A 56,877-nucleotide genomic window follows, 5' to 3' on the forward strand; every position below is an offset into this window, starting at 1 on the left:
ATCGTCCTTGCGGATGGATGCGTTTTCAAAGTCGCCCGGATCTTCCTCGCCGACGCCGCTTTCGCTTGGGATCGCGGGTGTCACCGGCCGGACGCCCGATCCGCCGGGCGGTGCCTTCGCATGGTCGCCGGACGCATGGCCGGGTTGATCACGTGCAGGCGCGTTCATGGCTGCTTGCGGCTGTTCTGGTGCTGCCCCAGGCGCTGCTGATTCTGCGGCATCTGGCCCTCCTGGGCGGTGCCCCGGCTGTCCTCGGCAGGCACGCGCATCGGACGCTTGGCCGACTGGCCGGTACCGTGCTGCATCGAAATGCGCTCCGCGCGGTCAGCTTCCGCGCGCTTGCCTGCGGCGCCCCGCGTCTGCTGCTCGTCGGTCTTCCGTTCGGCCCGCTGCGCAGCGGGCTTTTGCTGCGAATGTTGCTTCATCGTCAGACTCCTCGTCGGTTACGGACGACATGCCCGTCCCCACGGCGACGCAATGAACGTGCCGCCCCGCGCCCCACCGCAACGGATGGGGTGGCCATCTCCTTCACGGGTATCCGGCTTGCTGCGCTGGCAGTGTCGCGCCTTCGCGCACAAGCACGCATGGAGAATCCACATGGCAACCAGCAACCTGTATCGCACGGGAGAATCGCCGGCCCAGACCGGCAAGGGACACGGCACCGATGCACTCGGCCCCTCCGACAGTTCCGACTCGGGCAGCGACGTGATGGGCAGCCCGGGCCTGGGCAGCGACGTCGAAGACCGCTTTGACGAGGACCCCGTTGTCCATCCGCGTGGCAAGGCGGCCGACCGCACGGCCGGAGCGGACCTTGGCGACGCCAACCTCGACAGCGACACCGATTCCACCGGCACCGGGGAGCGTCGCGCCGCCGGCCATGAGCCCGTCATCCGGGAGGGCGGCGACATCATGCCCGACGCCATCCACGACCTGAACGACCCGCAGGTCGACCTCCCCATCGACGACGAAAGCTTCGAGCACGCGACCGGCCTCGCTGGCGAAAACGATGACGCCGATGCGCCCGACGCGGTCGATCTGGACGAAGCCCCGATCGACCCGCAGCCGGGCGCCCGCGATGTCCCGGTGCAATCGCCCGCGGGCAGCGGAACGGACTGGTCGGACACCATGCGGCGCAGCCGGCCCACCTACAAGGGCAGGCGCGTGCCGGGCCAGCATCGGGGCTAGCAGCCCCGCCGGATGCACGCCAAGCAAGCTGCGCCATCCGCGCCTAGACTGGCGACGGACCGGCGCCTCGCACGAGAGGACACGGCCCGCCGCGCCCACGTCTGGGCGCTTACCCCGCTCCCTCCCATGACCCGTCACCACCGTTCCATACGTGCCGCCGCGCTGACGCTTGCCGCCGCGGCCTTCCCGCTGATCGTGTCCGCACAAGGCACGCAGCCGCCCGCGCGCGTGCGCGCCACCATCAACGCCGTGCATGGCAACGCGGTCGACGTGACCGACACCTCGGGCACCAAGGCCACCGTCGCGCTGCCCGCAAACGTGAGCGTGACGCAGGTCGCGCCGATCGAGCCGTCGGCCATCCAGGCTGGAAGCTACATCGGCACGGCTGCCGTCAGGCAGGCGGATGGCACGCTGCGTGCACTGGAAGTCCACGTCTTTCCGGAGGCCATGCGCGGCACCGGAGACGGCCATCGCCCATACGATCTCGGCGCCAACAGCAGCATGACCAACGGCACGGTCGAACAGGCCGGCCCGGTCACTGGCGCCAGGGGGCGCACGCTTTCGGTCAGGTACAAGGATGGGGAACAGCGGATCGTGGTGCCGCCGGAAGTACCGATCGTCACCTTCGCTCCGGGGCGGCGCGACGAACTGAAAGCCGGCGCGCACGTCGTGATGTTCGTGCGCGCCGACGCGCAAGGCGTGCTGACCGCGCAGCGCGTGCTGGTCGGCAAGGACGGCATGGTCCCGCCGATGTAGGGATGGAGACGGGCCAGCCTCGCACGCTGGCCCGCTTGCCTAGAACGGCTTGCTGACCGACAGCAGGAACGTGCGCCGCGGCGCGAACTGCGGCGCCCCCACGCCGATACCCGTGCCGTCGCGCAGCTGATAGCTGCGATCGAACACGTTGAGCACGGTCAGGCGCGTCTTGAACTTGCCCAGCATTGGGAGGTTGAAGTCGCGCCCCGCGCCCAGGTTCATCTGCCAGTAGGCCGGCAGGTGATCCGTATTGGCAAAGCCGTTGCGCAGGCCGGTGCCGAACAGCGCATCGGCCATCCACGTGGTCCCCCAATACTTGTACGAGACGCCGGCCGATGCGGTCAGACGCTGGTCATGGTCGAGGTTGACCCAGTGGTTGTTGATGAAGGCCAGTTCGTCGGCGCCGAAGTTGAACTGGCCCGTTTCGATCCCCTTGCCCTGCGCGCGCGATACCGCCAGGTTCAGGTACGCGCCGAAATTGCCGTTGCGGTAATTGGCGCTGCCTTCCAGGCCATAGATGCGGCCGCGCTCGAAGTTGAAGGCCGAGTACAGCAGCGCATTGCCGAACTGCCCTTCGTCCTGCAGGTGGCGCACGTCGCGGTAGTACGCGTCCAGACCGAGTGTCAGGTGCGGCGAGAGCTGATGCGAGATGCCGAGGTCGAAATAGTTGGAGCGTTCCGACTTGACCGCCGTGTTGGCATCCGAGGGCAGCGCATTCGTCGTGCCGTTGAAGGCCTGCACCGTGGTCGTGTCGAACTTTTCGGTCGGCGGCGGCGTGAAGTAGCGCGCGTAGCCCGCGTGGACGCGCGTGCGACTGCTGATGTCGTATGTCAGACCCAGGCGCGGGCTGAGCTGCTGCTCGCTGACGATGGTGTTGACGTGGTCATAGCGCGCGCCGTAGTTGACGGTGAGACGGTCGGTGGGCTTCCACTCGTCCTGCAGGTACACGCCCATCGTCGTGCCGCTGCCGCTGTGGTTATCGACGATGGTGAACGGCGTGGTGCTTGTCTGCGCACCGGTGGCGTTGGCCGCAAACACGCTGGAGGTGTTGTCGGCAACGTAGCGTTCGCGCTGCACGAACACGCCGGCACGCAGCGTGTGCCGGTCGTTGAGCTTATAGCTGGCGTCGCCCTGCACGCCGTAGGCCTCGTTGCGGCGCGTGATGTCGGCGGCCACGCCGTTGTACACGAGATCGCCCACCGGGTCCGGCATGTAATCGATACGGCTGGCGCGGCGGAACAGCGACACCTGGTAGTCCAGCTTGGGCGACACCTTCTGCTGGTACGTGAGGATCTGGAAGTCGGTCTTCTCTCGCTGGTTGGCGTCGAGCGCCTCCGACGCCGGCGGCACCACACCCGCCAGCGTGAACTTCGGTTCAAGCCCGGGGCGCGTCGGAATCTGGAAGCGGCTGTTGGCCGTGCCGAACATGAAACTCACGCGGCTATCGTTGTCGAGCAGGTACGAGAGCATGCCAAACGACTTGTTCTGCGTGGTGTGGTCATGCGTGGCGTTGCGATTGCCCGTGGGGTTCTCGATCCCAAGGTTGTTTTCGACAAACACGCCCGAGAGGTAATAGCTGAAGCGGTCTTTCGACCCCTGGAGCTGCGCATTCACCTGGTGCGTGGCGTTGCTGCCGAGCACCGTGCCGATCTCGCCACTGACAGCCTTCGGCTCGTCGTCTTCGTCACCCGCCGCGCCCTTGGTCTGGATATCGACGACGCCCGCGGTGCGATAGCCGTACTGCGCCGGCAATGCACCGGTCAGCACGTTGATCTGGTTGGCGAAGCGCGTGTCGAGCATCTGGCCGAAGCCGCTGATCGGCTCGGGAATGATCACGCCATTGATGCGGTACTGCAGGTTGGCGTGGTCGCCACGCACGTGCAGTTGGCCGGACGCGTCCTGCACGACGCCGGGCGCCTGCAGCAGTACCTGGTTCAGCGGCGTGGCATCGCCCTGCGGCAGGCGCGCGATGTCGTCGGTGTCGAACTTGTAGACGGAGCTGCCGGTATCGGGCGACAGCGCATTGCGTGCGGCGTCCAGGCGCTTGGCGGTCACGCGGGTTTCGTTGAGGTCGCGCACGCTGGTGGCGGAGGCGGCGGGCGTCGGCGTGGCGGCTTCCTGCGCGAAGGCGGTCACTGCGGCCACGGAGGGCAGGACGGCGGCAAGCGCCATCACCAGCTTGCGGGGCTGGAACGGAATCATGAAAGACCTTTGAATCGGGCGAATGCGTCAGACAGCGGCGCGCGCATCAACGCGCGAGCCAACGGGCAAGGCACAGATCAAAGGCAGGAAGGAGGATCGCGCGAACACACGGCGACCGGGAAGACCGGTGCCGCTGCATGAAAGCCGATGTGCGGAAAATGCCAGCGCCGCGTATGCGACAGACGCAGCGCCACGACCATCGGCAACGCCGCGGCGAGCGCGGCAAAGGCAGCGCACTGCAGACACGCCGCGTGCTCCTGCACGGGCTGGCTGCGCTCGCTGCCGGCACCGGGTCTGGCAGTGACGGGTTGCCCAACGGATGCCTCTTCGCTCCAATGGGACAGCGTATGCCGCAGCGCGCCCTGCTGACCGAACAGCAGCAGCACGGTCAACAGGCAAGCCAGCCAACGCGGATGCAGGAGGGAGGAGCGGTACGGGCGCACGATCAGAGGGCGGAGCCGGCATGCGCGGCACCACAGAGCCCGCACGCCAATGCAACTAAGTTGCGAATTCTGACATCAGCCACCCGATTCGGCAATCCGTCGGGCGGGTGGCTGATCAACCCGATACCCTACCGCCCGTGTATTACAGGCGCGTGTGTGCAAAGCCGGGCGCAAGGCCAGTCGGCAGGCCCAGGGCGGGCACCGACACGCGCGTCCAGCTGGAGCGCGTCTTGCGGGCCGTCTCTTCGCGTTGGGCGGGCGCGCCCACTTCGGTGGCATCGTGCAGGCTGGCGAGCCAGGCGCCATAGTCGAACCAGCCGTCGCGCACAAGCTGCTCGCCCACGCAATGGGCAAAGCGGTCCGACTTGGGCAGGAAGCAGAGTTCGAAGCCTTCGGTCTCACGCCGGCCATGCATCCAGCGATGCGGCACCTGGTGATGGGCAAGCGCCTCCGACAGACGGGTGCCATAACGCTGCTGGGCCTGCCGGCGTGCGCCGATCACGTAGAAGCCGTCGAGCAGCCGGCGCAGCCCCAAGGCGGAGCGTGCATGGCGAACCTCGGCATCGACCAGCAGCGCTCGGTTCTGCGTACGTGCCTGCAGCGCCAGCGCCGCGAAATGGTGCGCGCCCCACTCATTCATGTAGAACAGCTCGCCGCCGGCAAAATCGTAGGCGCGGAACAGGTTGGGCTGGTCCGCATACCGGAACACGTGGCGCTTGTTGGCCTCGAAATCCGCGTCGGTGCTATGCGGAATGCGGCGGCAATGCTGGTGCGCAAACACCAGCATGCTCGGAAACGAATGCACCGAGCACGGCGATTGCGCCAACCCTGTCACCGCGCGAATGTCGATCTTGCGGTGTTCACGACGCACGCCCACGAGCTGGCTCAGGTGGTGGTGAAGATCATCCACCCAATCGGCGTGGGGCAGGTGTTTGGGAAAGAGCTGGTGCGCCGGCTCGGCCACGCCGGCATCGAACAGGAACGGCACGCTTTTGTGCCAGATATCGAGTTTCCAGTGCGACAACGCATCGCTCTCGGTACGGTGGTGCGCGACCGATTGCGTGACGTTGAAGGCTCGCGACTGGATTAACCAGTGCGAGGCCGCATGCAGCAGATTGGAAACGTTCATGTCACCCCCCGGAAGACTGAATCGTTTGTTTGGCAGGTCGCCGACATCGCTCTGATGGATGGCGAGTGTTCAGCACTGTAAAAACCAACGACTCAACCGTACCCCACTTTAGAGGGGTATGCCATGAAGTTTGTTGAAATCCGTGTTAATAAAAATACACATTGGCCGAGGGGACTTGCCAGGCGCGCGGCATGCTGCTTCACGAAACACGCTCCCAGCCGTGTTCAGAAGGCGAAGACGGCTTGCAATCCGGACCGCACCCGCCGCGCCAGCGGGTCAGACCAGGCACATGTCGGAGACTTCCTCGTCCGACAGGCCCCAGGTGGTCGCGTCTTCCACGGTGATGATCACGTCGTCGGACTTGCTCAGGCTGATGCGTTCCGGACGCACGCGCGTCTTGGTGTTGCCCGAATAGAAGACGACGACGTCAGGCTTGAGCGCCGACGCCTCGTTCTGGTTGACGACCACGCCCAGCCGGTTCGTGCGCAGCTTGACCAGCGTGCCGACCGGGTAAATGCCCACGCTGCGCGTGAAGGCCTGGAACACGGTGCGATCGAACTGGGTGTCGGTGCGCGCCATCATGTATTTGAGCGCCTGCGCCGGCGACCACGCATGGTGGTAGGGGCTGCTCGAGGTAAGCGTGTCGTACACATCGCAGATGGCGCCCATCTTCGCCCACAGGCTGATGCCGTCGGCCTTCAGCGCGTCGGGGTAGCCGCTGCCGTCGATGCGCTCGTGATGGTGCAGGCAGATCTCGCGCGCGATTTCACTGAACTGCCCGGTGCCGATCAGCAGGTGGTGCCCCCCCACGGCGTGGGTCTGCAGCAGCGCCAGCTCGTCCTTGGTGAGCGCCGTGCTCTTGTCGAGCAGCGTGCGAGGCATGGCCGACTTGCCGATATCGTGCACCAGCCCGCCCAGCCCGCATTCACGGATCTCGTCTTCGGGCAGGCCCAGCGTCTTGGCCAGCGCCACCATCAGCGCGCAGACGGCAAACGAATGCAGGTAGGTGTAATCATCCTTGTTCTTCAGACGCGCCAGCGCGATGAGCGCGTAGGAATTGCGCGCCAGCGAGTTGGAGACGTCGTCCACGAGCAGCAGCGCCTTGTCGGTCTGCAGCGCCCGGCCCATGCGCGCTTCGGCAAACATGTGGCCCAGCACGGCCTTGCCGCTCTGCATGAGTTGCTGGGCATGCTTCCACTCTTCCTTGAGCGATGTGGGCGTCAGCGGGGGACGCGCCGCCACGCTTTCGCGGGTCAGCGGCTCGGGTTCCGGCGCAGCCGCCGGCGCCGGAGCGGGCATCAGCGCCTTGGGAAGGACGTCCTCGCCGCGTTCGGGATCGATCCAGATTTCGGCAATGCCGGCCTTCAGGATGTCGTCGATCTGACCCTGGTGCGACAACTGGAACTGCGAACGCCAGAACGGATGCTTCAGCCAGGACCCGCCCAGCTTCGTCACAAACATACCGACACGCAATTGGTTCGCATCGATTCGCTTCATACCTGCCTGCCTCGGCTCGAAAGTCCGGTTTTTTGAATGAAATGGGAGCGGTGCACCAGCCGACACGGGTGCCGTGTTCGCTGCTATGCGTGGGTGCTCTGGCCCACAAGCGAGTCCACCCCGTCGGTTTATCGGCGTCCCCGCATAAAACTTGAGGCAAAAGTGGCCCGAGCGGCGCGCAGGCGGGCAGTTCCGTGCAGGGCACATCACGCGCTACCGCGCTCCGGGCAAACGGCGGCGTGCGTCAAGACCCTCGCGTGTCGGGCTGGCGATTGGATGCAGGCGGCGTACACTACCGTCCAAGGATGCGCATCCGACATGACTCACGATCCCACATCCCACCGCAAGCAGGCCGGCCCCGATGATTTCGCGCTCAACCGCGATGCCATCCGCTGGCTGGCGTCCCTGCCCGATGAGGTCCGTCCCATTGAATTGGGCCGCAAGTTCCCGCGCATCATCAACACCATCGCCGCCAAGTGGGCTGATTTCATCGGCTGCCGGCGCTACCTGAACAGCCTGCAGATGGACGACCGCGGCGGCCGCCAGGGCTTTCCGTTCGAGATCGTCCAGGAAATCTGCGCGCTGCGCGAGCATTTCGATTCGCTGTACCCGCCCGACAAGGACCTCTGGCAAAAGGCCATTGACGCCGACAGGCGCTGACAATTGCAGCGTGCCACCAGCAACGGCCATCGGCCCGGGAGCGGCTTCTGCCCCGGGCCGTTTTTCATGCAGCTTGCGCGGGACCGGCTGCCAGCTTGTTGAGCAGCGCCAGCAGCGTCTGCCGCTCACCGCCGGACAGATGCGCCGTCACCCTGGCATCGTGCGCAGTGACGGCGCGGGTGATCTCTTCGAGCGTGAGGACTCCCTTGGCGGTGAGCACCAGCCGGAAGGCCCGGCGGTCGGTGGGCGACGGCAGCCGCTCCACCATGCCCATCGCTTGCAGCGTATCGACCAGCAGCACCGCGCCCGAGCGCGCCACCCCGAGGATGCTGGCCAGCTCGGTCAGCTTCAGGTTGGGGTTGTGCGCGATCACGGTCATGGCCGAGAAGCGCGGCGGCGTGATGTTCCACGCCTGCAGCGAGCGCACGAAATCCTCGTAGATGTGGAGCTGTGCGCGGCGCACCGCGTAGCCCACCAGGCCATCGAGCGCGCCGTACTCCACGTCCGCCACGTGCGGGTTGAAATGGCCGGATTCGGCCACGGCGGGGTAGAGGTCGTCGGCTTTGGAACGGCGTGGCATGGCGGCAGCGATGATGAAAGACTCCCGGATTATCGTCGGCGATGCGCCCGTCGACCATCCGCGCGAACGCGCCTCAATTGAGCAGCTTCCATTTACCGTGGTCGATGGTCAGCAGCACGCGCCCGCGCGCATCGAAGCCGAAGTGGTCGGTAGCGGTGTAGTTGAGCACGCCATGCGAGACGACGATGTCATGCTCCGATTCCAGCGCGGCCTTGAGTGCGCGGCGGAATTCCGGCGTACCGGGCTTGGCGTGCTTGAGCGCGACCGGCACGATCCGCTGCAGCACCTGCAGGGCATCCCACGTATGGGCGCCAAACTGGGTGCGGGTGTCGGGGCCATTTGCCTTTTCATAGCGCGTCACGTACTCCAGCGCTGTCTTCTTGCTCGGATGGCTGCCAGGCAACTGCTCGGCCACGATGACTGGCCCCGCAGGCAGGATGGCACCGTCGACCGCCTTGCCGCCGATGCGGATGAGGTCCTTGGTGGCCGCGCCATGCGTCTGATAGATCGGTCCTGCGTAACCGCGATCGCGCAACGCCGTGTGCGGCAGCGCCGCCCCTGTGCCGGCACCCGCCACCAGGATCGCGTCGGGCTTCAGGCTGATGAGCTTGGCGACCTGGCCGGTGACGTTGGTGTCGGCGCGTGCGTAGCGCTCCACGTCGATCACCTTCAACCCGCGCGACGTCGCGACGGCCGAAAAGTCCTTGAGCCAGCTCTCGCCGTACGCGTCGGCAAAGCCGATGAAGCCGACCGTCTTGATCCCGCTCGATGCCATGCGCGCGGCAATCGCCTCGGCCATCAGCAAGATGGGCTGCGCCAGGCGGAATGTCCAGTCCCCCCTGCCAGGTTTCAGCTCTACGGGCGCCAGCGCCAACTGCGGCGTCTGCGATTCGGTGGCGACTTCGGCAATCGCTATCGACGGTGCCACGGCCGACGAGCCGACGATCACGTCGACATGGTCCTCCGTGACCAGCTTGCGCGCCATGCGCGTGCCGGTCGCCGGGTCGGAGGCATCGTCTACCACCACCAGGCGCAGCTTTTCGCCGCCGATCGAATCCGGATAGAACGCCAGCGAGTTCTTCTGGGTGATGCCGAGCGACGCCGATGGCCCCGTGGTCGACAGGCTCACGCCGACGACAATCTCGGCATGGGCGGCACTGGCAAGCAGCAGCGCGGCGGCGGCGCAGATGGTGCGGCGGATGGTCATGGTCCCCTCTTCTTTTCTGGTCGATGGTTGGCGGTGGTTCAGGCCGGTGTGCGGGCGCGGCCAGGCATGGGCGGCTGCTCGCGCAGCGATTGCGGATCAAAACCGGCCAGCTTCTTGTAGCGCATGGCAATGGCTTCCAGCTCGGTGCGCGGTATCACGTCCTCGATGCGGGCAAAGCCTTGCGGCGCGCGTTCGTGTGCCAGCTGCATGACCTGCTCCGGACCATTCAGGCGATTGCGCAGCACGATGCCGGCGGTGCGCGGCAGACGGTCGGCTTCATATTCGCGCAGGGCGATGGCGGTGTCGCGCGTGGCGAGCAGGCAATCCACCAGCGCGCGCGCATCGAGAATGGCCTGTGCGCTGCCGTTCGAGCCGATCGGGTACATCGGATGCGCCGCGTCGCCGAGCAGCGTGACGCGGCCGAATGTCCAGCGCGGCAGCGGGTCCTTGTCGACGAGCGGAAACTCGTACACCGCCTGCGCGCCGTCGATCAGCGCGGGAATATCGATCCAGTCCCATTTCCAGTCGGCGAAGGCGCTTCGGAAGATCGCGCGGTCCACCTCGCGGTTCCAGTCGCTGCGTGGGGGCGCCTCGTCGGGCACACGCAGTTCTGCGATCCAGTTGATGCGCGAGCGGCCCTGCTGGCGCAGCGGCTCGGAGATCGGATAGGCGACGAACTTCTGGTCCTGGTGACCCGCCATGAACATCGTGCGGCCATCCAGGTACGGCGCCGCTTCGGTCACGGCGCGCCAGAGCATGCGGCCCGCAAAGCGCGGCGCATCGCCAGTGGGGTAGAACTGCCGCCGCACCGCGGAATGGATGCCGTCCGCACCGACCAGCACATCGGCCGACGATTCGACGATGGTGTCATTGGTGCGATCGCGCAGCGTGAAGCGCACCGGGCCACCCTTTTCTGCGGTCGACTGAATCGCCTCGAAGCTGTGGCCCAGGCGGATGCAATCTGGACCGAGGCGTTCCGCGACGGCGTCGGCCAGTGCCATCTGGAATTCACCGCGGTGGATGGAAAACTGCGGCCAGTCGTATCCCGCCGCCAGCCCGCGCGGCTCATGCCAGATCGGTTGACCAAAGCGGTTGTAGTAAGCCAGCGCGGATGTGCGGATGGCCAGCGCCCCGAGCGTGTCTTCCAGGCCGAGTTCACACAACTGGCGCGCCGCGTGGGGCAGCAGGTTGATGCCCACACCCAGCGGCCGCAACGTCTGCACCGCTTCCCACACCTCGACCTCGAAACCCTGGCGCTGCGCCATCAGAGCGAGCGTGAGGCCGCCGATGCCCGCGCCGATGATGGCGATCTTCATGGCTGTCTCCATAAAATTTGTTGCAGTCTATAACGAATTTCGGCGCAGTCCAGCGCTGATGCGCTCAGGACAATCCCTAGACAGAAGCGATCGCGATGCATGGGCCGCTTGACGCTCCGCGAGATATCACAGCACTATCACGCGACTTTTTTGGAGATCCAACGCGCGCCGGATCCCTCACGTCTTGGCCGGGTGCCATCACGCCCGTCGGGCATGCCCCGGAGAGCGCCAAGCTCACCCGGCCACGTCGGCATCGAGCGCCGCGGCCAGGCGAGCTGCTCGGCAAGGCCAGACTCGGCTGGCTGAAGCGCCCCACCCAACGGAGCCTCACAGATGATGACCCCCCGCCCGAACATGATCCGCTCGCTGGCCGCCGACCTGGCCGCCGGCCGCACCACCAGCGTCGCGCTCACCGAGGCCGCGCTCGAGCATGCAAAGCGCCATCGCGCCGCCGGCGGGTCCGCGTATGTGAGCCTCGATGCGCAGGCGGCGCTCGCCATGGCACGCGCTGCCGATACCGCCCGTGCAGCAGGCAACGTACCGTCGCTGCTGGCCGGGCTGCCGGTCTCCATCAAGGACTTGTTTGACGTGGCCGGCCAGGTCACGTCCGCGGGCTCGCGTGCGCTGGCGCACCAGCCGCCGGCAACGGCGGATGCCGCAGCGGTGGCCCGGCTGCGCGCTGCGGGTGCCGTGCTGCTCGGCCGCACCAACATGAGCGAATTCGCATTCTCCGGCCTCGGGCTGAACCCGCACTACGGCACGCCGCGCACCCCGGTGGACGGCACACGCGTGGCCGGTGGCTCCACCTCGGGCGGCGCGGTGACGGTGGCAGGCGGCATGGCCGTCGCCGCGCTGGGCACCGACACCGGCGGCTCGATCCGCATTCCGTCTGCGTTCTGCGCGCTCACAGGCTTCAAGCCCACCGCGCGCCGCGTGCCGATGACAGGCGGCGTACCGCTGTCCACTTCGCTCGACTCGGCCGGGCCGCTCGCCAATTCGGTGGACTGCTGCGCCATCGTGGATGCCGTCCTGAGCGGCGAAACGCTGGATTCCGAGGCGGTACCGCTGGCAGGCTTGCGCCTTGGCATCACGCAAGACTACGTGGGCGCGGACGTCGACGACACGGTACACACGGCGTTCTGCCGTGCCGTGGAACGACTCGAACGCGCCGGCGCGCGCATCGTGCGCTTTGAGTTCCCCGAACTGCTCCAGTTGCCCGACATCAATGGCGGTGACGGATTGACGGCGGCGCAGGCATGGGCGTGGCACAGGCCACTCCTGGCGCGCGCCGAAGCGCAGTACGACCCGCGCGTCGCCGCGCGCATCCGCCGAGGCGAACAGATGAGCGCCGCCGCATACATCGACGTGATGGAGGCGCGCGCCCGCATGATTGCCATCGCGCGCAAACGGCTCGGCAACCTCGACGCGTGGCTGATGCCGACCGTGGCAATCGTGCCGCCCGAAGTTGCGTCACTGGAAGCCGACGACGCCCAGTTCTTCCGCACCAACGCGCTGGCGCTGCGCAATCCGAGCGTGATCAATTTCCTGGACGGCTGCGCGCTGACCCTGCCCGTCCACGCCGTCGGCGAACTGCCGGTCGGCCTCTCGCTGTGCGGCCTGGCCAATGACGATGCACGCATCCTGCGGGTGGGCCGGGCAGTGGAAGCGGCGTTGCGCTGACCGGCTGACAAGCGCACTCGAAAGCACACGCCGCGACGGTTTGGCCGTCGCCTGCCCATGCGGCGCCCGGCATCGGCGTTACGGGCGACCGATCCGCCGGCAGCCAAGCAAGCCAGGGAGGTGCCGCTGCCGGCGATTGCTACCCCGCCACCTTGTAGCCGATGCGCAACCCCCCCCAGTGCCGGCCCTTCACATAGATGGGCGCGGACACGTCCTTCATCATCGCGAAGGTACCGTTGCCCATGTCGCGACGGTATGTCTGCAGCAGGAAGGCTTCGGTGTTGCGCGCTGCACCCAGTCCGGTGCGGTCGGCAAACACCCGGCGGTTGCGGCTGTTGGCGGCGTTCCATGCCGGATCGTTGCCCTGCGGCTGCGAAAACTGCAGGTTGTGCGTTGGCAGATAACCGTTGGTATCGACCGCCGCGCAAAACACGACGCGCGGGTCGAGCTTGAGCAACGGCTCTTGCACGGCAGGCAGCACGCGATCGGTGAACGGGGTAAAGCGTGCCAGATGCTGCGGCGGGTCGGTATTGGGCATCGGCTGGTATGCGCGGTCAAACAGATCGCCTTCGCTGATGTCGCCGCGCGAGAGCGCCGTCTCGAACAGCGCGCTGATCTTGCGCGCGCCCGCCTGCACGGCGTCGATGAACGGCGTATCGGCGCTCTGCACGCCGGTGGAGGCCGTCAGCCGGATCAGCGTTTCCGAAGACCCGAGCAGACCCGAGAGCTGCTGCTGGGCGCTGTCGATGTTGTGGCTCGATTGCTTCACGCCCTCGGCCATCGCGTCCACTTCATGCGCCAGTGACGCGCATTCGGATTCGATGGCGGCCGTGGATTCTGCAATGCTGGTGGCCTCGGCATCGAAGCGCGCGATGGCCTCGCCCGCCACGCCGATCACGGCGCCAATGGCCTGCGTGCCCACATCCACGCGCTGCGCACGCGCGACGTTGGCACTACTGTCTCCGATCAGTCTTTCGGTCTGGCCGGACAAGTCGGCCAGGGTCGTTTCGATGCGCCGGGTGGCGTCGGCGGTCTGGCCCGCGAGCTGCTTGACGGCGCCCGCAACGACCGCGAAGCTGCGGCCTGATTCGCCGGCACGCGCCGCTTCAATGGCGGCGTTGATGGCCAGCAGGTTGGTCTGCCTGGCAATCTGGGAGATCTGCTCGGCTGCCTGCGCCACCTGCACCAAGGCCTCGCGCAGGTCGGCGATCTGCCGCTCCATGCTCGCCACGCCGACCGCCAGCTCACGGATGTCATGCAGCGATGCGTCGACCGTGGCACGCGAGCCGCTCACCTCCTCGCTGGCGTGTGAAGCCACTTCGCGGGCGTGGGCCGCCGCTACGGCGATGTCGTGGTTGCCGCGCATCGTGATATCGGCGGCATTGCGCAACTGGTCGAACACCTCGGCCTGACGACGCAGGCGCACGGCCACATCCTCCACGTTGCCGGACACTTCGCAGATGCCCATGCCCACACGGCCGGCCTCCTCGGCAATGCGGGCGACGAGTTCAGGAGAAGCATTCGGGCCACGGCCCCAGGCAAATCGCTTCACGTGTGTTGGTCTCCAATGGATCGTGTTGTTCGGCCGGCACCTTGGGCACCCCTTGAGGGTTTATCGGCCCAGGGGGCCAGGCGCTTGAGCGGCGTCGCCTGCCTTTTCTTGGAGCGGCGGCGCGGTGGCGCCCCGGCGCAGACGTGCCTCGTATGCGGCGGCCGTCATGGGCGCGCCAAACAGGAAGCCCTGCAGCTTGTCGCAGCCGGCCGCCTGCAGGAATTCGGCCTGTTCGAGCGTCTCGACACCCTCGGCGGTGACGGTCATGTCGAGCGACGCGGCCATCGCCACCACCGCGCGCGAGATCACGACGGAATCGCGATGGCGCGGGATCCCGGACACAAACGAGCGATCCACCTTCAGGTTGTCGATCGGAAAGCGCTGCAGATAGGACAGCGACGAGTAGCCCGTGCCGAAATCGTCGATCGAAATGCGGACCCCCAACGCGGTCAGCGCGTCGAGCACCGGAATCACGGCGGCGGTGTCGCGCATGAGCAGACCCTCGGTGATTTCCATCTCCAGCGCCTTGGCGGGTAGTCCGGCCTCGGTCAGACAGCGCGTGATGGTCGGCACCAGCGCTTCGCCAAACTGGCGCGGCGACAGGTTCACGGCCACGAAGAAGTCGGGCATGCATGTCGCGCGCCAGTGGGCCGCCTGCCGGCAGGCCTGGGCCAGCACCCATTCGCCGATGTCGCTGATCAGGCCCGCGTCTTCGGCCACGGGAATGAACTCGGCTGGCGACACTTCGCCCAGTTCCGTGCTGTGCCAGCGCAGCAGCACCTCCGCGCCGACGATGTCCATCGACGTGGCATCGACGATGGGCTGAAAGCGCAGCGACATCTCGTCGGCGGCCAGTGCCCGGCGCAGGTGGTATTCGAGCTGGAAGCGCCGCTGCGCGCGTTGCGACAGGCGCGCGGTGTACACGCGGTGCTGGTTGCGCCCGTTGTGCTTGGCGTTGTACATGGCAGCGTCGGCGCAGCGCAGCAGCGTGGCGGCATCGCTGCCGTGCTCCGGATACGCCGCAATCCCGATGGATGCGCCCAGGTAGTACTCGGTGCCGCCCGTCGAGAACGGCTGCGCAATCGCTTCGATGATCCGCGTGGCCAGACGCTCGGCTTCGGCCAGCGAGCGCACGTTGTCGAGCAGCACGACGAATTCGTCACCGCCCAGACGCGCCAGCGTGTCGGTCTGGCGCACGCAGGCCGACAAGCGCTGTGCCACGATCCGCAGCAGATGGTCACCCGCCTCGTGCCCGGCGGTATCGTTGACCTGCTTGAAGCCGTCGAGGTCCAGAAACAGCACCGCCACCTGCTGGCCGTCTTCAGCCGACTGCTCCATGACGGCCTGCATGCGCTGCGAGAAATACGCGCGGTTGTACAACCCGGTCAGCGCATCACGCTGCGCGAGGAAGGTGAGCTGCTGCTGTGCCGCGCGCGCGGGGCCGATGTCGTTGAACGAGATCAGCACCGCGCTTGGCGCATCGTCCCCCGGGCGCACGATCGGCAGCACGTTCTCGTGCACCCAGACCACCTCGCCGTCGACCAGCTCCAGGCCGATGGTCAGCCCCAGCAGGGGCCGGCCGGTGTTCAGCGCCACGTGCGTGGGACGTTCGACGAAGGGAATCTCGCTGCCATCCTCGCGCAACGAGCGGCGCATCAACGTGAGGTGGCTCGAGCCCACCGGCGAGCGGTTGCCCGCACGCAGGATGCGCCGCGCGCTCGGGTTGCACGCGAGGATGGTGCCGTCGGCGGCCTGTACGACGATACCTTCGGTCAGGTTGTCCACGGCGAGCCGGTAACGCTCCTCGCTCTCCTGGAGCTCGCGCGCGATATGGGCCTTCTGGACCGCCACGCCAATGATGTCGGTGATGCCATCAAGCAGACCCATCGCGTCGGCGGTAGGCGCGCGGGGCGCATCGTAATAGATGCCCATGGCGCCGATCATCTGGGCGTTGTCGCCGCGGATGGGGGTCGACCAGCACGCGCGCAGGCCAAGCGGCGCCACGAGGTCGCGGTAGCCATCCCACAGCGTGTCGGCGTCGATGTCTTCCACCACCACGCGCTTGTTGAGGAACATGGCCGTACCGCATGACCCGACCGCGGGCCCGAGCTCGAGGCCGATCAACGCTTGCGACAGCGTAGGGGGCAATGACGGCGCCACCGCCTGCGTAATGTGCCGGCTATCGCTGGAGAGCAGCACCGAACAGACGGCGCCGTCATCCAGCAAAGCCTCGACGAGGCGGCATACCTCGGCCAACAGGTCAGGTAGCCGCACATTGCGCGAGCTCATTTCGAGCACGGTCTTTTCGCAGCGCAGCAGTTCCTTGGCGCGCGCGGTCTCCACGGCAAGCGTCCGGTAATTGGCTTCGGATTCGCGCAGCGCCTGCTCGGCGTGCTTGCGCTGGCTGATATCGCGTGCCACCACCTGGATCGCGGTGCGCCACCCCAGTTGCACGGGCGCGGAGAGCACCTCGACGTCGACGGGCGTGCCGTCGCAGCGCAGCAGGGTCTGCTCGACGGGCGGCAGGCCAGCACTGTGCGTCACCATCCACTCGCGGCGCTGGCGGGCAAGCTGCACGGAGTTGCCATGCACGAACTCGTCCAGCTCCCGGCCGACAATATCGCGCGCACTTTCCGCCCCGAACAGCCGCACGCCCGCCTCGTTGATGAAAACGATGATGTCGTCCGCCACGATGTACAGCGCATCCGGCATCTGCCGGACGAGCGCCTCGTAGCGGTCGTCAGCGAGCGGTAGCGGCCGCGTCTCCATGAGATCCGATTCGGAACGGTCAGGCCGCTTTGCAGAAGTGGCGTCCATATGGGTGCGGGCGGTAGGCCCGCCCTTGGGAACTCCCTCTTTCTTCTGCATATCGACCATCGTGTCAGGAAAGTTAAGGCGTTCGGCTACCCTCCCCCCCTTCAGAGTGGGACAAACGGCCGATGTCGCATCGCCCGGCACACCAGTTGCGGCACAATGCCTGCACAACGTCCGCGCACGAGAACGCGGAAATGCGCGCCCGGGCTCACTCCTATTCGCCACATGCAATCGTTTTCGTCTTGTGTCGGCCACATTGCCGGCCTCATCTCGCGCCGCACCTTGCTGGCCGAAGGGCTCGCAGAGGCCGCCGTGCAATTTCGCGATGGGCACATCGTCGCGTGTGATTCCAGCACCACTCGTGGCATGCTCGACTGCGGAGATCTCCTGGTGCTGCCCGGCATCGTGGACCTGCACGGCGATGCATTCGAGCGCGCCGTCATGCCTCGGCCTGGCGTCGCCTTCCCGTACGAGACTGCGCTGGCCGACGTGGACGGCCAGCTGCTGGCCAGCGGCATCACCACTGAATTCCACGGCGTGACGTATTCGTGGGAGGGCGGCCTGCGCGGTGAGGCCTATGCCCTGCGCATGCTCGACACGCTCGACGCCATGCGCCCCCACCTTGGCGCCGAACATCGGATGCACCTGCGCTACAGGCTGCACCACGCAGACGGCGTGGCCAACGCACTGGCCTGGATGCAGGCGGGCCGGGTACAGTTCCTGTCGTTCAATGACCACCTGCCCATGATGCGTGACAAGCTCGGCGATGCACGCAAGCTCGCGCAATACGCCGACCGCGCCGAATGCGATGTCGATGGCTTCCTTGCCCGGCTGAATGCAGCCGCAGCCCATGCCGGCCAGCTCGACGATGTGACCGCCACGCTCGCGCAGGCGGCCCGCCGATACGGCATCCCCATGGCCTCACATGACGAACCGGATGTGGACACGCGCAACGCATTCCACGCACACGGCTGCACGGTGACGGAATTCCCGCTGACCGATGCGGTAGCCCGCGCAGCGCGGGCGCACGGCGGACATGTCGTCTTTGGCGCCCCCAACGTGGTACGCGGCGGCAGCCATCACGGGGCGCCCGATGCAACCGCCATGGTCGAGGCCGGTTTGGGCACCGTCTTGGCGTCGGATTACTACTACCCCGCCTTGCTGGCCGCCCCGTTCACGCTGGCCGAACGCGGCATCGTGCCGCTGGCGCAGGCATGGGCGCTGGTGGCCGCCAACCCCGCCGAAGCAGCGGGCCTGGCCGACCGCGGCCGGCTCGCCGACGGCCTGCGCGCCGATGCCATCGTGGTGGATGACCGCCGCCCTGGGCTGCCGCGCGTGGTGGCTGCCGTGGTGGGCGGCCGGCTGCGCCACGCAACGGCCCAACTGCCGTTCATCGGCTGACGGCTGACATGAGCGATCTGCAGGCACCGCTGCCAAACGCCTGGCGGTATGCGCTCTACCTGCTGCCGCCGGAGCCGTGGTACGCACTCGGCACGCGCTGGCTCGGCCGCTGTGCGCGGCGCAATGAAGCCATCGCTTCCGAACACCGCCAGCCGCTGGCCCGCGACGCGGGTGTCGATATCGCCACGCTCGACCGCTGGACGGAAGCGCCCCGCCACTACGGCCTCCACGCCACCCTGAAGCCGCCCTTTCGCCTGGCCGGCACGCACACCGTGGATGCGCTGGATGCCGCCCTGCGCCGGTTTGCGGTGCAGCATCGCCCGCTCACGATCGAACCGGTACTGCAAACGCTGCGGGGCTTCCTCGCGTGGCGCCTGCGCCACGGCGATCCGGCCCGCGACGCCCTTCACGCCTTCGCCGATGCCTGCGTGCGGGAGTTCGACACCTTCCGTGCCCCGCCACCGCCCAGCGAACTTGCGCGCCGACGCCATGCAGGCCTGTCGCCCGCACAGGAGCGTCATCTCCAGCACTGGGGATATCCGTACGTGTTCGACACGTTCACCTTCCACATCACGCTCACCGGCAAACTGGCCCACGGCGAGCAGCTCGCCTGCTACCGCGCCCTGGAGGCCGCCAACGCCGCGCTGCCGCCTACCCTGTCGATCGACCACGTCGCACTGTTCACCCAGGCCGCGCCAGACGCTGCCTTCACGGTTGCGCGCGTCTACCGCTTCGACGGCAGGGTCGAGTGATCGTCCTGCCGGAGGCCCGCGCGCTCAGCGCTTCAGATCGACCACGTCGATCACTTCCGTCTGGCCGTGCTGCTCGACCTCCTGGCGCATCACCACGCCAGCTTCGGGGCAGAACCAGTCGGTAATGCGGGCCACGGTCGGGGCAGGCTCGAGCGACTCGTCGCCCAGACGCAACACGCCCAGCGTGGCCGTGCGCGTGTACCGGATCGGCCGACATTGCAGAACCCCCACCGCCGTGTTCATCGGTTGCGGCGGACCCACCTCCCGCTCCGACACTTCCACCTTGGCATGCTCGGCGCGCATGCGGCCCACCGAGATCCCCAGACGTGGGGACACCACGTCGAAGTCGAAGCTGGATTCGTAGGTGTCGCCGGGCAGCGTGTGCGCCTCGGGGGCCAGACCGGCGCCGTAGAGGAACATGCCGGAAATGGCGGTGCTCACGGTGCCAATCAGATCGGCGTGTTCGCTTTGCGCAAACACGCGGCCATTGATGCTGACGATGCGCGTGACCACACCGGCCTCGTCCACCAGCAGTTGATGCTCCTGCACCGTCTCGATCGGTCTGCCGCCGAGCGCGACGAGGCCCGACTTCGCGTCGATACGCAGCCCGATCTCGCAGCCGTCCTGGATGTCCCGATTGACGTCGTGCAGCTTGAACTCGACGATCATCGGCGTCTTGCCGTTGCCGTCCAGCCGCACCTGGCTGCCGTCATGTACCCAAGAGGCCGTGCACAGGCCGGCCGCACGCGCGGGCAAGGCGAGCCCTGCCGCCCCCGCAACGAGCCAGGCAACCAGCGTCCACAAAGAAAAACGCCGATGCATCTGGCGATGCATCAGCGTCTTTACGGTCCTTAACACGGGCTTACTGCTTGTTCTGACCCTTGCTGTTGGCACCCTGGCTGTAGGGATCGAACTTTTCCCCGGCCTTGGCGCCCTGGGTGTACGGGTCGAACTTTTCGCCCGCCTTGGCACCCTGCGTGTATGGATCGTATTTGCCCTGCGTAACGTTGGCCGGCTGGGCGCCCGGGTTGAGCGCGTTGGCCGTGCTGTCGGCACCTTGCGTGTACGGGTCGAACTTCTTGTTCGCGCCTTGCGTGTACGGATCGAACTTCTCGCCGGCCTTGGCGCCTTGGGTGTACGGGTCGAACTTCTCGCCGGCCTTGGCGCCCTGCGTGTAGGGGTCGAACTTCTTGTCGGTCTGTGCGTGGGCCATGCCGCTGACGGCAGCCACGACAGCGACCGCTGCCACGAGATTGAGACGTTTGTACGGCATCTGAAGCTCCTTTCCTATGGATCGTTTGGGCTGATGGTGCAGCCTCATTTTTGAACGTATCCCGATGCAGCCACCGCTCGATGGCCCTGGCCGCAGCGCCGGGAAACCCCTCTCCTGCCCGTAAGCTATGGCATGCGCCGAGGAAAGTCAACGCACAGGAACTGCATATTTTTTAGGCAGATTGAGACAGATCAGTGAAGCTTCCCGGACCCGCTCCTCGGACGGATCGCGCCCGGCCCTGCCACGGCAATCAGTGCCATCGTCAACGCCACGACCGACAGACCCCAGCGCAGGTCGGACCGGTGCGCAATCAGGCCGATGACGACGGGACCGATCAGCAGGCCCACGTAGGCGAAGCGTGCCACCGCCGCAATGCCTTCCGCGGCGGGCACGCCCGGCAGGCGCGAAGCGGTGATGAAAAAGATTGGCACCATGTTCGCCGCGCCCACGCCCATCAGCGCGAAACCCACGAGCGCGGCAGCCGGCGCCGGCCAGAACAGGGCCAGCAGGATGCCGCCCGTGGCCAGCCCACCGCTGGCGCCGAGCACGCGCATGTTGCCCCAGCGCCCGCGCGCGACATCCCCTCCGAAGCGGGCGAGCGCCATGCCGCCCGAGAACGCCGCATAGCCGGCGCTGGCGATGGCTTCTGGCGACTGTGCGATCTCACGCATGTAGACGGTGGTCCAGTCGTACATCGCGCCTTCACCCACCAGGCCGAAGAATGCAAGCAGCCCCAGCACGAACAGCGTGCGCCCCGTGGTGGGGTGCGCGGGTTCGCCTTCTGCGTGTACGTGATCGGGCAGCATGTACGGCCCCGCGCACAACGCCGTGGCCATCGTGACGAGCGCCATGCCGGCGCAATGCATGGCCGGCGGGACGCCCCATTCCAGCAGCACGCCCCCCACCGCAGCGCCCGTCATGCCGCCCAGGCTGAACATGCCGTGCAGTGACGAGATGATCGGCTTGTGGTGGTTGGCCTCTACCGTGGCAGCCTGCGCATTGATGGCCACGTCGAATCCCGCGTTGGAGATCCCGAACAAGAGCAGCACCGCCAGCAGCGCCGGGTAGCTGGGCATCAGCATGATCAGCGCGGTGACGATGCCGAACGCAATGCCGCCCTGCATGCTCGCGCGCCGCGTGCCAACACGGGCGGCCCAGCGGCCCGCAAACTTCATCGCGACAATGGCGCCGGCCGCCACCATGAACATCGCCAGCGACAGCGACGCCTCGGACAACCCGAAGCGCGCCTTCACCGTCGGAATGTGGATACCCCAGGTCGCAAACGTTGCACCATTGACGAAAAAGAGCGCCATCGTGGCCGCGCGGGCCGATAGGGGAAGCCGGCGTCGCTGCAGGGCACCGGCAGGTTGGACGAGATCGGAAGACATGGGGAACTGCTGAGAAAGGCACGCGCGGCGCCATCTGTCGCGCCGCAAAGGCACCATGCTACCGCGCCATGCTGAAGAACGTATGACGCCAGCAGGCGCATCGTGCAGCGCCGCACGCATGGCGGGCGGGTATGCCGCTTGCGTCACCGCCGTGGCATCCACCGCATCTGGGAGTTCCGCCATGCCCCGCGTCATCTGGAAGGGCGCCGTGAGCTTCGGCCTCGTCCATATTCCCGTCGCGCTGTATCCGGCCACCCGCAGCGACGACCTCGACTTCGACTGGCTCGACCGCCGCACCATGGACCGCGTTGGCTACAAGCGCGTCAACAAGGCCACCGGCAAGGAAGTGCCGCGCGAGCAGATCGTCCGCGGGTTCGCCTACGAGAAGGACCGCTACGTCATCCTCACCGACGAGGACATCCGCGCCGCCAATCCGGCGTCCACCCAGACGGTCGATCTGCTCACTTTCGTGGACGCGGCGGAGATCCCGTTTCTCTACCTCGATACGCCGTACTTTCTTGCGCCCGACCGGCGCGGCGAGAAGGTCTATGCGCTGCTGCGCGAGGCGATGGCGCGTTCTCGGAAGATTGGCGTGGCCAACGTGGTGCTGCACACCAAGCAGCATCTGGCCGCGCTGATTCCAATGGGGCCGGTGCTCGTACTGCATACGCTGCGCTGGTCCAGCGAAGTGCGCGACTGGTCGGAACTCGACCTGCCTGCCGAGGGCGCCAAGGCGGCCAAGCTCACGGCCCGGGAAATCGGCATGGCCGAAAAGCTGGTCGACGACATGAGCGGCACATGGAACCCTGCGGCGTATCACGACACGTTTCGCGATGACATCCTCGCGCTCGTCGATCGCAAGGTGCGCGAGGGCCGCACGGAGTCCGTCGAGCCGATGGAGACCGAACACGCCGCCCCGCGCACCGACAACGTGATCGACCTGACCGACCTGCTGCGCCAGAGTCTCGCGCGCCGCGGCAGGGGCAAAGGCGCATCGACCGACGACGCGGCGCAGGAGGACGCGCCCGCTCCGCGCAAGCGTGCGTCACGCAAGACCGCCACCAGCACGGCGCGGAAGACGGCCGCCCGCAGGCGCGCATAACCCGCAGGAGCCGACGCCATGCCCCGCCATCTCGCCGACTATCGCCACAAGCGCGATTTCACCCGGACGCAGGAACCAGCCGGCGCGCGCCGCAGGACGGACGAACGCCGCGCCAACGGCACGCTGCGTTTCGTGATCCAGAAGCACGACGCCACGCGCCTGCACTATGACTTCCGGCTCGAGCTCGACGGCACGCTCAAGAGCTGGGCCGTGCCGAAGGGTCCGAGCCTCGACCCCGCAGACAAGCGGCTGGCCGTACACGTGGAAGACCATCCGCTCGACTACGCCGATTTCGAGGGCCATATCCCCGAGGGCCAGTACGGCGGCGGCGATGTGATCGTGTGGGATCGTGGCACATGGCATCCGCACGGCGACCCGCGCCAGGCATACCGCGAGGGCAAGCTCAAATTCGAGCTCGACGGTGAAAAGCTGCACGGCGCCTGGGCGCTGGTCCGCACGCACTTGCGCAACAGCGGCCGGCAGGCGAAGGAGCAGTGGCTCCTCATCAAGGAACGCGACGACGCGGTCCGCCCATCGAGCGACTACGACGTGACGCAAGCACTGCCTGCCAGCGTCATCAGCGGGGAAAACGTCGGCACGGGCCCACGGGACAAGGGCAGGCGCAACCGCACCGTGAGCGCCCGCCGCGAAACAGAAGCGACGGTCCTCCCGCCGGACGGCGCCACGCCGGCCGCGCTGCCGCGAACCCTCGAGCCGCAGTTGGCCACGCTCGTCGATGCACCGCCCGCGAGCGGCGAGTGGGACTACGAAGTCAAGTTCGACGGCTACCGCATCCTCGCGCGCATTGACGGCGGCACGATCCGCCTCTTCAGCCGCAACGGCCGCGACTGGACCGCCAAGCTGCCGCGCCAGGCGCGCACGCTGCATGCACTCGGCCTGCGGGAAGCCTGGCTGGACGGCGAGGCCGTCGTGATGGGCGAGCGCGGCGTGCCCGACTTCCAGGCGCTCCAGAACGCCTTCGAAACCGCGCATGCCGAACAGATCGCCTACTTCCTGTTCGACATCCCGTTCTGCAACGGCATGGACCTGCGCGGCGTGCCCTTGCGCGAGCGGCGCGCGCTGCTGCAGCGCATTCTCGACGCCGCACCGGGTGATCTGGAGCGCGACGCCGTACTCTTCTCCGGGACGTTCAACGCGGCGCCAGACGACCTGCTCGCCTCGGCGTGCAGCATGGCGCTCGAGGGCGTGATCGGCAAACGGTCCGATGCGCCATATCGGTCGGGCCGCGGCCCCGCGTGGATCAAGCTCAAGTGTGGGCAGCGCCAGGAGTTCGTGATTGGCGGATACAGCGCTCCCAAGGGCAGCCGCAGCGGCTTTGGCGCCCTGTTGCTCGGCGTGTATGACGATGCCGGCGCGCTGCGGTATGCGGGCCGCGTGGGCACCGGCTTCAACGAGACCAGCCTGCGCGCGCTGCACGATGATCTCGGTGGCCTGAGCACGGCTACGCCGCCGTTTGCCAACCCGCCCACCGGCGCCGACGCACGCGACGTGCAATGGGTCCGGCCCGAGCGCGTGGCGGAGATCGCCTTCGCGGAATGGACCCGCGAGGGCATCGTGCGTCAAGCGGTGTTCCGGGGCTTGCGCGACGACAAGCCTGCGCGCAGCATCGTGCGCGAGACTGCCAGGCAGCCCCGCGCCGCCGCCCGCAAGGAGCATCGCACCGTGAACGCGCCCGCCCCCCCAGATCTTGCAACGTCAGCCCGGGCGCAAGGAACGCCCGGGTGCGGAACGCATCGCCGGTGTGGACATCACGCACCCGGACCGCATCATCGAAAAGGCCAGCGGCACCGACAAGGCGGATCTTGCACGCTACTACGCGAGCGTGGCGGAATGGATGCTGCCGCACCTGCGCAATCGCCCCGTCTCCCTCGTGCGCGCCCCTGATGGCATTGATGGCGAGCGCTTCTTCCAGAAGCACTCGGCCGCCCCCAAACTGCAAGGCATCACGCAACTCGATCCGTCGCTGGACCCGGGGCATCCGTCGCTGCTGGCCATCGACTCGCCCGAGGCCCTGGTCGGCGCCGTGCAGATGGGCACAGTGGAATTCCATACATGGAATGCGCTGGCCGACCGCATCGAACAACCCGACCGCATCGTGTTCGATATCGATCCCGACCCGGCGCTGCCGTTTGCCCGCGTGATCGAAGCCACCCAGCTCATGCTCGCGATGCTCGACGAACTGGGTCTGCAAGGGCTCCTCAAAACGAGCGGCGGCCACGGCCTGCACGTCGTCGTGCCGCTTGCGCGCCGCGAATCGGCCGGCTGGGAAGCGCTCAAGACGTTCGCGCAGGCGGTCGTGCAGCACATGGCCAAGACGTTCCCCGACCGCTTCGTCGCCAAGATGGGCCCGCAGAACCGCGTCGGGAAGATCTTCATCGACTACCTGCGCAACAATCGCGGCGCGAGTACGGTGGCCGCCTATTCGGTACGCGCGCGGGTCGGGTTGCCGGTCTCCGTGCCGATCCGCCGGGACGAACTGGCAGGGCTGCAATCGGCGTCTCAATGGACGCTGCGGACGCTGCCGGACCGCCTGGCGACACCCGATGGCGACCCGTGGGCCGATGGCTCCCACACCCGCCAATCCGTCACCGCGGCGATGCGCAAGCGCATCGGCCTCAATACGTAGGCCCGCCGCCACACGGGGCGGGCTACTCAGGGAATTGGGCAGCGAACATCCGGGTGCTTGTCGGCCGGAGGACCCGGCCGCTGCGTTAACATGCCTGCGTCCGCACTCGGCGTACGCGTGTGCGCCCTTCTCTGCTCCTGCCGATGGCCCGAATTCGTCTTACCCGTTTGCTCAACCTGTCGCGCAGCGCCCTTGCCTGCGCGATGCTGCTCACCGTTGGGGTCACCCCCCTGGCCCACGCCAGGAAAGTCAAGGCACATGCTGCCCATGCTGCCCCGCACGCCACGGCGGCGCAGGTCCGTCAGGCGGCGCTCAACCCGGCCGGGTTGCCGGCCAACGTTGCACTGGCGTTTGCACGCGCGCATATCCCGCTCGACGCGGTGAGCGTGTTCGTGGTCCGCACCGGCAGCGCCACGCCCATCCTGGAATGGAATGCGGATGTCGGCATGAACCCCGCATCGACCATGAAGTTGCTGACCACCTTTGCGGGGCTGGATCTCCTCGGGCCGGATTTCCGCTGGAAGACCTCCGCCTACGCCGATAACGAGCCCCTGAACGGCACGCTGAGCGGCAACCTCTACCTGCGCGGCCAGGGCGATCCCAAGCTGGTTCCCGAAGAGCTCATCAAGCTGGTGAACGACGTACGCCGTGCGGGCGTGGACGAACTTGCCGGCAACATCGTCCTGGACCGAACGTACTTCGAGGACGGCCTGTCCGAAGCGCCGCCGCTCGACGGTGACAGCGCGCGCGCCTACAACGTCGCGCCCGATGCGCTGCTGTATTCGTTCAAGACGCTCACGTTCACGCTTGCGCCGGATGCGGGCCACGGTGCGGTCAACATCGACGTGTCGCCGCCGCTGGCGCAATTGCAGATCGACAATCGGCTGCGCGTCACGCACGGCGGCTGTGGCAATTGGAAGACCGCGTCCGACCCCAACATCACGACGCAGACCGACGGCCACGTGCTGGCGAGTTTTGACGGCCGCTATGCCGCCGCATGCGGCGAGCGCGTCTTCAACATCGCGGCGCTCACGCATGCCGACTTCATCTGGGGGGGCTTTCTGGCCCTGTGGCAGCAAGCCGGCGGCACCGTGCGCTTCACCCCCGGCTTGCGCGAGGGCAAGGTGCCAAGGCGCGCCGTGCTGCTGGCCACGCACTACGGCCCGACGCTGGCGGAAGTCGTTCACGACATCGACAAGTATTCGAACAATGTGATGGCGCGCCAGCTATTCCTGACCATCGGCGCGGAGGTCGGCCGCAAGCCCGCGTCGGTGCAGCAGACGACCGATGTCATCAACCGCTGGCTCGCCAAGCAGAATCTGGCGATGCCGGAACTGGTGCTCGAGAACGGCTCGGGCCTGTCGCGCATCGAGCGCATCAGCGCGCGCAACATGGGGCGCCTGCTGCAACAGGCTGATGCCAACCCAAACAGCGGCGTCCTGCGCGATGCCTTGCCCGTGGTGGGTGTGGACGGCACCATGCGCAATCGCCTCACGCGCGCGGGCATTGCCGGCAACGCGGAAATCAAGACCGGCACGCTGAATGACGTACGCGCCATCGCCGGCTACGTCGAAGGCGAAAACGGCGAGCGCTTCGTGGTGGTCAGCATGATCAACCACCCGAACGCGAGCGCCGGCCAGGCCGCGCATGACGCGCTGCTGCAGTGGATCTACCAGGGGGCGCCGCGATGAGCGCGCGCAAAGCACTGCTGGGCATCACCGGAACGTCGGGTAGCGGCAAGACGACACTGACGGAACAGCTCATCGCCCGTTTCGTGCGCGACGGGCGCCGCGTAGCGGCCATCAAGCATACGCACCACGGCTTCGATCTCGATTCGCCCGGCAAGGACTCGTACCGCATGCGCGAGGCGGGCAGCGCCGAGGTCGTACTGGTCGGCGGCGAGCGCCTGGTACTGATGCGCGAATACGCCCACGCTCGCGAGCCAGAACTGGACGATGTGCTGGCACTGCTCTCACCCGAGACCGACCTCGTCATCGTGGAAGGCTACAAGCGCAGCAGCTTTCCGAAGATCGAGGTCTTCCGCCCATCGCTGGGCCGGGCGCCGCTGTGGCCGGAAATCGGTGGCGTGGTGGCCGTAGCGACTGATGCACCCGAAGCCGTGCCGGTGCCTGCGGGCGTCACCGTGCTGGATCTGAACGATGTCGATGCGGTGTACCGGTTTGCCGTGCAGCAACTCGCGAGCGCACTCGCATGACGCGCCTGTCCTCTGTCACGCTCTGCCTGGCTGCCGTGAGGACGGAACTGCCGTAGCGCCGGTCGAGCGCTTCCGCCACAAACGAAAACGCCCGCTTCACGCGGGCGCTTTACCAGGTGCAACGCCGAGAATCAGTGCACCAGATTGTCTGCAAGCAGGCGCTGCAGCACATTGCTTGCAATCAGGCGGTGGCCACCGGTGGTCGGGTGCACGCCGTCGGCAAACAGATAGGACAGGTCCGAGCCCGTGGCCACCAGCGTGTTGGCCGAGCAGAACAGCGAGCTTCCGTTTGCACTCGGCACCAGCGCGTCGATCTTGGTCGCATCGCAAGCCGGCGTGCTCGTGTTCGCGAAGCCGAACGAAGCGCCGTTCTGGATCACCGCCGTCAGTTGCGAATTGAAGTCGATCACGCGTGCGGTCGTACCCGCCAGGCCGTTCTGCAGCGTGGTGTTGAACGTGCCGACCAGCGAATGCAGAAGCGCCTGCCCTGTTGCGCCACCTGCCACGCCCTGGGGCGTCAGGCTGCTATCCGGCAGGTTGAACACGTACAGCTGCGTCGCGTTCTTGCTGATCATGTCCTTCACATAGCCGACCAGATCGGTGGCCGCCTGCTGGACCTGTGCCGTCGCGATCGCCGGCGTCACACCCGAATTGGGCGTCGCCACCGCGGCAGCCCAATAGAAGATGTCGTTGTTGCCGCCGAACACGAACACCAGGTCGTTATTCCCGTTGAAGGTGTTGTTGCTGGCCGCATAGAAATTGGCAAGCTGCTGCTGAACCGGGTAAGTCAGTGCGCCCGCGCCGCCGTTGTGACCGATACCGTTCGGGTCGGTCACGCGGGAGCCGCCTTGCGCGTAGTCGAAGCAGCCGGGTTTCGGGCAGGTCTGTACCTGGTTCGCATAGCCCATCACGGCCGGCGTGAGCGCCACGCCGAGTTGCGATGCCACGGTCTCCGCCCAGATCGGGCCCGGGTTGGTGGTGAACTTGCCGCCACCCACGGCTTGCGCCACCGGCGTGTAGGTGCCGGCGTCGCTCAGGCTATCGCCGAACACCACCATGCGCTGCACCTTCGCAACGCTGGCGTTACCGCTCTGGTCGGATTCGCCGCCGCAAGCGCTGAGGCCCAACACCAGGGCCGCCGATGCGACGCCCATCCATTGACGCAACTTCATAGTCTGTCTCCCGTATGGAATTCTTCTTGATGTGTGGTGTCGCGGTTCGTCAACCCGCCGCGCACGTTTAAAGCACGCCGAACGACACAAGGCCCAAGTGTAGCGATGTTGGCGGGCGCACGGCGGCCGCACGCCCCGGAAGAATTAGAGGCCGGCTTCGAACGCGGCGGCAGCGCGACGCAGGCGGTCGTTGACGGCCGCCCATGCGGGGATATCGGCTAGGGTTTCTACCCAGATGGCGTCGTATCCGCCACGGTCGAGTTCGCGGAGCAACGCATACAGCGCGTTCGCGTATGCGGCGGGCGTGGCTGGGGCCTGGCGCTGGTCGCAGCCGGCGGGCAACGCCACGGGCGTTCCGAGCCACACAATGCGCTTGCCGGCAGGCAGCGCCGCGACGCGCGCGGGCACGTCCGCCGCCGAGAGCAGGTACAGCGGCGTGCGCGGCGCATAGTGCGCCTTCAGCGTACCGGAGGCGCGCGGCGCGGCCGCATCGGGCTGTGCTGGCATTTCGCCCGTCACGCGTTCGATATCTTCGGGCGTGATCGCGCCCGGGCGCAGCAGGACCGGACCCATGCCCTGGTCCAGGCGGGAGAGATCGACGATGGTTGATTCGATACCAACGTCCACGCCGTCGCCTTCGAGCACGAACACGGTATCGCCGAACTCATCGCGGACATGTTGTGCCGTGGTGGGACTGACCTGGCCGAACTTGTTGGCCGACGGCGCGGCGATGCCGCCACGGCCGCGCTTGAAGCGCGAGAGCAATGCCTGCGCCACGGGGTGCGACGGACAGCGCAGCCCGATGCTGTCCTGCCCGCCCGCCACCGCTGCGGGGATATGTGGCGCACGTTTGAGGATCAGCGTCAGGGGCCCGGGCCAGAACGCCTCGATGAGTTGCAGCGCAATGCCGGGCACGTCGTCGGCCCAATAGGAAATGTCGGCCCCGTCGACCACGTGAACGATCACCGGGTGATTGGACGGCCGCCCCTTGGCAGCGTAGATCCGGGCGATCGCCTCCGGGTTCTCGGCGTCGGCGCCGAGGCCGTAGACCGTCTCGGTCGGAAACGCGACCAGTTCACCCGCCTCCAGTCGGCGCGCCGCCTCATCGAGACGTTCGCGCGACGGCATGACGTAGGACGTGGTCGGCTTGTGCATGGCGGGGCTCGCGGTCAATCCGGCTGCAAGCCGAGCACGTGCGCGGCATGGCGGAACGCCTCGTCCACGACCTCGGGCGAGGTGCCGACGCAGTTCACGTGACCCATCTTGCGGCCGGGGCGCGCGTCGGCCTTGCCGTACAGGTGGACCTTGGTACCGCTGTGGCACATGACCTCCTGCCATGCAGGCGTGCGTTCCAGGCCGTATTCGAACCACACGTCGCCGAGCACGTTGAGCATGCGGCCCGGCGAGTGCTGGCGCGTGCTGCCCAGCGGCAGGCGAGCCATGGCGCGCACCTGCTGCTCGAACTGGCTGGTCTCGCACACGTCCATGGTGATGTGGCCGGAATTGTGCGGACGCGGCGCCATTTCGTTGGCAACGAGCGAGCCGTCCTGCAGCACGAAGAATTCAATGCAAAGCACGCCGACGTAGCCCATCTCTTCGGCGACCATCGCCGCGGCGGCGCGGGTGCGCGTGGCAATGTCGTCCGACACGCTGCGCGAGGGCATGATCGTTGAAAACAGGATGCCGTCACGGTGTTCGTTCTCGGCAAGCGGCCAGGTGGCGGTCGTGCCATCGGCGCCGCGCGCGGCCAGCACCGACACCTCGTACGCCAACGGCAGCATCTTCTCCAGCACGCACGGCACGTGCTGCATGGCGCCCCAGGCAGCGCGCAGTTCTTCCACCGTCGAGACACGCGCCTGGCCCTTGCCGTCGTAGCCCATGCGGGCAATCTTCAGGATGCCGGGCAGCAGGTCGGCGGGCAGTTGTTCGATATCGGCTTCGTGCTCGATCACCCAGCTCGGTGCGGGGTGGATGCCGGTGCGTGCGGCACACAGCGCGAAGAATTTCTTCTCGGCGATGCGGTTCTGCGCGATCGATACGCAGTTGGCACGCGGCGCAACGAACGCGCCGAGCTGCTCAAGCTTGTCGAGCGCTTGCGCGGGCACGTTCTCGAACTCGGTAGTGACGGCCGGGCACAGCGCGGCCATCTCGGCCAATGCGGCTTCATCGGTGTAGCCGGCGCAGAGATGGCGCTCGGCGATGGTGCCAGCGGGGCTGTTCGGGTCCGGGTCGAGCACGCAGACCTTGTAACCCATCGCCTGCGCGGCGTGCGTGAACATGCGGCCGAGCTGGCCGCCGCCGAGCATGCCAAGCCAGGCATCGGGCAGGATCGCGTTGGGAACGTTCAGCGCGCGGGATTCCGCGGTGTGGGCTTGCGCCAGGCGCGGGTTCAGGTCGTCGGCCATGAATCGGGTCGTAGGTTACTTAAGCGCCATGCACGGGGAGCGTCATGCCGCGCGCGACTTCGGTCTGCTGGGCGCGGAAGGCTTCGAGCTTGTCGGCAAGGGCCGAGTCGGTGGTGGCGATGGTCGCGATGGCAGCCAGCGCTGCGTTGGCCGCACCGGCCTCGCCAATCGCGAACGTCGACACCGGAATGCCCTTGGGCATCTGCACGATGGAGAGCAGCGAGTCTTCGCCGCGCAGGTACTTGGACGGCACCGGCACGCCGAACACCGGCACGATCGTCTTGGCGGCGATCATGCCCGGCAGATGCGCCGCCCCACCAGCACCGGCGATGATGGCGCGCAAACCCCGACCACGTGCGCCTTCGGCGTAGCGGAACATGTCGTCCGGCATGCGGTGCGCCGAGACGACCTGCGCCTCGAACGGAATGCCGAACTGCGTGAGCATGTCGACGGCGTGGCGCATCACTTCCCAGTCGGAACTGGAGCCCATCACCACGCCAACGAGCGGAGCGGATTGCTGTGCGGTCATCGTCATCGCTCCGGTTTAACGCAGGGATTCGCCGGTCAGGCGGGTCAGCGCCTCGCGGTACTTGTCGGCGGTTTTTTCGATCACGTCGGCGGGCAGTTGCGGTGCCGGCGCAGTCTTCGGCCACGGCTTGCCATCAATGCGCACGGCTTCGAGCCAGTCGCGCACGAACTGCTTGTCGAACGACGGCGGGTTCGTGCCGACCTGGTACGAATCGGCCGGCCAGAAGCGCGACGAGTCTGCGGTGAGCGCCTCGTCCATCAGCGTGAGCGTGCCGTTTTCGTCCAGGCCAAACTCGAACTTGGTGTCGGCAATGATGATGCCGCGCGTGGCGGCAAAGTCGGAGGCTTCCTTGTACAGGCGGATGCTCACGTCGCGGATCTGCGCGGCGAGGTCCGGGCCGATGCGGCGCTCGACTTCATCGAAGGAGATGTTCTCGTCGTGCTCGCCCATCTCCGCCTTGGCGGCGGGGGTGAAGATCGGCTCGGGCAGCTTTTGCGCGTTCTGCAGGCCTGGGGCCAGATGCACGCCGCAGACGGCGCCGGTCGCTTGGTAATCCTTCCAGCCGCTGCCGGCCAGGTAGCCGCGCACCACGGCTTCCACCAGGATCGGCTTCAGGCGCTTGACCACGATCGCGCGGCCGCGCACCTGGTCGACTTCATTCGGGGCCACCACGGTTTCCGGGGCGATGCCCGTCTCGTGCGTCGGCACGATGTGGCGCAGCTTGTTGAACCAGAAGTCCGACATCTGCGCAAGCACACGGCCCTTGTCCGGAATCGGCTGGCCGAGAATCACGTCAAACGCCGAGAGGCGATCGGTGGTGACCATCAGCAGCTTGTCGTCGCCGACAGCGTAGTTCTCGCGCACCTTGCCACGGCCGAGCAACGGCAGGCTGGTGATCGACGATTCGTAAAGGGCGGAGGATGAAGGGGTGGCGGACACGGCGGAACCCGGGAGGAGATAAGAAAACGTGGAAGGCCAGCATTATACGTGGCCCATGGGGTAGCCCATGCAATGCAAAACGGCTGGCGCAGTGCCAGCCGTTTGCTAAATGTGACGCGAAATGCTTATTGCACCACTTGCGCCAGATCGCCGCTTTGGTACTTCTGCGCCATCACCGACAGGCCGATCGGCTTGATCTTGCCGGCCTGGCCTTCGCAGCCGAACTGGATATAACGCGCCTTGCAGATCTGCTTGGCGGCTTCGCGCGCCGGCTTCAGCCATTCGCGGGCGTCGAACTTGTCCGGGTTTTCGGCCAGGAACTTGCGCACCGCGCCGGTCATGGCCAGGCGGATGTCGGTGTCGATGTTGATCTTGCGCACGCCGTACTTGATGGCTTCCTGGATTTCCTCGACGGGCACGCCGTAGGTTTCCTTCATCTTGCCGCCGTACTGGTTGATGATGGCCAGCAGTTCTTGCGGCACGCTCGACGAGCCGTGCATCACCAGGTGGGTGTTCGGGATGCGCGCGTGGATTTCCTTCACGCGGCTGATGGCGAGGATGTCGCCGGTGGGCTTGCGCGTGAACTTGTAGGCGCCGTGGCTGGTGCCGATGGCGATCGCCAGCGCGTCCAGTTGGGTCGCCTTGACGAACTGGGCAGCCTCTTCCGGATCGGTCAGCAGGGACGAGTGGTCGAGCTTGCCTTCCGCGCCGTGGCCATCTTCCTCACCGGCCATTCCGGTCTCCAGCGAGCCCAGGCAGCCGAGTTCGCCTTCCACGGTCACACCAACCTTGTGGGCCATCTCGACCACGCGGCGGGTGACGTCGACGTTGTAGTCGAAATCGGCCGGGGTCTTGCCGTCTTCGCGCAGCGAGCCATCCATCATGACCGAGCCGAAGCCCAGGTCGATGGCGCCCTGGCAGATGGCCGGGCTTTGGCCGTGATCCTGGTGCATGACCAGCGGGATCTCCGGATAAGCCTCGACAGCGGCCTGGATCAGGTGCTTGATGAACGATTCGCCGGCGTACTTGCGGGCGCCTGCGCTGGCCTGCAGGATGACCGGTGCGCCGGCTTCCTTGGCAGCTTCCATCACAGCCTGGACTTGCTCCAGGTTGTTCACGTTGAATGCCGGCAGGCCGTAGCCGTTTTCAGCGGCGTGGTCCAGCAGTTGGCGCATCGAGACGAGTGGCATGGTTTTCTCCTATGGATCGATCTGTATTCGGTCTCTGGAACGCGTCCGGTCGATCTAAACGACGTAGCAAACGGCGTTCCGTCGTGGGCGTCAGTGCATGCCGACGCGAACAATCTTGAGCGTGTTGGTGCCGCCGGCCTGGCCCATCGGCTCGCCGACGGTCAGGACGATGAAGTCGCCGCGCTGCACGACACCGCGCGCGACCAGCAGTTCTTCGGCCTGATGCAGCGCTTCGTCGCGGTCGGCGCTGTTGGCCAGCGGCAGCGATTGCACGTTGCGGTACAGGGCCATCTTGCGCTGCGAGGCCACGTTAGGCGTCATCGCATAAATGGGAATGTTGATGCCGTGTCGGCTCATCCAGAGCGCCGTGGCGCCGGAATCGGTCAGCGCGGCAATCGCCTTGACCTGCAGGTGGTGCGCCGTGAACAGCGCCCCCATGGCGATCGACTGGTCGATGCGGCTGAAGGTCTGGTCGAGGAAGTCGGCGTCCAGATGCACGGATTGCGACTTCTCGGCTTCCACGCAAATGGCAGCCATGGCCTCGATGGTCTCGACCGGGTAGCGGCCAGCAGCGGTTTCCGCGGACAACATCACCGCATCGGTGCCATCCAGCACGGCGTTGGCGACGTCCGACACCTCGGCGCGCGTCGGCACCGGGTTGACGATCATCGATTCCATCATCTGTGTGGCGGTGATGGCCAGCTTGTTGTTTTCGCGGGCCAGCTTGATCATGCGCTTCTGCAGCGCCGGCACGGCCGCGTTGCCGACTTCCACCGCCAGGTCGCCACGCGCGACCATGATCCCGTCGGAGGCCGCCAGAATTTCTTCGAGCACGCCCGGGCGGATGGCCTCGGCGCGCTCGATCTTGGCGATCATGCGGGTCTTGTGGTTGTGCGGCGCACCGGCCACCGCGGCCAGCTGGCGCGCCATTTCCATGTCGGTGGCGTTCTTGGGGAAGCTGACCGCGACATAATCGGCGCCCAGCGCCATCGCGGTCTTGATGTCGTCCATGTCCTTGGCGGTCAGCGCCGGCGCCGACAGCCCGCCGCCCTGGCGGTTGATGCCCTTGTTGTTGGACAATTCGCCGCCGATCTTGACGATGGTTTCAATCTCTTCGCCCACCACGCGCTCGACCTGCAGGACGATCAGGCCGTCATTGAGCAGCAGCAGATCGCCGGGGCCGACGTCGCGGGGCAGCTCCTTGTAGTCGAGCCCGGCGCGCTCCTGGTTGCCCAGTTCGCAACGCGCGTCCAGCGTGAAGCGCTCTCCCGGATTCAGCGTGATCTTGCCGTTCTCGAACTTGCCGACGCGGATCTTCGGCCCCTGCAGGTCGGCCATGATGGCGACCTCACGGCCCACCGAACGGGCCACCTCGCGCACGAGCTGCGCGCGGTCGATATGGTCCTGCGCGGTGCCGTGCGAAAAGTTCAGCCGGACCACGTCCACCCCGCCCGCGATCATGCGAGTCAGGACTTCCTGCGTGCTGGACGCGGGGCCGAGCGTGGCGACGATCTTGGTGGCGCGGGTCATGGGCAGCGGGGTCTCGTTGTCGTGGTGGGGATATTCGCGTCGCTGCGCTCAGGCCGGGACGGCCTGGCTCTGCGCGCGTTGCGCCAGGATTTCCACGGCCGGCAGGGTCTTGCCCTCCAGGAATTCGAGGAACGCGCCGCCGCCGGTGGAGATGTAGCCCACCTTGTCGGCGATGTTGTACTTGGCGATGGCCGCCAGCGTGTCGCCGCCACCCGCGATCGAGAAGCCCGACGACGCGGCGATCGCCTCGGCGAGCACCTTGGTGCCGTTGCCGAACTGATCGAACTCGAACACGCCAACCGGACCGTTCCAGACGATGGTACCGGCCGATTTCAGCTGTTCGGCCAGCTGGGCGGCCGTCTTCGGTCCAATGTCGAGGATCATGTCGTCATCGGCCACGTCTTTCACGTCCTTCACCGTGGCGGCCGCCGTGGCGCTGAATTCCTTGGCGCACACCACGTCGACGGGAATGGGGACCGACGCACCGCGTGCCGCCATCAGGTCGATGATCGCCTTGGCATCTCCCGCCAGATCCGGCTCGGCCAGCGACTTGCCGATCTTCAGGCCGGCAGCCAGCATGAACGTGTTGGCGATGCCGCCGCCGACAATCAAGTTGTCCACCTTGTCAGCCAGGGACTTCAGGATGGTCAGTTTGGTCGACACCTTCGAGCCCGCCACGATGGCGACCAGCGGCCGCTTGGGCGCACCCAGCGCCTTGCCCAGCGCGTCCAGCTCGGCACCCAGGAGGGGGCCGGCGCAGGCGATCGGTGCGAACTTGGCGATGCCGTGCGTGGTGGCTTCGGCGCGGTGGGCAGTACCAAATGCATCGTTGACGTAGATGTCGCACAGCTTGGCCATCTTCTGGGCCAGTTCGTCGCTGTTCTTCTTTTCGCCCTTGTTGACGCGGCAGTTTTCCAGCAGCACGACCTGGCCGGGCGCCACGTCCACGCCGTCGACCCAGTTCTGCACGAGCTTCACGTCACGCGCCAGCAGTTCGGACAGGCGCTTGGCAACCGGCGCCAGCGAATCTTCGGGCTTGAATTCGCCCTCGGTCGGGCGGCCCAGGTGCGACGTGACCATCACGGCGGCGCCAGCGTCGAGCGCGGCCTGGATGGCCGGCACCGAGGCGCGGATGCGGGTGTCTTCGGTGATGTTGCCGGCATCATCTTGGGGCACATTGAGATCAGCGCGGATAAAGACGCGCTTGCCGGCAAGCTTGCCTTCGGAAATGAGATCGGTCAGACGCAGGACGTGAGGCATGGCAGCTACGGTGGAATCGCGGAAAGGCACGATTTTACCCGATGCGACCGGGCAAAACGCGCGTTTCTCGGCCGAGTCCCGCAGGCTCAGCCGACTTGCCGAGGCCGATCGGCGGGGCGCTACGCCGCCAGCGGCGTACGGCGGCGCAGCCGCATCCAGCCCTCCGCCGAATACACCGCAAGTCCTACCCAGATCAGCACATAGCCCGCCACTTTCGGACCGGCGAACGGCTCGTTGTAGAGCCACACCCCCAGCAACAATTGCAGCGTCGGGCTGACGTACTGCAGCAACCCCAGCAACGACAGGGGGATCCGCCGGGCCCCAGCGCCAAACAGCAGCAACGGCAGCGCCGTCAGCGGCCCGGCCAGCGCCAGCAGCCACTGCGCGCCAGCCGAGGCGGCCAGGAAAGCGCTCTGGTGCTGCGAAGCCAGCCATCCCAGGTAACCCAGCGCCAAGGGAAACAGCAGCAGCGTCTCGAGCGTCAACCCCTCGAGCGCGCCCAGCGGCGAGGTCTTGCGCAGCAAACCATAGAAGCCAAATGAAAACGCCAGCGCCAGCGCAATCCACGGCAGCGTGCCGGCCTGCCACGTCAGCCACGCGACGCCCGCCCCTGCCAGCACCACCGACACCCACTGAACGGGCCGCAGCCGCTCGCCCAGCACCAGCGCGGCCAGCATCACGACGACCAGCGGATTGATGAAATAACCGAGGCTCGCATCGAGCACGTGATCGTGGTTGACCGCCCAGATATAGGTGAGCCAGTTGGCGGCGAGCAAAGCCGTGCTGGCCGCGTAGCGTCCCACCACGCGCGGTTGCGTGCGCAATGCCCACAACCAAGCCCAGTGCCGCTTGGCGAGCAAAATCACCGCCATCACCGCCAACGACCAGACCACTCTATGCGAGAGGATCTCCATCGGCGACACAGCCTTGAGCAGCTTGAAGTACAGCGGAAACAGGCCCCATATCGTGTAGGCCAGAAAGGCGAAGATTGCGCCGTTGCGGTTGGAAGCCGGCATGCTCATCCCCAGAGACGCAGCACGGTAAACACCCCCATGCCGACAAAGACCATGCCCAGCATGCGCCGCGTCGCCACATAGAACACGGTGGCAGCGATGCCGGCCATCAGGCGCGGATTGGTCCACGACGCCTCAAAGTGCCCCTGGTTCCAGAGCAGATCGGGCAGGACGATGGCGATGAGCGCGGCGGCCGGCGCAAACCGCAGGGCGTGCTGCAGGCGCATGGGCAGCGTCACCCGATCACCCACCATCAGGAACAGCGAGCGCGTGACGATGGTGACCCCCGTCATGCCCGCGATGACGATCCAGATGTCCAGCGCGCTCATGCGTCCTCCTCGCCGGTGGCGACCCGTGCGCCGCGCCGGCGCTGCCATTGCAGGCGGGCGGCAGCTTCGTCAGCGGCCAGGCCGGCGGCCATCGCACCCGTCACGGCAATCACCAGGCTCAATCGATACGGCAATTTGAAGGCGACCAGCGCCAGCACGGCGGCCACGGCGACCGCCATGAGCGTGGCACGGCCCCGGATGGTCGACACCATGACGGGAATCAGCGCCAGCGTGCCGGCCAGTGCCAGGCCCCAGGCGTCTGGGAACAGGCTCGCCGCGACGATGCCCAGGATGGACGACACCTGCCAAACGACAAAATTCAGCAGGACCATGCCCCAGTAGTAGCCTTCCTTGCCCGCCTCCGGTGCGGATGCGGGGTAGCGCTGGGTGAACAGCACGAACGGCAGATCGCCATTGAACGAGCCCAGCACCACCCGCCGCAGGAACGGCAGATCGCCGAAATGCTGCATCAGCCCCGCGCTGAAGATGATGAAGCGGACGTTGACGATGAATGCGGTCAGCAGCACCGTCCAGATCGGCAGGCCGGCCGCGAGCAGCGGCAGCACGGCCAGTTGCGAGGACCCCGCGTAGACGAACACCGACATCCCGATCGCCTGGGGGAGAGTCAGGACCGATTTGCTCATCGCCACCCCCGTCACCATGCCCCATGCGAAAACGGGCATGGTCGAGGGCGCATAGGCGCGCAGTCCGGCCATGAAACCGGCGCGCTCGGCGGGGTCGAGCGCCTGCCAGCGACGTTGTAACGCGGCGCGCCAGCGGGCTAGCGCCATGGCGCACTCGCAGGCGGCGGATTCATCTCTTTGTGGTCAACCGGGCGAGAATTGGCGGAAGCGCGCAAACGTTGGGGTGTCGGGGGCGACATGGGTGGCTCGCAGGAAACGCACGATTATACTTTTGGTGTTAAGTGCCTGCTTAACGACGAGCGGAGAAAGCGCCGTCGACGTTCGAGAAACAACACTCCACGGGCCGTGATGCATGACCGCCGCCGCGCACTGCAACAATCGGCGTTGGCGCGCCCGCGCCCACCGCTTACAATTCCGCCTTTGTTGGCATTTGAGCCTGCGGCCACATGGCCACCTGAGACATGACGGTCCTGACCGCACCATGTCGGCATCTCTTACCTCACCATGACCACGCACACCGCACCCACGATCGAAATCGGCGCAGACGATCTGCCGCTGCACTGCCCGACCGCCAAGACGCCAACCTGGAACTACCACCCGCGCGTGTTCCTGGACATCGCAGACACCGGTGAAGTCAAGTGTCCATACTGCGGCACGGTCTACAAGCTGGCCCCTGGCGTCGAACTGAAGGGCCACCATTGAGCCCGATTTTCGCGCAGCACACAGGTCGTAGCGCACCGGCGGCGAGTCGATGATGCGCAAGATCCTTGTCGTCGCCCCCAACTGGATCGGGGATGCGCTGATGGCGCAGCCGCTGTTTGCGCAGATCAAGGCGCGCCACCCGCGCGCGCAGATCCATGCCATCGCGCCCAAATGGGTAGCGCCGGTGCTGGCGCGCATGCCGGAAATCGCCCGTGTCCTGCCGACCGACCTGGCCCACGGCAAGCTGCAGCTTGGCAGCCGGACCCTGTTCGCGCAGCAGCTCAAGGGCGAAACCTTCGACGCGGCCTACGTGCTGCCGAATTCGTTCAAGAGCGCGCTGATCCCGTGGCTGGCCGGCATTCCGTTGCGTATCGGTTACAAGGGCGAATCCCGCCTGGGCGTACTGAATGTGCGCTACCCGAATCCGCCCAAGAACGAGCGCCCGCCGATGGTCCAGCACTACGCGGCGCTGGCGTTCAAGCCTGGCGCCAGGCTGCCCGACAGCCTGCCCGATCCGAAGCTGGAGGTCGACGTGCAGCGTGTTGCAGCCACGTCGGCAAAGTTTGGCATCCCGGGCAATGCGAGACTGGTCGCCTTCTGCCCCGGCGCGGAATACGGCCCGGCCAAGCGCTGGCCCGCCGAACACTTCGCCGAGCTGGCGCAGATGCTGCGCCGGTCCTTTCCATACGCGCAGATCATCACGCTCGGCTCGGGAAAGGACCGCGAGATGGCCGACGCCATCGTCGAACGCGCGCCGTTCGTGCGCAACCTGTGCGGCGAGACCTCGCTCGATGAAGCCATCGAACTGCTCGCGCGCTCGGAAGCCGCCATCTGCAACGACTCGGGCCTCATGCACGTGACGGCCGCGCTGGGACGCCCGCAGGTGGCCGTATTCGGCTCCAGCGACCCCCGCCACACGCCGCCCCTGTCGCCCGCTGCGAGTATCATGTGGCTCCATCTGGAATGCAGTCCGTGCTTTGCGCGCGAATGCCCGCTTGGCCACCTGCGCTGCCTGCGCGACATCGGTCCCGAGATGGTCTTTCACGAACTGCGCCGCCTGCTGCAGCCGCTGTAACTCGCCCTCCTCCTCATCACCGCCATGCCACGATTTGCCCGCCTGTTCGAAGCCGCCGAGGACATCCTCGAAGCCTATCGCGATGCGCTCAAGCGCCGCGATGCCGATGGCGCGCTCAAGCTGTGGCTGGACGAGGATTCCGTGAGCTTCATCCTGCCCGACGGCCAGCGCCTGCATGGCCACGAGCAACTGCGCGGCTGCCTGGATGCGCTGGTCGAGAAGAACCCGGTGTGGATCGAATGCCTTTCGCAGCAGGTGCATTCGTCGTTGGGCGTATCGATCTTCGAGGCCACCGAGGCGCTGCGCTTTTCTGCCACGGCAACCGAGGCCGACCTGTACGTCCACACGACGTACGTGCTGATGCAGAACCACGAAGGCTGGCGCATCGCGCACGTACACTCGAGCCAGGCCGCCGAGGAACGCGTGGCGGCTTCGATTTCCACCGTCACGCATTCGCTTCACTGAGCCTGCCGCGCCGGGGGCAGCCGTATCCGCTTGATGATGCATCCGCTTCGCCGCGCCACCTCTGCTGACCTGAGCCTCGGCGCCCTGCTGGCGGGGCCGTTCGAGCCTCATGCGTTCCGTTCGCCATGGTGGCTCATTGGCGGCAACGCGCAGACGATCGTGCCGGCGCGCCTGTGGCGCTTTCCGCGCATCGCCTATCGGCGCGAGCGCTGGGACACACCCGACCACGATTTCATCGACCTCGACTGGACGACGCACGACGCTGATGCGCACGCGCCGCTCGTCGTCATGTTCCACGGCCTCGAGGGCGATTCGCGCAGTCACTATGCAAGGCTGTTGATGGACGCGCTGCGTGCGCGCCGCTGGCCCGGGGTGGTGCCGCACTTCCGCGGATGTTCGGGCGAGATGAACCACGCGCCGCGCATGTACCACTGCGGCGATGGCGCAGAAGTCGGATGGATACTCGAACGCCTTTATCACAAGTACTGCGCACCGCAAGGTCGCCAGCTGCTGGCCGTCGGCATCTCGCTGGGCGGCAACGCGTTGCTGCGCTACCTGGGTGAGCACGGCACCGACGCACGCTATCTGTGTGCCGCGGCGACGGTCTCTGCACCGCTGGATATGCGCGCGGGCGGGGCCGCGCTGTCCCGCGGCTTCAACTTGGTGTACACGCGCATGTTCCTGCGCACGCTCAAGATGAAGGCCTGCGCCAAGCTCGATCAGCACCCAGGTCTCTATGACCGCGCCGCCATGCTCGCCACGCGCACCCTGGGCGAATTCGACAATCTCGTCACCGCGCCGCTGCATGGCTATCGCGATGTGCTCGACTATTGGACACGCGCCTCATCCAAGCCGATCCTGCGCGACGTACGTGTGCCCGCCCTGGTGCTGAACGCGCGCAATGATCCATTCCTGCCGGGGCAGTACCTGCCCAGCCCTGCCGACGTGTCGCCGGACATCGTGCTCGACCAACCGCTGCACGGTGGCCATGTCGGCTTTCTGCTGCGTCACGATGCGGGCCTGCGCCACCTCGCTGGCCGCGTCGACTGGATGCCTGCGCGCGTCCTGCGTTTCTTCGATGACGTGCTGGGCCGCGGGCAGCAAGCCGCGCAGCCAGCGCCGCCGGTCACTGCCACGGGAGGCGAGCGTGGATGACATCGTCCGCCAGGCCATGATGAAGTGGCCGGACGTACCCAATTGCTTCGGTTGGCTGGCCCTGGATCGACGCGGGCAATGGCGCCTGCGCACCGAATTCGCGCAGGCACACAAACTGCCTGGCGACCCGATTCGCCATGCGCCGCTGATCGATTTCATCGTGCGCAACTATGGGCGGGACGATGCCGGCCGATGGTTCTTTCAGAACGGGCCGCAGCGCGTATTCGTGGAGCTTGAATACACCCCCTGGATCATCCGACTGGTCCCTGACGGCGCATCGCAAACCTTCAGGACCACGACAGGCGCGGCGTTCGCGCCTGCCGGCTGCTTCGCCGATGAGCGCGGCAATGTGCTGCTCTCCGGCCGCGTGGCCGGCGCGGATGCCGAAGACACCATCGCACTGCTGCACGATCACGACCTTGAGCCGTTTTCAGCGCTGGCGCAGTGGCACGGCGAGGCATGTGGCGCCGCACTCGGTACGCTGACCATCGCCGGCCGCTCGTTCGAGATCGAACCCATCCAGAGCACAGAGGTGGCACGGCGCTATGGGTTCGTACCGCACCCAGCCGGATAGCGGTCGCGCTATTTCGGCAGCGCCTTGTCCTCGGCCTTCTCTTCCTTGTACTGCCGCTCCATCTGATGCAGGCGCGCGTCCACCTCGGACAGCGTGTAGAAATCCGCATCCCCCGCGTCGCGCGCGAGTTTGAGCTGCTCCACCGCCGAACCCCAAGCGCCATCGCGGGCGTACTTCTCGGCCAGCGCGCGGTGCTGCTCGACGCGTTTGCCCTGATCGGCATAGGCACGGGCGAGCAAATCCCACCAGATCGACTGCGCGGTCTCTTCGCGGGTCTTGTCTTTCAGATAAGGGATCGCATCGTTCACGCGGCCCGCAGCAAGCAGCGTCTGTGCGTAGGTGATACCGGCCGCGCGCGAGAGCGGATACGCAGCCAGTGCGGCGCGCGCTTGCACCAGCGCCTCCGCCGTACGGTTCCGTGCCTGCGCGAGTTCGACAGCGGTGACGTCCAGGTCGACGCTGCCCGAAGTGATACCGGGGATGTTGCCGTACAGCCGGCGCGCCTCGAGCAACGCCTGCTCGGCCTCGTCCAGCCGCCCTGCCCGCTGATTCGCGACGGCGATGCCGTACCACAGGGCGGCCCGCGTCTCGACAGGCGCATCCGGCGCCGACGCCAGTTGCGAACGCATCGCGTTGCGCACGTCGATATACGCGCTGGTCGACGTCTCCTGCAGCACCCGTGCACGGGCTTTTGCAAAGCCAAACTCGGGACGGCGGGGCTGGCGCGGGTGCGGCAAGCCTCGTGCGCGGTCCTCCATGTCGGCAATCCGCTCGCCGGTGAGCGGGTGGGTGCGCGCGTAGCCGGGAATAACGCCCGTGTCGGCGATGTTGGTCACACGCTGCAGGCGCCGGAAGAAATTCGGCATGCCGTCCGGGTTGTACCCCGCGCCCGTGAGTAACGTAAAGCCGACGCGATCGGCCTCGCGTTCAGCGCTGCGCGAGAAGGCGAGCTGGTTTGACACCGCCGCCGCCTGCCCGCCCATGGCCAGCGCCTGTGCAGCGTCGCCGCTCTTGGTGGCGGCCAGCCCGGCGAGGAGGATCGACGCCAGCGCAATCCACATCGACTCGCCCGATTTGTCGATACCGCGCGCGATATGCCGCTGCAGCACGTGGCCGATTTCGTGCCCGAGCACCGAAGCCAGCTCCGATTCGCTTTCCGTGGCCACCAGCGTGCCCGTGTTCACGCCGATGTAGCCGCCCGGCAGCGCGAACGCGTTGATGCCCGGATCGCGCACCGCAAACAACTCGAAGCTCGACGCCGACGTGCTGCCCGCCACATGCTGCCGCCGCGCGGCCTCGATGAGCTTGTAGCCGATGCCATTCAGGTAATCGGTGAGCAACGGGTCGGGCACATAGTCCGGATCGCGACGGATCTGGCGCATCACCCGGTCGCCCAGACGGCGCTCCATCTCGGGCGACAGCGCTGCCGTGGAAGGGTCCCCCATGTCGGGCAACTCGTACGTCGGCGCGTCGATGACCGCCGGATCCTTCTGCAGATAAGGCGATTGACGACCGATCTGGACGCTGCGGTTCAGGTTGCTCTGCACCTGATCGGCTGCGGCAGCAGAGCCCAGGCCCAGGTTGATTGCCGGAGCAGACGCCGGGGCAGGCATCTGCGCAAGCGCGGGCAGCGGCACCGGCGCGAGCCAGCCCGACAACAACACGGCGGCCGTCAGCTTACGAACCCGCGGCCGAAAGAAGGAATGCGTCATACGGAAAGCGCAGTGTGCAGGATCAGCCCGGCTCGGTCACTCGACGCCGGCTGCTTGCTATCATAAAACGCTTCGTATCCCCCACCGCAATCACGGTGTCAACCATGTCGCAACTCACCCATTTCGATTCCGCCGGACAAGCCCATATGGTTGACGTCGGCGAGAAAGCCGTCACGCATCGCGTGGCGGTCGCCACCGGCACGATCCGCATGCTGCCCGAGACGTTCGCACTGGTGCGCGACGGCACCGCCAAGAAAGGCGATGTGCTGGGCATCGCCCGCATCGCTGCAATCCAGGGGGCCAAGCGAACATCGGATCTGATTCCGCTGTGCCATCCGCTGGCGTTGACCAAGGTGGGGGTCGAGTTTGATCTGGATGATGCCCAACACAGCGTCCGTTGTACGGTTCGTGCGGAGACGCGCGGGCAGACCGGGGTCGAAATGGAAGCGCTGACCGCCGTACAGGTCGGGCTGCTGACGATCTACGACATGTGCAAGGCCGTGGATCGGGGAATGGTGATTGGGGATGTGCGGTTGATGGAGAAGCGGGGGGGGAAGTCGGGGGAGTGGGTGGGGGAGCAGGTGTCTGCCCGAAAACAGAGAGTATCTTAACGACTCCCTTTGTTACGCACCAAACTCAGCGGGAGTGTCAGGACTTCCGCATTCAAGGCGTCGTTGAGATTAGCACGAACGGTCGAATGAATCGATCCGCGTAGAGGATAGCGAATTAGTTCGCTGCCTGCTTTGAGTCACGGGTAGCGCAATCCCAACCTGCTGTGATGTTGCGCAGCGTCAGCCAGATGAGCTTCGGCGCTGCATCATTGCGCAGGATTGGCCTCAGGGGTGCTGCACGACGGCACTCGCCGCATGCTGGGCCTGTGGATCGAAAACACCGAAGGCGCCAAGTTCTGGATGAAGGTGTTCAACGATCTCAAGACGCGCGGGGTGGGCGACATCCTGATCGCCGTGACTGACTTCCTCAATTGCATGCCCGAAGCGCTGGCAGCCGTGCCCGCTCGAACAGGGTTTTCTTGAGGGCGAGCGTCGCGGCATTGCTGGCTTCGGCTTACATCGGGCCGCTGCCGAACTGTTCAAGCAGTTCGGCGCGGATTTCCAACAAATCGGCCGGCTTGGCTTTCGGTTTACGAGGCATAACGTCTCCTTGCGAGCATCTTATGCCTTGAACACGAAATTACTGACAGGCCTGACTCAGCGGCACTCTGCCGGGGCATACTTTGCCGCCAACGTAGGAGCACTTGCTGATTTCACATCTCCCGGAAACACCTTATTTGCTGCACCGCAGACCCATTGGATCGGACCTGCCTGCGCGTTTGCAGTTGTGAGGTTTATGGCAGTATCCCCGTCGCCGGTGTACGGCACCAAGACCAGTCGATTACTTCCTGCAGGTGCGATCTTGCCTTGAAATTCGATGGCAATGGTTCCCGTGGTTTTGTCAATGCTTATACCGCTAACATTTTCCGTACGAACCGCACTTGCAGCCCCCAGCGACAAGTCTAATTTCCCAGCAACGGCATTCTCAGCAACCAATACCTTACTCTCTGAGGCAAGCGCTAGTCCTTCGGTAACGCGCGAGCGCGTGAGATAGTCCTGGTACGCCGGTAAAGCGATTGCCGCCAGAATACCGACAATAGCGACAACAATCATGAGCTCGATCAATGTGAAACCAGCTTCAATTCGATGGTTTCTCTGGCACTTTAAGTTCATTACACCTCCTTTGTTGGTCCTCTGAAATCCAAATGCTCGTTTTCACTCAGCAGCGGATGACACAAGATTAAAGGAGTAAGCACCACCGTGATTGAAGCACAACAACTTTTGTTCTTTTAGTAAGAATTGGATTACCGAATAGCAAGACACCTCTTGGCGTCCGGCTTCTATTGTGATGACACCGAAGGCTGTTCCCTCAGCGGCACCTCGACCAGCAAGTGTTCAGCTCTCAGGCGCGCGCAAAAGGCCTTCAGCACCTCTTTCCTTTGGGCACAGGCTTGCGAAATCAGTGTGGACTGCTCGGCATAGGTATTTCCTTCCCAATAGTTATTCGACATGCGGCGCAGCTGCCGGACAGCTTCGTCGGTCTTACCCAGGTAGGCAAGCGCGAGAGCATAACGCTGGACCGTAGCAGAACCTGGATAAAACTGTGCCGCCTGAAGTTCGAGCTTGACCAGTGTCGGAGCAACTTCCGGAATGACAAACCAGTGAATCGCCATCGCGAGGTTCTCGTATGGCAGCAAGAGGGTCCATCCATGCGTACGGTAACGGGCTAACTCCTTCTGCAATCCGTCCGGGCCGTAATGCAAACGCTCTACGGCCTTGTAGTCCCCCCAAAGGTGCGCCATGAGCGCCGCTCCGACCATGGTAACAATCGCGGTCGATGCCCATGTCATACCGGCAGATGGTACACGCAGCGTCCGGTCATCCACATAACCCAACGCGAATGCGCAGGGCAGTAGGAAGAACATGTAGTGCAGCGGGTACTCAAGCATGGAATGTGCGCCCATCACCATCAGGATGGCAAGCAAGAACATCAGTCCAGGCGTCATGCGACGCTTTCTAAGACTCCAGATAAAACCCAGAACAGGCAGCGCCACGGCCAGCAAGCCAAACACACCCACCTTAGCCAACAGGTCCAGCACGATGTTATGCGCATTGAAAGACACTTCGACACGACCGAGCACGTCCGTCTGGACAAACTGGTTCCAGGCATAGTCCCCCCAACCGCCGCCAAGCCACGGATGGGCCAAGAATATATGCCAAGCGTGGTTCCAGAGCAGCCGCCGCAGCCCTGCCCCCTCCTGCATGCGATCACCCAGAGAGCCCGGCAGATCCAGATGCCAAAGCAAATTGGCATGAGCGACAAGCCAGTCGAAAACTTCATATACCGCGGCCAGCAGCACAACCGGCGCACACACGAGCATCCATCGACGCAGGCCGCGCTGATCCTCCGTCCACGCAAACCCCGCCAGAGCGCCAACGATGACGATGTACAGCCACGAGATGCGAGAGAAGGTCAGTACCATGCCCAGCAGCAATACCATCGCTACCGGGATCAGTGGAATCCAGGCACGTTGACGCTTGGATGCGAAGAAAGCGCAGGCGGCCAGTCCGAATGCAAGGTAGGACGCAAGGTGGTTGGGCTGGTTCATATTGCCCCACATGCGCCTGCCTGCTCCCGTCGGCAGCATCGAAAAGAGCGTGACAGGCAGATCAGCCACGCGGAACAACTGCACCAACTCGATGGCTACATTAACCAAGCCGCCCAGAATCAAGCCGAATGCAAAAGCCTCCAATGTGCCCGGCAAATCGCGGCAGCGGACACCAAGCCCGCAAGCGCAAGCGGCCGCAAGCAAGAATACCGTCGCCGCAAGCGACAAGAACGGATTCAGAGGCGACGCAAGCTGGAGTTGCACAAACAGGACGCCGATCAAGGCAAGCGGCGCCAATGCAATTCTCGGTAACCCCGTATCGTGGCGCCATGTCAGTGTAAGCACGACGATGGCCAGGACAGCCCAGCAGACACCCGCGGCAAATTCGGAATAGAACGTGGGCAGCGGAAATGTATGCAAAGCCACCAGATAGGGCAGCACTGCACATGCGACAAGAGCAGGCCAGAGCAGCAAGGGCGGTAAAAGCGAGAAGTGGAGTCGATTCATGCGCGAGGTTGTAGAACAACGTTCAGGAGGGCAAAAGAACAAACACGGGGTAAGGGTGCCGAGTTTAGCCCAGCGAGCCAGCGGCATTTGCAGTGCATTAGTCTCGCATCAGAGCGTCGAACTACGACGAACAAAAAAAGGGCGCTCGCGGGCGCCCTTTCATTTCAGACCCAAGAGATTAGCTGCTCATTGCATATCTTGGGAAAGAAGAGTGCTCAGTGCTGACAGTTTGCTGGCAGATAGGCGTACATAGTAGTGACGCCAGCAGCGGATGCAGAGTTCGCCGCGGTGGCCGTACCACAAACCCACGAGACCGTACCATCGGGATTGCCCGTGCCGAACAAGCCCAGAAAACTGCCGTCGATCGCGGCCGCTCCTGTGCTGCCCAGCGTCAGAACTACGCTGACATTAGAGCCGCTGCTCTGTTGCGTATAGGTCATTGCCGTCACGTAATGAGCATTCGAACCCAAAGGCGGAATTGGCGAGTTGGCGGTCGCTGGGAAAAGACCGTTCGTCGCATAGGCTTCGGCCAGCGCAGCACGTGCAGCATCCAGATCCGTCGTCGCTTCCGTCAGCTTCGACTTGATCATGTAGTTGTTGTAAGCCGGCAGCGCAATGGCAGCCAGAATACCCACGATCGCCACCACGATCATCAGTTCGATCAGCGTGAAACCCTTCTGGACACGCTTGTTGAGTCGCATCGACTTCATGTAATCCCCCGGATTGTTTGGTTAAAGATGATGCGGGGGAACTAGAGCATGGACCGTGCCACCCGAAAAGATGGCCTTGTCGGCGAAAAACTGACGCGATACGCAGGAGGCGGGCACCGCGAGTTGACAGTTTTTGACACGAATTGACGAAGTTCGTCAATTTAGAGCAGTATAGAGCACTTCTTGCAGGTGCGTCCGGATGGTCATGCGTGGTGAGGCGCCCGCCTGCTGATCCAGCGCCCGAACGCAATCACGAGCAACGCACCGCCGCACCCCGCCGCCAACTCCGCATGCGGCACCGCCTGGTCAAACCACGCGGCGTCCACCGGATCGGTCACGAGCATATTCCCCGCCAGATAGCCAAGCAGCGCCGCCCCCAGCGTCACGATGATGGGGAAGCGTGCCATGATTCCCACGAGCAGCGTGCTGCCAAAGATGATGAGCGGCACCGACAGCCCGAGCCCGAGCACCAGCAACAGGAAGGTCGTGCCCGGCGGCCCCTTCTCCGCCGCGGCCGCGACGGCGACGACGTTATCAAGCGACATCACGAGGTCTGCGATGAGGATGGTCTGGATGGCAGGCCATAGGCCGTCGCGCTGGTGGCGGTCTGTCGCCTTGTCTTCGGCCTCGGTCAGCAGCTTGACCCCGATGTAGATCAACAGCAGCGCGCCAACCGTCTTCAGGTAAGGCAGCGCCAGCAGCTTGACAGCCAATACGGTCAGCACAATGCGCAGCGCGATGGCGGCAGCGCTTCCCCAGAAAATCGCGCGTCTCTGCTGCGGCGTAGGCAAATTGCGCGCGGCCAGCGCGATGACGACCGCGTTGTCACCGGAGAGCACAACGTTGGTCAGGATGATGGAGCCGAGGGCAAACCAGAATGCGCTGGACGTAAGCGCCATGAACGTTCCGAAGTTGGTCTTGTCGTGGGAGCAACGGACTGCTGTTTTGCAGATATCGATCCCGTGCCTGCGGCACATGCCGGATTGCCCACATTGTGTCGCACAAACAAAAACGGGAGGCCAGGCCTCCCGTTCTCGCATAACCTCAAACCTTGCCGATTACAGCATCGCCTTGAGCAGACGTGCCATTTCCGACGGGTTCTTGGTGGTCTTGATGCCGCAGGCTTCCATGATGTCGAGCTTGGCTTGCGCGGTGTCGGCACCGCCCGAGATCAGCGCGCCGGCGTGGCCCATGCGCTTGCCCGGAGGCGCGGTCACGCCAGCGATGAAGCCAACCACCGGCTTCTTCATGTTGTCCTTGATCCAGTAAGCCGCATTGGCTTCGTCCGGACCGCCGATCTCACCGATCATGACCACGGCGTCCGTTTCCGGATCGTCGTTGAACATCTTCATCACGTCGATGTGCTTCAGACCGTTGATCGGGTCGCCGCCGATACCGACTGCCGACGATTGGCCCAGGCCCAGCGCGGTCAGCTGACCCACGGCTTCGTACGTCAGCGTGCCAGAGCGCGACACCACGCCGATGCGGCCCTTGCGGTGGATGTGGCCCGGCATGATGCCGATCTTGATTTCGTCCGGTGTGATCAGGCCCGGGCAGTTCGGGCCCAGCAGCAGCGTCTTGCTACCGGCCTTACGCATCTTGTCCTTGACCATCATCATGTCGCGCACGGGGATGCCTTCGGTGATGCAAACCACCAGGTCAAGTTCGGCTTCGACAGCTTCCCAGATGGCGTCAGCGGCGCCTGCGGGCGGCACGTAGATCACCGACACGGTCGCGCCGGTCTGGGCCTTGGCGTCCTTGACGGTTGCGTAGATGGGAATGCCTTCGAAGTCTTCGCCGGCCTTCTTCGGGTTCACGCCTGCGACGAAGCAGTTCTTGCCGTTGGCGTAATCGCGACAGCCGCGGGTGTGGAACTGGCCGGTCTTGCCGGTAATCCCCTGGGTGATGACCTTGGTATCTTTGTTGATCAGAATCGACATGCTGTAATCCTTTTATGCAGCGAGCCTCGCCGACGTACTCAGCAGCGGGCGCAACTCGCGTTCGCGTATGGTTGGGTCAGCGGGCGGCTTACTTGCCGGCGGCTGCGGCCACGACCTTCTCGGCGGCCTCTGCCATCGTGTCTGCGGCAATGATGGGCAGACCCGAGTCAGCCAGCATCTTCTTGCCGAGGTCTTCGTTGGTGCCCTTCATGCGCACGACCAGCGGCACCGACAGCGACACAGCCTTCGCCGCCGCGATCACGCCTTCGGCGATCACGTCGCAACGCATGATGCCGCCGAAGATGTTGACCAGGATGGCCTTCACGTCCGGGTTCTTCAGCATCAGCTTGAAGGCTTCGGTCACCTTCTCAGTGGTGGCACCGCCGCCCACATCGAGGAAGTTGGCCGGCTCGCCGCCGAACAGCTTGATGGTGTCCATCGTGGCCATGGCCAGGCCGGCGCCGTTCACCAGGCAACCGATGTTGCCGTCGAGCGAGATGTAAGCCAGGTCGAACTTCGAGGCTTCGATTTCGGCCGGGTCTTCTTCATCCAGATCGCGGTAGGCAACGATTTCCGGGTGACGGAACAGCGCGTTCGAATCGAAGTTGAACTTGGCGTCCAGCGCGATGACCTTGCCGTCGCCGGTCAGGATCAGCGGGTTGATTTCAGCTTGCGAAGCGTCGGTTTCCCAGAATGCCTTGTACAGGCCCTGCAGGGCTTGGCGGGCTTGCGGCACGCTCGCGTCGGGCACGCCGATCTTGCGGGCGATGTCGTCAGCCTGGGCGTCTTGCAGGCCGGCTTGCGGATCGATCAGCAGCGTGTGGATTTTTTCCGGGTGCGATTCTGCGACTTCTTCGATGTCCATGCCGCCTTCGCTCGAGGCCATCAGCGCGACCTGCTGCGACACACGGTCCACCACCAGCGACACGTACAGTTCCTTCTTGATGTCCGCGCCTTCTTCGATCAGCAGACGCTTGACCAGCTTGCCTTCCGGACCGGTCTGGTGCGTCACCAGCGTCATGCCCAGGATGCTGCTGGCGTATTCCTTGACCTGCTCCATGCTCTTGGCCACCTTCACGCCGCCGCCCTTGCCACGGCCGCCCGCATGAATCTGTGCCTTCACGACCCACACCGGGCCGCCCAGGGTTTCTGCGGCCTTGATAGCCTCGTCGACCGAGAAGGCCGGAATGCCGCGCGGAACCGGCACATTGTATTTGCGCAGGATTTCCTTGCCTTGGTACTCATGGATATTCATGCGTGTTTCCTTTGCTAGGCAGAGTGAGTGTGATGAATGTTGAAAACGCGAGCGGCGCGGATTCGTCAGGACGACGGCCCGGGCGACGGCTCGGTGACTGGCGGTAGGATCTTGGCTGGCGGCTTGGCTTGCGATTCAGGTTGCGGCTGATAGGCAAACCAGCGCGGGTAATGCTTACGGACCACTTCGCCCTCGAAATGCAGGGCGTGACAGCCGTGGAGTTGATAAGGCGGCGTTTCGCCAGGCTCGACCGGTCGCACATCGTTCGAGTTGTCGCGCACCGGGAAGACGTCGCCCGCGAAAGCTTGGATGGCCGCGGTGGGCAGCACGCCGCATAACTCCGTCAGGTGCGTACACCCCGCCACGCCGCCGAGTCTCTCACGGGATGCCTTGCGGAACCCTTTCATGAGATTCAAACCGATGAGCTTGCGGTAGGCCGGCCCGATGGTGTCGCAATGTGTGGGATAAGGCACCCAATCAGAGCACGCCTCAGCTTCCACGATGTTCATGCGGGTATCGATGGTCACGCGCAGCCACAGGTCGTGCAGAGGTTCGCCCTGTGGACGAACGCCCCCGCTGGCAAGCGGGATATCGCGTGGCTTGGTGTCCGTCAGGCGCGCTTCGATGTCCCACAGGCCGTCTTCCCGCAAATAGGCCTCCACCGTGATGGCACGGCGGTGGCGCATGACGCGCGGGACGGGCGTGGACAAAGGCATGGACCAGACAGACCGATAGGACCGATGGAGGCAGGCGCACACGGATCTCGTGCATCACCTACGGGACGCGCGCAGCGGCGCATGAGCCGCTAAACACGAACGCAATCGTCTTGCCACCGAAGTAGAAGACGGCATCAAAGTCGTGGATTTTAACACGTCGTCGCAACCGAACCGGGTCGCATGCTGCATTGCGGTGACAGAGTGGTCGCAACAAGCGCCATCGATACAACCGAAAAGACCGAGACCCAAGCCGATTGTCATCGGCAATTGTTGCGAGATCGCCGATATTCAGCTGGATTCGTCACCGCCATCCAGCAATTCTTCCGAGCCGGCGATGATGCGAGACACCACAGAACGAGAGAAGCCACGCGCCATCATGAAGCGAACCTGCTTTGCTCGTTCGGCCAAATCGGCAGGTGGGCAGCCGAAGCGTTTTTCCCACAACGCCTTTGCCCGCGCGGCTTCGGTGTCTTGCAGTTGCGCCTTGACCTCGTCGAGTGTCTCAGCGCCGAGTTGGTGGGATTTCAACTCCTGCATCAGACGGGCGGTGCCGTAGCGGCCCGCGCGACGGTGCACCACACTTTCGGCAAAGCGAGCGTTCGAAAGCCAGTTTTCGTGCTCCAGCCAGTCCAGGAGCGCATCCAACGCCTCAGCGGACTCGGCATGCGGAGCCAGCTTGCGGCGAAGCTCCGTCCGGCTGTGCTCGCGCTGCGAGAGATACCCCAGCGCACGCGCCTTCAGCGATAACGGTTGACGCGGCAATGGCATTGATTCAGCACCAAAAGAAAAAACGCCCGCCGTTGGGGAACGGCAGGCGTATTCAATCTCGATAGAGCCGCCGATCTGCGCCGACGGCCGGCCCAATTACTCGCCTTCGACTTCTTCGGCCACCGCTACGGCGCTCATCGGCGTCACGCCCAGCGCCTCGCGGACCTTGTTCTCGATCTCGCGAGCCAGGTCGGGGTTCTCACGCAAGTACTCGCGGCAGTTGTCGCGCCCCTGGCCGATGCGCTCGCCGCCGTAGCTGTACCAGGCACCGGACTTCTCGACGACCTTGGCTTCCACACCCAGGTCGATGATTTCCCCCTCGCGGGACACACCCTGGCCGTACAGAATGTCGAAAATGGCTTCCCGGAACGGCGGCGCCACCTTGTTCTTGACGACTTTGACCTTGGTTTCGTTACCAACCACGTCGTCGCCCTTCTTGATCGAGCCGATACGACGGATGTCCAGGCGCACCGACGCGTAGAACTTGAGCGCGTTGCCGCCGGTGGTGGTTTCCGGCGAGCCGAACATCACGCCGATCTTCATGCGGATCTGGTTGATGAAGATGACCATGCAATTGGTCTTCTTGATGGTGCCGGTCAGCTTGCGCAGCGCCTGGCTCATCAGACGGGCCTGCAGGCCAGGCAACGCGTCGCCCATTTCGCCTTCAATTTCAGCTTTCGGCACCAGCGCGGCCACCGAGTCGATGACGATCAGGTCGACCGAGCCCGAGCGCACCAGCGCATCGGCGATTTCCAGGGCCTGTTCACCCGTGTCCGGCTGAGAGATGAGCAGGTCCGGCACGCTCACGCCAATCTTGTCGGCATACGTGACGTCTAGGGCATGTTCGGCGTCGATGAAGGCGCACGTGCCGCCCAGCTTCTGCATCTCGGCAACCACTTGCAGTGTCAGCGTGGTCTTGCCTGACGATTCCGGGCCGTAGATTTCAATCACCCGCCCGCGCGGGAGGCCACCGACGCCCAGTGCCACATCGAGCCCCAGCGAACCCGTCGACACGACCTGGACCGGCTCCACCTCGGCGTCGCCCATCTTCATGATCGAGCCCTTGCCGAACTGCTTTTCGATCTGCGCGAGCGCGGCAGCCAGCGCTTTCTGCTTTTCCGCGCTCATCGTGGCTGCCTTCTTGCCGTCTTCCATGGTCGTCCTTCGTGCAAATTGGTGTATAAACTGGCCGCAAGGGCTTGCGATTCCAGCGGTTGTCTGCAACAACGGGCCGCACATCCCAGCCCAGTTTCATCACTTTAGCGCCGCCAAGACTACAGCACGGCGAATTCGAGACACTGTATAAAAAACCAGTGGTTTTGACAAGTCTCCCGGATTTCGTGTCGCGCAAAAACCATGTAGCGGCGGAATGGGCGAAACAGAAACCTCGCCCCAGCATCGCGGGGAGACACGCATGCGCATTCTGATTGCCGAAGACGACGCCACCTTGGCCGACGGGCTGACCCGTTCGCTGCGCCAGGCGGGCTACGCCGTCGACCGTGCCGCCGATGGCGCGGCCGCCGACGCTGCGCTGTCCGCCCAGACAGCGCAAACCTATGACTTGCTGATCCTCGATGTGGGCCTGCCGCGCATGTCGGGGCTGGAGGTGCTCAAGCGCCTGCGCTCGCGCGGGGCGATGCTGCCGGTGCTGATCCTGACCGCCGCAGACAGTGTGGAAGAGCGCGTCAAGGGCTTGGACCTGGGCGCCGACGATTACATGGCCAAACCCTTCGCCCTGTCGGAGCTGGAGGCGCGCGTGCGCGCACTCGTGCGGCGCGGCGCGGGCGGCGGCGCGACGCTGGTCCGGCATGGTCCGCTGGCGTTCGACCAGGTGGGGCGCATCGCCTATATCCATGACCAGGTGGTCGAGCTCTCCGCTCGCGAAATCGGCCTGCTGGAGATTCTGCTCGCGCGCGTGGGCCGGCTGGTGTCGAAGGAACAGCTGGTCGACCACTTATGCGGCTGGGGCGAGGAAGTGAGCAACAACGCCATCGAGGTCTATATCCATCGGCTTCGCAAGAAGATCGAGGTGGATGGCATCCGCATTGCCACCGTCCGCGGGCTCGGCTATTGCCTGGAACGCGCTGCCACCACGGCCCCGGCTGCCGCCCATGGTTGATCGGCTGGCTTGGCCCTGGCGCCGCCCCCGGGCACCGCGACCGGAACGTCCCGGCACCGCGCCCACGGCTGACGACCGCGACCTCGCTGACACCCTTCCCCACTTGGAAGACGACGCCTCGCGGCCCGTCGCGCGCTCGCTCTTCGGCGAGATTCTCGACTGGATGCTGGCGCCCCTGCTGCTGCTCTGGCCGATGAGCATTGCTGTGACCTACCTGGTGGCCAAGTCGATTGCAAACGCGCCTTACGACCGCGCGCTGGAATCGAGTGCCATCGTGCTCAGTCAGCAATTGCGCGAAGTGAACGGTCGCGTGACGCTGCAATTGCCGATCTCGGCGCGCGAGATCCTGCGCGCGGACGAAACCGACAACATCTATTACCAGGTGCTCGGCACCAATGGCGAGTTCGTCTCGGGTGACCGCGACCTACCCTTGCCTCCCGAGGAAGATGCGGGTGCCGGCGGATTGGTTCAGCTGCGCGACGAACGTATCCATGGCGCGGACATCCGCGTTGCCTACACGTACGTGCAGCAGCCCGGCGCCGCCGGCAAACCCGCGCTGGTGCAGGTGGCCGAGACGCTCGACAAGCGTGCGCAACTGGCCAATGAAATCATCAAGGGCGTGATCCTGCCGCAGTTCGTGATCCTGCCGCTGGCGGTGATCCTGGTGTGGTTCGGGCTCACGCGGGGTCTGGCGCCGCTCAATGCCATCCAGGAGCGCATCCGAGCGCGCAACCCGGGAGACACCAGCCCCATCGACGAAGGCGCCGCGCCGCAGGAGCTGACCCCGCTGGTGGCGTCGTTCAATGATCTGCTCGGGCGGCTGGAGCAATCGGTGCACACGCAAAAGCGTTTCATTGCCGACGCCGCGCACCAGATGAAGACGCCGCTGGCAGGTCTGCGCATGCAGGCCGAGCTCGCCCAGCGCGAGCAATCGCCTGACGAATTGCGCCGCACGCTCGCACATATCGCCGACAGTTCGGATCGCACCGCGCACCTGGTCAAGCAACTGCTCTCGCTTGCGCGCATGGAGAACATGGGCGCGACCGACGGCATGGTGCCGCTGGACATCTGTGCGCTATCACGCGAGGTGGTGGCCGACTGGCTCTCGAAGGCATGGGCCAAACACATCGATCTCGGTTTCGAGGAGCCCGGCGCTCCGGTCAGGATCTCCGGCAATGCGACGATGCTCGCCGAGATGCTCAACAACCT

At 65.5% G+C, this 56,877-nt stretch carries 51 protein-coding genes and 2 pseudogenes (1 of these 53 cut by a window edge); 19 read left to right on the forward strand and 34 right to left on the reverse strand.

Annotated elements, in window-relative coordinates; translation table 11 throughout:
- Nucleotides 1–164: 164 nt before the first annotated feature.
- Nucleotides 165–425: a hypothetical protein gene (locus R2N03_RS15380; protein WP_316658512.1), complete on the reverse strand. Its 261-nt coding sequence runs from the start codon at nt 423–425 to the stop codon at nt 165–167.
- Nucleotides 426–597: 172 nt separating this feature from the next.
- Here R2N03_RS15380 and R2N03_RS15385 point away from each other — a divergent pair, with 172 nt between their 5' ends.
- A complete protein-coding gene (locus R2N03_RS15385; RefSeq protein ID WP_316658514.1) occupies nt 598–1,185 on the forward strand; it encodes a hypothetical protein in 588 nt (195 codons plus the stop codon).
- A 126-nt stretch (nt 1,186–1,311) separates the two neighbouring features.
- Nucleotides 1,312–1,941: a hypothetical protein gene (locus R2N03_RS15390; RefSeq protein ID WP_316658515.1), complete on the forward strand. Its 630-nt coding sequence runs from the start codon at nt 1,312–1,314 to the stop codon at nt 1,939–1,941.
- A 39-nt stretch (nt 1,942–1,980) separates the two neighbouring features.
- On the opposite strand, the gene R2N03_RS15395 is transcribed toward R2N03_RS15390, so the two are convergent.
- From R2N03_RS15395 to R2N03_RS15410, 4 genes are all read right to left on the reverse strand, one after another.
- A complete protein-coding gene (locus tag R2N03_RS15395; RefSeq protein WP_316658516.1) occupies nt 1,981–4,143 on the reverse strand; it encodes a TonB-dependent receptor in 2,163 nt (720 codons plus the stop codon).
- A gap of 77 nt (nt 4,144–4,220) precedes the next feature.
- Entirely contained in the window at nt 4,221–4,586 is a 366-nt protein-coding gene (locus R2N03_RS15400) for a hypothetical protein (protein WP_316658518.1), read from the reverse strand.
- Nucleotides 4,587–4,728: 142 nt separating this feature from the next.
- Nucleotides 4,729–5,715 (reverse strand): DUF6685 family protein, encoded by a 987-nt coding sequence (locus R2N03_RS15405; RefSeq protein ID WP_316658520.1) that lies wholly within the window; start codon nt 5,713–5,715, stop codon nt 4,729–4,731.
- A gap of 276 nt (nt 5,716–5,991) precedes the next feature.
- Complete coding sequence (locus tag R2N03_RS15410; protein WP_316658523.1) at nt 5,992–7,212, reverse strand: cyclic di-GMP phosphodiesterase; 1,221 nt, start codon at nt 7,210–7,212, stop codon at nt 5,992–5,994.
- Nucleotides 7,213–7,530: 318 nt separating this feature from the next.
- Between R2N03_RS15410 and R2N03_RS15415 the strand changes: the two genes are divergently transcribed.
- Nucleotides 7,531–7,872, forward strand: coding sequence for a hypothetical protein (locus tag R2N03_RS15415; RefSeq protein WP_316658525.1), 342 nt, complete (start codon nt 7,531–7,533; stop codon nt 7,870–7,872).
- A gap of 64 nt (nt 7,873–7,936) precedes the next feature.
- Here the strand turns inward: R2N03_RS15415 and R2N03_RS15420 are convergent, their stop codons facing one another.
- From R2N03_RS15420 to R2N03_RS15430, 3 genes are all read right to left on the reverse strand, one after another.
- Entirely contained in the window at nt 7,937–8,452 is a 516-nt protein-coding gene (locus R2N03_RS15420; RefSeq protein ID WP_316658526.1) for a MarR family winged helix-turn-helix transcriptional regulator, read from the reverse strand.
- Nucleotides 8,453–8,525: 73 nt separating this feature from the next.
- Nucleotides 8,526–9,659: an ABC transporter substrate-binding protein gene (locus R2N03_RS15425; RefSeq protein ID WP_316658527.1), complete on the reverse strand. Its 1,134-nt coding sequence runs from the start codon at nt 9,657–9,659 to the stop codon at nt 8,526–8,528.
- Nucleotides 9,660–9,697: 38 nt separating this feature from the next.
- Nucleotides 9,698–10,975, reverse strand: a complete 1,278-nt coding sequence (locus R2N03_RS15430; RefSeq protein WP_316658528.1) for a flavin-dependent oxidoreductase — start codon at nt 10,973–10,975, stop codon at nt 9,698–9,700.
- Between the two features lie 333 nt (nt 10,976–11,308).
- On the opposite strand from R2N03_RS15430, the gene R2N03_RS15435 reads away from it, so the two are divergent.
- Nucleotides 11,309–12,655 carry an amidase gene (locus R2N03_RS15435; protein ID WP_316658529.1) on the forward strand — a complete coding sequence of 449 codons (1,347 nt, stop codon included), beginning with the start codon at nt 11,309–11,311 and terminating at the stop codon, nt 12,653–12,655.
- Between the two features lie 139 nt (nt 12,656–12,794).
- On the opposite strand, the gene R2N03_RS15440 is transcribed toward R2N03_RS15435, so the two are convergent.
- The gene (locus R2N03_RS15440; RefSeq protein WP_316658530.1) at nt 12,795–14,207 is read right to left on the reverse strand and encodes a methyl-accepting chemotaxis protein; all 1,413 of its coding nucleotides are present in this window, start codon (nt 14,205–14,207) and stop codon (nt 12,795–12,797) included.
- Nucleotides 14,208–14,267: 60 nt separating this feature from the next.
- Nucleotides 14,268–17,024, reverse strand: coding sequence for a sensor domain-containing protein (locus R2N03_RS15445; protein WP_316658611.1), 2,757 nt, complete (start codon nt 17,022–17,024; stop codon nt 14,268–14,270).
- Nucleotides 17,025–17,246: 222 nt separating this feature from the next.
- Here R2N03_RS15445 and R2N03_RS15450 point away from each other — a divergent pair, with 222 nt between their 5' ends.
- Both R2N03_RS15450 and R2N03_RS15455 read left to right on the forward strand, forming a co-directional pair.
- Nucleotides 17,247–18,422: an alpha-D-ribose 1-methylphosphonate 5-triphosphate diphosphatase gene (locus R2N03_RS15450; RefSeq protein ID WP_316658531.1), complete on the forward strand. Its 1,176-nt coding sequence runs from the start codon at nt 17,247–17,249 to the stop codon at nt 18,420–18,422.
- A gap of 8 nt (nt 18,423–18,430) precedes the next feature.
- The gene (locus R2N03_RS15455) at nt 18,431–19,174 is read left to right on the forward strand and encodes a DUF1045 domain-containing protein (RefSeq protein WP_316658532.1); all 744 of its coding nucleotides are present in this window, start codon (nt 18,431–18,433) and stop codon (nt 19,172–19,174) included.
- Nucleotides 19,175–19,198: 24 nt separating this feature from the next.
- Here the strand turns inward: R2N03_RS15455 and R2N03_RS15460 are convergent, their stop codons facing one another.
- The 3 genes from R2N03_RS15460 to R2N03_RS15470 all read right to left on the reverse strand — a co-directional run bounded on the left by R2N03_RS15460 (nt 19,199) and on the right by R2N03_RS15470 (nt 21,835).
- Nucleotides 19,199–19,996, reverse strand: a complete 798-nt coding sequence (locus tag R2N03_RS15460; protein WP_428984418.1) for a hypothetical protein — start codon at nt 19,994–19,996, stop codon at nt 19,199–19,201.
- Nucleotides 19,997–20,036: 40 nt separating this feature from the next.
- The gene (locus R2N03_RS15465; RefSeq protein ID WP_316658533.1) at nt 20,037–20,447 is read right to left on the reverse strand and encodes a hypothetical protein; all 411 of its coding nucleotides are present in this window, start codon (nt 20,445–20,447) and stop codon (nt 20,037–20,039) included.
- 191 nt (nt 20,448–20,638) lie between these two features.
- The gene (locus R2N03_RS15470) at nt 20,639–21,835 is read right to left on the reverse strand and encodes an MFS transporter (protein WP_316658534.1); all 1,197 of its coding nucleotides are present in this window, start codon (nt 21,833–21,835) and stop codon (nt 20,639–20,641) included.
- A 181-nt stretch (nt 21,836–22,016) separates the two neighbouring features.
- Between R2N03_RS15470 and ku the strand changes: the two genes are divergently transcribed.
- The 4 genes and pseudogenes from ku (at nt 22,017) to mobB (ending at nt 27,799) form a co-directional block, all read left to right on the forward strand.
- A complete protein-coding gene (ku, locus tag R2N03_RS15475) occupies nt 22,017–22,937 on the forward strand; it encodes a non-homologous end joining protein Ku (RefSeq protein ID WP_316658535.1) in 921 nt (306 codons plus the stop codon).
- A gap of 18 nt (nt 22,938–22,955) precedes the next feature.
- Nucleotides 22,956–25,584, forward strand: a pseudogene (gene ligD / locus R2N03_RS15480) (DNA ligase D).
- A gap of 143 nt (nt 25,585–25,727) precedes the next feature.
- Nucleotides 25,728–27,275: a D-alanyl-D-alanine carboxypeptidase/D-alanyl-D-alanine endopeptidase gene (gene dacB / locus R2N03_RS15490; RefSeq protein ID WP_316658538.1), complete on the forward strand. Its 1,548-nt coding sequence runs from the start codon at nt 25,728–25,730 to the stop codon at nt 27,273–27,275.
- Nucleotides 27,272–27,799, forward strand: a complete 528-nt coding sequence (gene mobB / locus R2N03_RS15495; protein WP_316658540.1) for a molybdopterin-guanine dinucleotide biosynthesis protein B — start codon at nt 27,272–27,274, stop codon at nt 27,797–27,799. The genes dacB and mobB overlap by 4 nt, the downstream gene beginning before the upstream one ends.
- A 131-nt stretch (nt 27,800–27,930) precedes the next feature.
- Here mobB and R2N03_RS15500 read toward each other — a convergent pair whose 3' ends face one another.
- From R2N03_RS15500 to R2N03_RS15550, 11 genes are all read right to left on the reverse strand, one after another.
- Nucleotides 27,931–28,971 carry an SGNH/GDSL hydrolase family protein gene (locus tag R2N03_RS15500; RefSeq protein ID WP_316658541.1) on the reverse strand — a complete coding sequence of 347 codons (1,041 nt, stop codon included), beginning with the start codon at nt 28,969–28,971 and terminating at the stop codon, nt 27,931–27,933.
- A gap of 144 nt (nt 28,972–29,115) precedes the next feature.
- Nucleotides 29,116–30,126, reverse strand: coding sequence for an L-threonylcarbamoyladenylate synthase (locus tag R2N03_RS15505; RefSeq protein WP_316658543.1), 1,011 nt, complete (start codon nt 30,124–30,126; stop codon nt 29,116–29,118).
- 14 nt (nt 30,127–30,140) lie between these two features.
- On the reverse strand, nt 30,141–31,376 hold the full coding sequence (locus tag R2N03_RS15510; protein WP_316658544.1) for a 5-(carboxyamino)imidazole ribonucleotide synthase: 1,236 nt from the start codon (nt 31,374–31,376) through the stop codon (nt 30,141–30,143).
- Between the two features lie 19 nt (nt 31,377–31,395).
- Nucleotides 31,396–31,905: a 5-(carboxyamino)imidazole ribonucleotide mutase gene (gene purE, locus R2N03_RS15515; RefSeq protein WP_232042064.1), complete on the reverse strand. Its 510-nt coding sequence runs from the start codon at nt 31,903–31,905 to the stop codon at nt 31,396–31,398.
- 15 nt (nt 31,906–31,920) lie between these two features.
- Complete coding sequence (locus tag R2N03_RS15520; protein ID WP_232042063.1) at nt 31,921–32,844, reverse strand: phosphoribosylaminoimidazolesuccinocarboxamide synthase; 924 nt, start codon at nt 32,842–32,844, stop codon at nt 31,921–31,923.
- 125 nt (nt 32,845–32,969) lie between these two features.
- Entirely contained in the window at nt 32,970–34,034 is a 1,065-nt protein-coding gene (fba, locus tag R2N03_RS15525) for a class II fructose-bisphosphate aldolase (protein WP_004636117.1), read from the reverse strand.
- 90 nt (nt 34,035–34,124) lie between these two features.
- Nucleotides 34,125–35,564, reverse strand: a complete 1,440-nt coding sequence (gene pyk, locus R2N03_RS15530) for a pyruvate kinase (RefSeq protein ID WP_316658546.1) — start codon at nt 35,562–35,564, stop codon at nt 34,125–34,127.
- Between the two features lie 48 nt (nt 35,565–35,612).
- Nucleotides 35,613–36,824: a phosphoglycerate kinase gene (locus R2N03_RS15535; protein ID WP_316658548.1), complete on the reverse strand. Its 1,212-nt coding sequence runs from the start codon at nt 36,822–36,824 to the stop codon at nt 35,613–35,615.
- 119 nt (nt 36,825–36,943) lie between these two features.
- Nucleotides 36,944–37,840 (reverse strand): EamA family transporter RarD, encoded by an 897-nt coding sequence (gene rarD / locus R2N03_RS15540; protein WP_316658550.1) that lies wholly within the window; start codon nt 37,838–37,840, stop codon nt 36,944–36,946.
- 2 nt (nt 37,841–37,842) lie between these two features.
- On the reverse strand, nt 37,843–38,166 hold the full coding sequence (locus R2N03_RS15545) for an AzlD domain-containing protein (protein ID WP_316658551.1): 324 nt from the start codon (nt 38,164–38,166) through the stop codon (nt 37,843–37,845).
- Nucleotides 38,163–38,957 (reverse strand): AzlC family ABC transporter permease, encoded by a 795-nt coding sequence (locus tag R2N03_RS15550; protein ID WP_316658552.1) that lies wholly within the window; start codon nt 38,955–38,957, stop codon nt 38,163–38,165. Before R2N03_RS15550 ends, R2N03_RS15545 begins: the two co-directional genes overlap by 4 nt.
- A gap of 357 nt (nt 38,958–39,314) precedes the next feature.
- Here R2N03_RS15550 and R2N03_RS15555 point away from each other — a divergent pair, with 357 nt between their 5' ends.
- The 5 genes from R2N03_RS15555 to R2N03_RS15575 are packed head-to-tail and all read left to right on the forward strand — an operon-like array spanning nt 39,315 to nt 42,781.
- Nucleotides 39,315–39,512, forward strand: coding sequence for a zinc-finger domain-containing protein (locus tag R2N03_RS15555; RefSeq protein WP_316658553.1), 198 nt, complete (start codon nt 39,315–39,317; stop codon nt 39,510–39,512).
- 49 nt (nt 39,513–39,561) lie between these two features.
- Nucleotides 39,562–40,587 (forward strand): lipopolysaccharide heptosyltransferase II, encoded by a 1,026-nt coding sequence (gene waaF, locus R2N03_RS15560; protein WP_316658554.1) that lies wholly within the window; start codon nt 39,562–39,564, stop codon nt 40,585–40,587.
- A gap of 24 nt (nt 40,588–40,611) precedes the next feature.
- On the forward strand, nt 40,612–41,052 hold the full coding sequence (locus R2N03_RS15565) for a YybH family protein (RefSeq protein WP_316658555.1): 441 nt from the start codon (nt 40,612–40,614) through the stop codon (nt 41,050–41,052).
- Between the two features lie 33 nt (nt 41,053–41,085).
- Nucleotides 41,086–42,207 carry a YheT family hydrolase gene (locus tag R2N03_RS15570; RefSeq protein ID WP_316658556.1) on the forward strand — a complete coding sequence of 374 codons (1,122 nt, stop codon included), beginning with the start codon at nt 41,086–41,088 and terminating at the stop codon, nt 42,205–42,207.
- Nucleotides 42,200–42,781 carry a DUF2946 family protein gene (locus tag R2N03_RS15575; protein ID WP_316658558.1) on the forward strand — a complete coding sequence of 194 codons (582 nt, stop codon included), beginning with the start codon at nt 42,200–42,202 and terminating at the stop codon, nt 42,779–42,781. The genes R2N03_RS15570 and R2N03_RS15575 overlap by 8 nt, the downstream gene beginning before the upstream one ends.
- Before the next feature lie 8 nt (nt 42,782–42,789).
- Here R2N03_RS15575 and R2N03_RS15580 read toward each other — a convergent pair whose 3' ends face one another.
- A complete protein-coding gene (locus R2N03_RS15580; protein WP_316658560.1) occupies nt 42,790–44,493 on the reverse strand; it encodes a beta-barrel assembly-enhancing protease in 1,704 nt (567 codons plus the stop codon).
- A 104-nt stretch (nt 44,494–44,597) separates the two neighbouring features.
- Between R2N03_RS15580 and moaC the strand changes: the two genes are divergently transcribed.
- Complete coding sequence (gene moaC / locus R2N03_RS15585; protein ID WP_316658561.1) at nt 44,598–45,104, forward strand: cyclic pyranopterin monophosphate synthase MoaC; 507 nt, start codon at nt 44,598–44,600, stop codon at nt 45,102–45,104.
- Between the two features lie 219 nt (nt 45,105–45,323).
- Nucleotides 45,324–45,515: pseudogene (locus tag R2N03_RS15590) on the forward strand (transposase); the annotation flags it as partial.
- A gap of 186 nt (nt 45,516–45,701) precedes the next feature.
- Here the strand turns inward: R2N03_RS15590 and R2N03_RS15595 are convergent.
- The 9 genes from R2N03_RS15595 to recA form a co-directional block, all read right to left on the reverse strand.
- The gene (locus R2N03_RS15595) at nt 45,702–46,217 is read right to left on the reverse strand and encodes a pilin (RefSeq protein ID WP_316658562.1); all 516 of its coding nucleotides are present in this window, start codon (nt 46,215–46,217) and stop codon (nt 45,702–45,704) included.
- Nucleotides 46,218–46,384: 167 nt separating this feature from the next.
- Entirely contained in the window at nt 46,385–48,160 is a 1,776-nt protein-coding gene (locus R2N03_RS15600) for a PglL family O-oligosaccharyltransferase (RefSeq protein WP_316658563.1), read from the reverse strand.
- Nucleotides 48,161–48,375: 215 nt separating this feature from the next.
- The gene (locus R2N03_RS15605; RefSeq protein WP_428984419.1) at nt 48,376–48,861 is read right to left on the reverse strand and encodes a pilin; all 486 of its coding nucleotides are present in this window, start codon (nt 48,859–48,861) and stop codon (nt 48,376–48,378) included.
- A 212-nt stretch (nt 48,862–49,073) separates the two neighbouring features.
- Nucleotides 49,074–49,769 (reverse strand): TerC family protein, encoded by a 696-nt coding sequence (locus R2N03_RS15610; protein ID WP_316658565.1) that lies wholly within the window; start codon nt 49,767–49,769, stop codon nt 49,074–49,076.
- Nucleotides 49,770–49,928: 159 nt separating this feature from the next.
- Entirely contained in the window at nt 49,929–50,810 is an 882-nt protein-coding gene (gene sucD / locus R2N03_RS15615; protein WP_116575903.1) for a succinate--CoA ligase subunit alpha, read from the reverse strand.
- 88 nt (nt 50,811–50,898) lie between these two features.
- Nucleotides 50,899–52,065, reverse strand: coding sequence for an ADP-forming succinate--CoA ligase subunit beta (sucC, locus tag R2N03_RS15620; protein ID WP_092973140.1), 1,167 nt, complete (start codon nt 52,063–52,065; stop codon nt 50,899–50,901).
- Nucleotides 52,066–52,130: 65 nt separating this feature from the next.
- Nucleotides 52,131–52,781, reverse strand: a complete 651-nt coding sequence (locus R2N03_RS15625) for a DUF2889 domain-containing protein (RefSeq protein WP_316658568.1) — start codon at nt 52,779–52,781, stop codon at nt 52,131–52,133.
- 288 nt (nt 52,782–53,069) lie between these two features.
- On the reverse strand, nt 53,070–53,549 hold the full coding sequence (gene recX, locus R2N03_RS15630; protein WP_316658614.1) for a recombination regulator RecX: 480 nt from the start codon (nt 53,547–53,549) through the stop codon (nt 53,070–53,072).
- Between the two features lie 96 nt (nt 53,550–53,645).
- Nucleotides 53,646–54,704 carry a recombinase RecA gene (gene recA, locus R2N03_RS15635; RefSeq protein ID WP_316658570.1) on the reverse strand — a complete coding sequence of 353 codons (1,059 nt, stop codon included), beginning with the start codon at nt 54,702–54,704 and terminating at the stop codon, nt 53,646–53,648.
- Nucleotides 54,705–54,963: 259 nt separating this feature from the next.
- Between recA and R2N03_RS15640 the strand changes: the two genes are divergently transcribed.
- Nucleotides 54,964–55,668: a response regulator gene (locus tag R2N03_RS15640; RefSeq protein WP_316658571.1), complete on the forward strand. Its 705-nt coding sequence runs from the start codon at nt 54,964–54,966 to the stop codon at nt 55,666–55,668.
- On the forward strand, nt 55,661–56,877 hold the 5' portion of the coding sequence (locus tag R2N03_RS15645; RefSeq protein WP_316658572.1) for a sensor histidine kinase. 340 nt of this gene lie beyond the right edge of the window; the window shows 1,217 of its 1,557 coding nt (coding positions 1–1,217); the start codon lies at nt 55,661–55,663; its stop codon lies off the right edge, out of view. The genes R2N03_RS15640 and R2N03_RS15645 overlap by 8 nt, the downstream gene beginning before the upstream one ends.

It is taken from the genome of Ralstonia condita (assembly GCF_958405655.1).
Classification (GTDB): Bacteria; Pseudomonadota; Gammaproteobacteria; order Burkholderiales; family Burkholderiaceae; genus Ralstonia; species Ralstonia condita.

Bases quoted from the DNA above. Each gene is read 5' to 3' on its own strand.
- waaF (WP_316658554.1), top strand. From the start codon at position 39,562: ATGATGCGCAAGATCCTTGTCGTCGCCCCCAACTGGATCGGGGATGCG.
- pyk (WP_316658546.1), bottom strand. From the start codon at position 35,564: ATGACCCGCGCCACCAAGATCGTCGCCACGCTCGGCCCCGCGTCCAGC.
- R2N03_RS15460 (WP_428984418.1), bottom strand. From the start codon at position 19,996: ATGCATCGGCGTTTTTCTTTGTGGACGCTGGTTGCCTGGCTCGTTGCG.
- R2N03_RS15405 (WP_316658520.1), bottom strand. From the start codon at position 5,715: ATGAACGTTTCCAATCTGCTGCATGCGGCCTCGCACTGGTTAATCCAG.
- R2N03_RS15505 (WP_316658543.1), bottom strand. From the start codon at position 30,126: ATGCACAAGCCGACCACGTCCTACGTCATGCCGTCGCGCGAACGTCTC.
- R2N03_RS15415 (WP_316658525.1), top strand. From the start codon at position 7,531: ATGACTCACGATCCCACATCCCACCGCAAGCAGGCCGGCCCCGATGAT.
- dacB (WP_316658538.1), top strand. From the start codon at position 25,728: ATGGCCCGAATTCGTCTTACCCGTTTGCTCAACCTGTCGCGCAGCGCC.
- R2N03_RS15385 (WP_316658514.1), top strand. From the start codon at position 598: ATGGCAACCAGCAACCTGTATCGCACGGGAGAATCGCCGGCCCAGACC.
- R2N03_RS15610 (WP_316658565.1), bottom strand. From the start codon at position 49,769: ATGGCGCTTACGTCCAGCGCATTCTGGTTTGCCCTCGGCTCCATCATC.
- R2N03_RS15450 (WP_316658531.1), top strand. From the start codon at position 17,247: ATGCAATCGTTTTCGTCTTGTGTCGGCCACATTGCCGGCCTCATCTCG.
- R2N03_RS15410 (WP_316658523.1), bottom strand. From the start codon at position 7,212: ATGAAGCGAATCGATGCGAACCAATTGCGTGTCGGTATGTTTGTGACG.
- recA (WP_316658570.1), bottom strand. From the start codon at position 54,704: ATGGAAGACGGCAAGAAGGCAGCCACGATGAGCGCGGAAAAGCAGAAA.
- R2N03_RS15600 (WP_316658563.1), bottom strand. From the start codon at position 48,160: ATGAATCGACTCCACTTCTCGCTTTTACCGCCCTTGCTGCTCTGGCCT.
- R2N03_RS15455 (WP_316658532.1), top strand. From the start codon at position 18,431: ATGAGCGATCTGCAGGCACCGCTGCCAAACGCCTGGCGGTATGCGCTC.
- mobB (WP_316658540.1), top strand. From the start codon at position 27,272: ATGAGCGCGCGCAAAGCACTGCTGGGCATCACCGGAACGTCGGGTAGC.
- R2N03_RS15580 (WP_316658560.1), bottom strand. From the start codon at position 44,493: ATGACGCATTCCTTCTTTCGGCCGCGGGTTCGTAAGCTGACGGCCGCC.
- R2N03_RS15595 (WP_316658562.1), bottom strand. From the start codon at position 46,217: ATGAACTTAAAGTGCCAGAGAAACCATCGAATTGAAGCTGGTTTCACA.
- R2N03_RS15465 (WP_316658533.1), bottom strand. From the start codon at position 20,447: ATGCCGTACAAACGTCTCAATCTCGTGGCAGCGGTCGCTGTCGTGGCT.
- R2N03_RS15430 (WP_316658528.1), bottom strand. From the start codon at position 10,975: ATGAAGATCGCCATCATCGGCGCGGGCATCGGCGGCCTCACGCTCGCT.
- R2N03_RS15625 (WP_316658568.1), bottom strand. From the start codon at position 52,781: ATGCCTTTGTCCACGCCCGTCCCGCGCGTCATGCGCCACCGCCGTGCC.
- R2N03_RS15545 (WP_316658551.1), bottom strand. From the start codon at position 38,166: ATGAGCGCGCTGGACATCTGGATCGTCATCGCGGGCATGACGGGGGTC.
- recX (WP_316658614.1), bottom strand. From the start codon at position 53,549: ATGCCATTGCCGCGTCAACCGTTATCGCTGAAGGCGCGTGCGCTGGGG.
- R2N03_RS15640 (WP_316658571.1), top strand. From the start codon at position 54,964: ATGCGCATTCTGATTGCCGAAGACGACGCCACCTTGGCCGACGGGCTG.
- sucC (WP_092973140.1), bottom strand. From the start codon at position 52,065: ATGAATATCCATGAGTACCAAGGCAAGGAAATCCTGCGCAAATACAAT.
- R2N03_RS15555 (WP_316658553.1), top strand. From the start codon at position 39,315: ATGACCACGCACACCGCACCCACGATCGAAATCGGCGCAGACGATCTG.
- moaC (WP_316658561.1), top strand. From the start codon at position 44,598: ATGTCGCAACTCACCCATTTCGATTCCGCCGGACAAGCCCATATGGTT.
- R2N03_RS15565 (WP_316658555.1), top strand. From the start codon at position 40,612: ATGCCACGATTTGCCCGCCTGTTCGAAGCCGCCGAGGACATCCTCGAA.
- R2N03_RS15550 (WP_316658552.1), bottom strand. From the start codon at position 38,957: ATGGCGCTAGCCCGCTGGCGCGCCGCGTTACAACGTCGCTGGCAGGCG.
- R2N03_RS15605 (WP_428984419.1), bottom strand. From the start codon at position 48,861: ATGCGACTCAACAAGCGTGTCCAGAAGGGTTTCACGCTGATCGAACTG.
- R2N03_RS15535 (WP_316658548.1), bottom strand. From the start codon at position 36,824: ATGCCTCACGTCCTGCGTCTGACCGATCTCATTTCCGAAGGCAAGCTT.
- R2N03_RS15570 (WP_316658556.1), top strand. From the start codon at position 41,086: ATGATGCATCCGCTTCGCCGCGCCACCTCTGCTGACCTGAGCCTCGGC.
- R2N03_RS15390 (WP_316658515.1), top strand. From the start codon at position 1,312: ATGACCCGTCACCACCGTTCCATACGTGCCGCCGCGCTGACGCTTGCC.
- R2N03_RS15500 (WP_316658541.1), bottom strand. From the start codon at position 28,971: ATGAAGTTGCGTCAATGGATGGGCGTCGCATCGGCGGCCCTGGTGTTG.
- fba (WP_004636117.1), bottom strand. From the start codon at position 34,034: ATGCCACTCGTCTCGATGCGCCAACTGCTGGACCACGCCGCTGAAAAC.
- R2N03_RS15425 (WP_316658527.1), bottom strand. From the start codon at position 9,659: ATGACCATCCGCCGCACCATCTGCGCCGCCGCCGCGCTGCTGCTTGCC.
- R2N03_RS15470 (WP_316658534.1), bottom strand. From the start codon at position 21,835: ATGTCTTCCGATCTCGTCCAACCTGCCGGTGCCCTGCAGCGACGCCGG.
- ku (WP_316658535.1), top strand. From the start codon at position 22,017: ATGCCCCGCGTCATCTGGAAGGGCGCCGTGAGCTTCGGCCTCGTCCAT.
- R2N03_RS15445 (WP_316658611.1), bottom strand. From the start codon at position 17,024: ATGGACGCCACTTCTGCAAAGCGGCCTGACCGTTCCGAATCGGATCTC.
- rarD (WP_316658550.1), bottom strand. From the start codon at position 37,840: ATGCCGGCTTCCAACCGCAACGGCGCAATCTTCGCCTTTCTGGCCTAC.
- R2N03_RS15435 (WP_316658529.1), top strand. From the start codon at position 11,309: ATGATGACCCCCCGCCCGAACATGATCCGCTCGCTGGCCGCCGACCTG.
- purE (WP_232042064.1), bottom strand. From the start codon at position 31,905: ATGACCGCACAGCAATCCGCTCCGCTCGTTGGCGTGGTGATGGGCTCC.
- R2N03_RS15420 (WP_316658526.1), bottom strand. From the start codon at position 8,452: ATGCCACGCCGTTCCAAAGCCGACGACCTCTACCCCGCCGTGGCCGAA.
- sucD (WP_116575903.1), bottom strand. From the start codon at position 50,810: ATGTCGATTCTGATCAACAAAGATACCAAGGTCATCACCCAGGGGATT.
- R2N03_RS15395 (WP_316658516.1), bottom strand. From the start codon at position 4,143: ATGATTCCGTTCCAGCCCCGCAAGCTGGTGATGGCGCTTGCCGCCGTC.
- R2N03_RS15510 (WP_316658544.1), bottom strand. From the start codon at position 31,376: ATGGCCGACGACCTGAACCCGCGCCTGGCGCAAGCCCACACCGCGGAA.
- R2N03_RS15380 (WP_316658512.1), bottom strand. From the start codon at position 425: ATGAAGCAACATTCGCAGCAAAAGCCCGCTGCGCAGCGGGCCGAACGG.